This is a genomic window from Serratia sp. CY56464 (assembly GCF_052168435.1).
Lineage (GTDB): Bacteria > Pseudomonadota > Gammaproteobacteria > Enterobacterales > Enterobacteriaceae > Serratia > Serratia marcescens.
In genome coordinates this window covers 1-56,834 of record NZ_JBJNMV010000007.1, presented here as the reverse complement: position 1 = coordinate 56,834, position 56,834 = coordinate 1, and the positions used below count along the sequence as shown (strand labels likewise).

Here is a 56,834-nt window from a genome sequence, read left to right as displayed (position 1 = left end):
GCGCCGGTGGTGATGGCGATAAACGACGTCACGAACGCGTGTTCGACGTACTTGCTGCGTTTCTTGGCGTTGTAGGCCGCGTTAAAGCAGATGAAGAGCACCATCAACACGGTGAGAACGGCGTTATCCAGGTCGAAAATATACTTCAGCACGTAGCCGACGATGATCAGCTGCACCACCGCGCGGCAGATGCTCCAGATAATGTCCTTTTCCAGCGCCAGCTTTTCCCGGTGGCTGATCAGGATGGCGACCACCACCAGCACCATCGACAAGCCCAAGGATTCGTTGGTGATGTTATGCTGATTCATGTTGTTGCTCCTGTTGCTCGGCGCCGTGCGCGCGCAGGGTGATCACTTCGTCCGCATGCGCTATCTCTTCGGTATCGTGCGTCACCCACAGCACCGCCAGCCGGTGTTCCGCCGCCAGCTGATGCACGATCTCATTGACGTTGCGTTTGTTTTCCTCGTCCAGCGCGCTGGTGATCTCGTCGAGCAACAGCACCCGGGGCATAAACTGCAGGTTGCGGATCAGGGACACCCGCTGCTTCTCCCCGCCGGACAGTTCATTGATGCTTTTGGTCAGCATCGCCTCCGGCAGCCCGAAACGCGCCAGATCGGCCTTCATTTTTCGCTCGGCTGGCGGTTCCTGGCGGATCTGGTAGGGCAGCGCCAGATTGTCGTAAACCGTATTGCCGAACAGTGACGGCGTCTGGAAGCAGTAAGAGACCTGCTTGCGATACGCCTCCGGCGACATCTCGTCGATCGCCTGACCGTCGAAATAGAGCTTTCCGCTGGTCGGATCCATTAAGGAAGAGATGATTTTCAGCAGGGTGCTTTTCCCGCAACCGGAAGGCCCGGTGATCAGTTTGAACTCGCCTTCACCCAGCGTGAAAGAGACGGAATCCAGGATCACCTGGCTGTCTATTTGATAATGAATATCATCCAATCTCAGTATGTCTTTCTTTTCCTTCATTACGATGCCGGCTCCCTACACCTGTTCCCGTCTGAGCGATAAGTATATGGCCGCCAAAAACATCTTAGCAATGGCTGTGCGGATGGCAGCGAACGAAGGGGGAGGATTGACGGAGCGAAACGCCCCGTCAAATGATAAATTTAATTAATGATTAGCTGTAGGAATAGTCAAAAGCGACCGCCAGGGTCGAATCACTCTTTTTTTATCGCTGCCTGTTCGTCGCAGCTGTACCAGCGGAGGGAATTGTTGATGCTGCGGTGGGTGCAGTGAACCTTACCCTCCTTTTCCAGCGCCAGCAGCAGGGTGCGGGTGGTATAAATATTTTCGCCGCATTTATCCGCCAGCTCGCGCGTCTTCGGCCACTGCTCCGGCGGGGGATGATGGCCCCCAGATCCTTCCACACGCTCCCTGCACAATCCTTGCAACACATTCAGCATCAGCGATTTTCTGCTTTCAAACGTTTTCGGCGCCTTGGCCATAGCATTCCTCCTGAGTGGTTACTGCTGAGCACCCCGCTCACGGCTGCACGTCAGCGATGCGCAGGGTGTAAATCATGGTGGCATTCGGGGGGATCGCCGGCGGGTTGCCCTGTTTGCCGTACGCCAGCGCCGGCGGCACCACCAGCGTGATCGCGCCGTGGCGCTGCAGCTTCTCGATAGCCGCGCGAAACAGCGGCGGGTAGCGCGTCAACGGCTGCGAGATCACCGTCCCCGCCAGCTCCATGTCTTTGACCACCCGGCCGTCGGTCAGGCTTTCGCGCACCACGATATCCACCCGATCGTCGGCGCCGATCGCCCCGCTGCCGGCATAGTCCACCCGGTAATAGAAACCGAGCGCATCCTGCTTGACCCCCTCCTGACGGACGAAATTGGCCAGGTAGGCGTTGTCATCCCGAGGTGGCGCCTGCGTCTGTTGCGCCTGCTGCAACCGCTGCTGCGCCGTGTGCAGCGCGCCGTCGATGGCGGTTTCATCGAGCCGCAACCGCCCGGCCAGGGTATCGGCGATGCCTGCCAGCAACAGCTGGGTATCCGCTTCCAACCCCGCGCGCCGGTTCTCCTGCTGCAGATGCAGAATGTCGCGTCCGAGCGACACGCCGGCGGCATACGCCTGCTTGTCCGCCTCGCTGGCCAGCGCGGGCGGCTCGGCCGCCTGCTGCCGTTCGGCCAGCAAGGTCTCTACCCGCCGGCGCTGCTGCGCCAGCTGCGCCGCCAAACTTGCGCTGCGCTGTTCGGCCCGCGTTAACGAAGCGGCCAGCACGCCCACTTCTGGCACCGGCGCAACGGCGTGCCGCAATCCCTTCAGGGCATCGGCCAGCGGCCGAATATCGACGACGGCCGGTTCCCGTTTCGGCGCCACCGCGGCCTGAGCCGCCGCCAACTGCCGCTCCAACTGACGGATTTTCTCCGTCTGCTGTTGCAAAGACTGCTTCAACGACGTTAAACGAGCGCTGTCTGCCCCGACGATAGCGGCCGGTTTGGCGGCCGGTGCTGACGCCGATTGACGCACGGTGTCTTCCCTGGGCGCGGCCGGTGGCGCCTGCCGCTGTTCGGCAAACTTCAACAACGCGGGAATGCCGTCATCAGCGGCGCAAGCGGCCCCGCTCACCGCCAACAGCAAAAGAGCCATCGCCCATCCTTGCGCGCATCGCTTCATGGCTACAGATTCTCAACCCGGCTGGACAGATCGGACATCAGCTCATGCTCGACGTCGGCGCAGAATTTCTCGGTTTTATATTGATAAAGAGCATCAATCGCTTTACGGGTACTCTCATCCACGTTGCCGCGCACCCCGGCATATCCCGAAGCGTTGGAAAGCAGGCCATTAAAATAGGCGATGCGTTTTTGGTAACTTTGCGGATTAATATTCTTTAATGAATTAACCCGCTGCTGACAAAGCGCGATGCGTTGCTCATCGGATTTATCATTAGGATTGTTCTGTGAGATTTTTTTCACGGAATTCAGTTTTGTCTTGCTCCCGCCCGCACAGCCAGAAAGCGCCATAAAAGACAGCAGAAATAGGGTCAAACCCGCCCAACGGCGCCCGCCGCAAGCATTAATCATCGTTATCATTCCGTTTATAATCCTTTAATTGTCACTTAGGTCATCATTATGTGGCGAACGGCAGCAGCACATGCCTTAATTTGATTAATCAAAATGGGTTAGGCAGCGAAAAATCCCTATTCCGCAAGGTGATAGGATAATTCACTACCGGTGAAATTGTTATTTAATTGTTAATCAATTAGGCTTAAACGCGAACTAAACGCGAATAAGAAACCCAATCACTCGTGAACAGAAAATCACTAAACAACAATAAAAACAATGAATTATGTTTTATATTTTGTTTCTAAAAGGAAATGCATCATCTGCTGCCTCAGAGCGATATTAGCAAAACAATATTGTGAATTGTAGGTGCCACCCTATTTCCCCCGATCTAATATCTCGCATATCGTTATTTATATAGTGATTTATACTGGATAATATTTGTATACGATCTATTGATTTTAAAGCAAATATATTTCTTTTTCCTTTTGGTTTTATATTCTGAATTTGACTTAATTTAATAAAATCTATTTCCAAGCAATACTATTATTTGCAAGAATATTCCCAGCAACACGCCACACGTAAAAATCGCATTTTATTTACCAGAAAATCCATTATCGATTTTCCAAATCTCGTTATTTCTCATAAATAACGGATGTCGGCGTATTGCCCAGAGCAAAAGGATCTGGCTCCAACCGCACGGACGGCGACATGGCGTTGCCGCCGCCGCGGGGGATTTAGATGTGCTGTTCTTTTTATTTAAAAACTCTCTACAGGAACCTGAGAAATGAAACTGAATAAATTAATGCTGGCAACCGTGATTGCTTTCGCTTCCGCATCTGTTGCTCATGCCGCATCTAATCAGGGCAGCGGTAAAGTCACCTTTACCGGCGAAATTATCGATGCGCCATGCAGCGTCGCGCCGGAATCCGTTGACCAAACCGTGCCGATGGGCCAGATCAGCAGCCGCATCCTGGCCAACCAGGGTAAATCCAGCATGCAGCCTTTCAACATCGAACTGAAAGATTGCTCCATCTCCACCATGAAAAACGTCAAAGTGACCTTTACCGGCACGCCTGATCCGGTCAACAACAAACTGCTGGCCCTGAGCGGCACGGCAACCGGCGCCGGCATCGTGATCTACGACAACCTGCACTCCAAAGAGGTGGAACTGGGCACCGCGACCGACGGTCAAGGCCTGAACGATGGCGACAACTCGCTGAAATTCGCCGCTTATCTGCAGGGCAGCAGCGCCTCAAGCGCCGTGGTGCCGGGCGACTTCACCAGCGTGGCGAACTTCACCCTGGCTTACCTGTAATACCCCACAGGGGATGTCTCAGGGCATCCCCCGCTTTATTGCATGCCGAGGATACCGGCAAGGGAACAGGGAAAGACAGGGAGACGCCAGCATGACTATCCGCCTTTGCGGCCTGTTGCTCATCGCGCTCAGCGTCGGCAGCGCGGCGGCGGCAGCGAAAAATCAGGGCCACGGCAAAGTCAGCCTGGGCGGCACCATCGTTGAAACGCCGTGCGGCATCGCCAGCGACAGCCTGGATCAAACCGTCGATTTTGGTCTGATTTCCATGACCGACGCCTCGCAGGACGGGCAGTCGGTGCTGATCGGCAGCCGCCGCCATTTCACGATCAAACTGGTGAACTGCGAGCTGGCCAGCCAGGTGAAGCCTGACTTCATCTATCGCGCGGCCAACGTCACGTTCGACGGCACCGCCGACAGCGGGGATCCGTCCCTGCTCGGCGTTTACGGCGAGGCGAAGGGCGTGGCTATCGAGCTGTTGAACGATGCCGGCGCGCCGATCCCGCTCGGCAGCACGACGGCGGATTACCAGATCGTCGCCGGCGACAACACGCTGCGCTTTGGCGCGCAGTTGCGCCTGCATCCCGACAAGGCGCGGGCGGGCGGCTTCAGCTCTCTGGCCAAATTCACCCTGTCTTATCTCTAGCGCCGGCGGGCGCTGCACAGCATTACGTATTCAGGTCGTACGGATGACCTGCTATTGGGCGCGGACTTGCCATGAGTGATTATGCTATGACGTCATTACTGACACGGAAACACCTACCTCTCCTCGTCATTCTATCTTTCCTCTGGGTGCGTCCGGCATTTTCCGCCACGGAATTCAATACCGACGTCCTGGATATCGGCGAGCGCAGCAAAGTGGATCTTTCGCGCTTCTCCGACGCCGACTACGTCATGCCCGGCGCTTATTTGCTGGACATCAAGATCAACCAGAAAACGCTGCCCCAGCGCAGCATTCAGTATTTCCCGTCACCGGATAACAAGAGCGGCAGCCAGGTGTGCCTGCCGCCTGACCTGGTGGAAAAAATGGCGTTGAAAGAAGAAGCGGCCAAAAAAATCACCCTGTGGCACGACAACCAGTGCGCCGATATTCGCGGCATCAAAGGCGCGACCATCTCCGATCGCATCGGCGGCGGCGTGCTGGCGATCACCATCCCGCAGGCGTGGATGAAATACTCCGATCCCGACTGGACGCCGCCCGAGCAGTGGGACGACGGCATTCCCGGCCTGCTGCTGGACTACAACCTGAGCGGCCAGTTAGGCAAGCAGAGCCACAACAACAACACCGCCCAGAACCTGAGCAGCTACGGCACGCTGGGCGCCAACCTGGGCCCCTGGCGCCTGCGCGCGGACTACCAGGCCAATTACAATCAGCAGGCTGGCGATCGCAGCACCGGTTTCGACTGGAACCAGATCTACGCCTATCGCGCGCTGCCGATGCAGGCCGCCAAGCTGACGCTGGGTGAGATTTATCTCGACTCCGGGGTGTTCGACGCCTATCGCTTCACCGGCCTCAACCTGGCCAGCGACGAGCGCATGCTGCCGCCCAACCTGCAGGGTTATGCGCCGGAAGTGCGCGGCATCGCCAAGAGCAACGCCAAGATCACCGTTTCGCAGGAAGGCCGCACGCTGTACGAAACCACCGTGCCCGCCGGGCCGTTCGCCATTCAGGATCTCAACAGCTCGGTGCGCGGGAAGCTGGACGTCAAGGTGGAAGAACAGGACGGCACCGTCTCGACCTTCCAGGTGGATACCGCCACCATTCCGTACCTGACCCGCCCGGGCTACGTGCGCTACAACGTGGCGCTCGGCAAAACCTCGGCCTACGACCACCGCACCCAGGGCCCGCTGTTTTCCGCCAGCGACTTCTCCTGGGGGCTGAGCAACGCCTGGTCGCTGTATGGCGGCGCGCTGCTCGGCGGCGACTATAACGCCTGGGCGCTCGGCCTCGGCCGCGATCTGAACGTGTTCGGCGCCATGTCGCTGGACGTCACCCAGTCGATCGCTCGCCTGCCCGGCGAGCCGACCGCCAGCGGCATGTCGTTCAAGCTCAACTACGCCAAACGCTTCGACGAGCTGAACAGCCAGATCACCTTCGCCGGCTACCGCTTCTCGCAACGTAAATTCATGAACATGTCGCAGTATCTGCAGGAGCGCTACGGCGATTACAACAAGAATTACAACGGCCGTCAGAAAGAGCTGTATACCATCACCGCCAGCAAAACCTTTATGGCGGAAGACAGCGCCAGGGCGATCACCACTTATCTGACCTACTCGCACCAGACCTATTGGGACGCGCGAACCCAGGATCGTTACGGGCTGTCGACCAGCAAGTTGTTCAGCATCGGCGATATCAGCAACATCACCGCCTCGCTGTCGGCTTACCGCACCTATTACCAGGGCCGCACCGACGACAGCGTGATGATCAACTTCACCTTACCGATCGGCGATCGTCGGCGCGTCGGCTATGCGCTGCAAACCAACAACGGCGACGTCACGCAGACCGCGTCGTACAACGACTACAGCGATCCGGACAATACCTGGCAGGTCAGCGGCGGCTTTAACCAGTCCGGCAAATCGCTGGCGCGCGGGTACTACACCCACAACGCCTCGTTCGGCTCGCTGAACGCCAGCGCCTCTTACCAACAGGATAGCTACTCGTCGATCGGCGGCTCGTTCCGCGGCGGTCTCACCGCGACCCGGCACGGTATCGCGGCGCATCAGAACTCGAGCAACGGCGGCAGCCGCATGATGCTCGACACCGACGGCATCGCCGGCGTGCCGATCAATAACGGCCGCGCCTACAGCAACCGTTTCGGGCTGGCGGTGATTTCCGACATCACCAGCTACTACAACACCGACACCCGCATCGACGTCAACAAGCTGGCGGACGACGTCGAAGCCACTCGCGCCGTGGTGCAAGGCACGCTGACCGAAGGCGCCATCGGCTACCGCCACTTCGAGGTGGTGAAAGGCAGCAAGCTGCTGGCCACCATTCGCCTCGCGGACGGCAGCGAACCGCCGTTCGGCGCCGCGGTGCTGAGCGAGAAAGGCCGCGAGGTCGCGGTGGTCAACGACGGCGGCTCGGTCTACCTGACCGGCGTGCAGCCGGAGGAAAAACTGGACGTCGCCTGGGAAGGCCAACGCCGCTGCCGCATCGTGATCCCGGGCGCCGCCAAGCCGCTGGACCAGCTGCTGCTGCCGTGCGCCACCCTGTAATCCGTAACGCTGAGAAATAATGACATGAACAAACACCCGATAACGCTACTGACCGCTGCCGGCCTGGCCCTGAGCGCCGTACTGCCCACCGCCGACGCGGCGATATCGCTGGATCGCACGCGCGCCGTCTATGTGAGCGACGCCAAATCGATCAGCCTGAATATCGTCAACGAAAACAAAGAACTGCCTTTCCTGGCGCAGTCCTGGCTGGAGAACGAGCAGCATCAGAAAATCACCTCGCCGCTGGTGGTGCTGCCGCCGTTGCAGCGCGTGGAACCGAGCGAGCGCAGCGTGGTGCGCATCACCAAGACGCCGGAGGCGGATCGCCTGCCGCAGGATCGCGAGTCGGTGTTCTACTTCAACCTGCGCGAAATTCCGCCGAAAAGCACCAAAACCAACGTGATGCAGCTGGCGCTGCAAACGCAGATCAAGCTGTTCTACCGGCCGAAGGCGATTGTCGCGCCCAAGGGTGAAGTGTGGCAGGAAAAGCTGGTGTTCCGTAAAAGCGGCGGCGCCATCACCGTCGACAACCCGACGCCGTTTTACATCACCCTGACCGGCATGACGCGGCAGACGCAAAAACAGGGCGGCGGCGCGATCGGCGGTTTTCAGCCGCTGATGCTGAAGCCGAAATCCAGCGAAAGCCTCAAGCTGCACGACACCGGCATGAACAGCTTCGTCATCACCTACATCAACGACTACGGCGGCCACCCCGAGCTGCGCTTCGCCTGCAACGGCAGCGTTTGCACCGCCGTGCCCGAGAAAAAATAAGGAGATCCAGCATGGCTGAATTCACCGATCGACTGCGCCCGCTGCTGCTCGGCGCGCTGTTGTGCGGCGGCGGCGCGCTGGCGGCAACGCCGCTGGGCGTGATCGAAGGCACCACCGGCACCGTCAGCTTTCACGGCGGCCTGCTCAGCTCTCCCTGCAGCCTGACGCCGGACAGCCGGGATCAGTCCGTCGATCTGGGCGACGTCAGCGCACGCGACTTCCGCAACGCCGGCGATCGCAGCGCGCCGGTGCGTTTTCGCCTCTCGTTCCGCAACTGCCTGCTGGGCGCGCGCGCGCTGGCGGATAATCCGGCCGGCCCGCGCAACGGCGACGCCGGCCGCCTCTACCTTCAGGGTGAACAGGCCGCCACGCTGGTGTTTCTCGGCGAAAGCGACGTCGACAACCCGTCGCTGCTGAAGCTGAACGGCGGCGTACAGGGCATCGGCCTGCGGCTGCAAGACCAGCAGGGCCAGGCGTTGGAGCTGAATCAGCGCAGCCGCCCCTACATTCTGCAACCCGGCAGCAACACCCTGTGGTTCAGCGCCAGCGTGGAATCCACCCAGCGGGCGGTGATGGCCGCCGGTTTCGCCGCCGTGGCGCACATTCAGGTGATTTACCTGTGAGGCTCGAGAACGCGATGAAAACACAACTGACCAAACTCTGCCTGCCGCTGGCGATCGCGCTGGCGGCCCCCGCCGCCTGGGCCAACGGCTACGTCACGCCGGACGGCGGCCCCAAACAGTTCTATATCGATCTGAATGAAAGCAACATCACCAACCAGGTGGGGTTCACCAAACTGTTTCCCTATGATCTGGGCGGCACCTATACCGGCAAGGTGTATTGCGATACCCCTATCCCCACCAGCCCGCACTTTTACAAGTCGGATTCGTCGTTGCCCCCCTCCGACTACGGCAACGGCTATTTAAAGCTGAATGACTTTTTGGATTTAAAAGCCGAGGTGTGGATTGCCGGCAACAAGAACGCCTACGTCACCGTGCCTTTTTACAACGAATCGAATTTGCTGAGCCAACACCGCTGCCAGCCGCCGTACTTACAGGTCAACAACTACGGCAGCGGCTCCAAAGGCAAGATCACCTTCCGGGTGCGCAAAAAAATCATTAACGGCGTTGAGATTAACGATCGGCAGATCATCGAGATGTACGGCCGCCTCGGCTCGACCGACGGCGGTTTCGGCCCCAATCCGATGGCGCAGGTGTTTATCCAGTCCGCAATCCTCTACGTGCCCGATAAATGCGTGGTGAACGAAGGCCAGTTGATCAACGTGGAGTTCGGCGAGATCGGCGGCAGCGATCTCAACGGCTCCAACTACCCGCAAAACATTCCGGTGCGCTTCCAGTGCGAGGGCGGCAGCTTCGAGGACGGCACGCTGAATATCAAGCTGGCGGTGTCGGGTACGGCGGCCTCCTTCAGCAACGAGGTGTTCAAAACCGACAAGAACGATCTCGGCATCCGGCTGACGCACAACGGCCAGTTGGTTATCCCGAATGAGTTTTACCCGGTGCCGAACATCGGCAACGGCGGCTCCTGGAACCTGGTGGCGGCGCCGTTCGCCAACGGCGGCGCAGAGATCGGCGAAGGGGAATTCAACGCATCGGCCACCATCGTGGCGGCATTCCAGTAACCGAGGGAGGAACGGAAAATGCGTCTACGCGCTTTAGCGCTGCTGAGCTGCGCGCCCTGGTGGTTTGCCGCCATGCCGGCGGCGGCGAACACCGAACTTATCGGTGCGCCGGTGCAGTTCCACGGCACCGTGGTGAGCCGCCCGTGCAATATCGAACCGCAGTCCGCCGATCAGCTGGTGGAAATGGGCACGGTGATCGTCAAAACCCTGTACCGCTATGGCCACACCACGCCGGTGCCATTCAGCATCAAGCTGACCGACTGCAAGACCACGGTATTCAAATCCGTCAGCGTGACCTTCAGCGGCGCCGAAGACGGTGAGCTGCCGGGCAAGCTGGCGATCAACAACGGCGCGAACGGCGCCGCCATCGCGCTGTTCGATCATCAAGGGGCGGACATCGACCTGAATAAGGCCACCAGCGCCGTCGCGCTGCAAAACGGCCCCAACAGCCTGAACTTTACCGCCTATGTGCAGGGGCGGCCGAGCGCGATCCAGAACCAAAGCATTACCGAAGGCGAATTCACCTCCGTCGCCAATTTTGTGCTGGCGTACCAATAAGCCCCGCACCGCCCAGGGAAATCAGGAAAACGACCGGCGCGCGAACGCCGGCAATGGGCCGTCACCGTTCGCTCCGGCGCGGCGCCACGGCCTTTTAAGGAGCCACCCATGCCAGATATTCGCTTCACGCTGTTCGACAGCGATAACTTCTACCAGCAGGGGCTGCGTCTGCTGCTGCAGGATTATCTGCACTCCCTGAACGAATGCCAGCGCCTGTACCCCCAGTTCTCGCCGCTGGCGCTGCAGGCGTTGGATAACATCGAAATCGTGTTCCGCACGCCGGAAGAGCGCTGGGGCTGCGCCTGCTGTTACCAGAGCCCCTACGGCATCCCGCGCCAGCGGCAGCTGACTTTGCTGATCCTCGACGACGCGACCCAGCAACAGGTGAAAAACCTGCCGCCGCTGTTCAGCATCCACCGGCGCGATTCGGCCTACACCATCCGCCTCAAGCTGCAGATGGCGCTGGAAAAATTTATCCAGCATCCGTGGATGGCGCTGCACGCCGCCGGCATGTGGAAATGCCAGGCCTGCCGCATCGCCGCACTCAGCCACTGCGAAAAAAAAGTGCTGGGGTTGATGAGCAGCGGCATGTCCGCCTGCAGCATCGCCGGCCTGCTGCAGCGCAGCCAGAAAACCATCAGCGCCCATAAGCGCTCGGCGATGCGCAAGCTTAACGTGCGTAAAAACAGCGAGTTGAATAAAGTGCTGCTGAATCAGCGTGGGCTAAGCTGACTGACAACGGACTCGCGAGTACCGACAGAGTGGTTTACTCTGAATACTCATTTTCGCACTGCAAAGCGAGCCGGAATCCATGCCCAGAACAGCCAAAGTCGTTGACGTCCCCGCCCTCGGCGAGCTCGATCGCCAGGCAGGCCAGCTAAGCCACCAGCTGGCGCAGGCCCTGCGTCAGGCCATCCACCGGGGCGATCTGAAAGCGGGCGATCTGCTGCCCTCGACGCGCCGGCTGTCGGCGGCGCTGACTCTGGCGCGCGGCACGGTATTGGAGGCCTTTGCTCAACTGACGGCGGAAGGCTTTCTCGAACCGCAGCCCGGTTCCGGCACCCGGGTTGCCCACTATCAGACGCCACGCCGCGCGCCGCATGCCACGGTGCAGGCGAGTTCAGCGGTAGCGGCTCCGCTTTCTTCACAGGCGCAGCATCTGGCGCGCTTTGCCACTCAGGCGCGAGCGCTGCCGCCGGTGCCGTTCACTGTGTCAGTGCCAATCGGCGATACCGCGCCCGACGATATCTGGCGGCGGCTCGGCAACCGCATCCGCGCCCGCGGCCCCGGCGCGCCGTCGGGCTACGGCGATCCGCTGGGCGCGCTGCCGCTGCGCGAAGCCATCTGCGACTATGTGCGCCGTTCCCGCTCGGTAAACTGCACGCCGCAGCAAATCCTCATCACCTCCGGCACCCAACAGGGACTGTATCTGGCCGCGCAGATCCTGTTGGACGCCGGCGACAGCGCCTGGGTCGAAGATCCTGCCTACGCCGGCATTACCGCCATTTTCGATAGCCTGTTTCGCGATCGGCGCATGATTAGGGTGCCCGTCGCCGACGACGGCATCGACGTCGCCGCCGGCGTGCGCCTGGCCGCCAATGCCCGCGCCGCCTTTGTCACGCCGTCGCATCAGTATCCGCTGGGCATGCCGATGAGCATGGCGAAAAGAAGCGCCTTGCTGGCCTGGGCCAGAGAGCGGCAGGCCTGGATCGTGGAAGACGATTACGACAGCGAGATGCGCTACGCCGGCCACCCGTTCCCTTCGCTGCAGGGGCTGGCGCCCGAGCGGACGCTTTATCTCGGCACCTTCAGCAAGGTGTTGTTCCCTTCGCTGCGGTTGGGTTACGCCATCGTGCCGCCGCCTCTGGTCGACGCCTTTTGCGGTGCCAGGATCCTGATGGATCGTCACCCGCCCAGCGCGGATCAATACGTGCTGGCCGCCTTTATTGCCGAAGGGTATCTCGACCGGCATATCCGAAAAATGCGCGGCGTCTACGCCGAAAAACGTCGGGTGCTGATCGAGGCGATCAACGCGTACATCCCGGCTGAACTGGCGGTGGTGCAGCCCTGCGATCAGGGCATGCACATGGTGCTGTGGTTGAGGAAAGATCTCGACGACGTGCGTGTCGCCCGGCAGGCCAACGAAGCCGGGTTGGCGCTGCGGGCGGTGTCGCCGATGTATGCGCCCGGCCAGGGTGAGCCGGGCCTGGTGCTGGGGTTGGGCGGTTACGCCGACCGCCAGGTGCAACAGGCGGTGGAACGGCTCGGACAGGTGATCCTGGCCTGCGCCGGCAGCGGCGCCTAGCGGGAAAAACGTTTGGCGCCGAACACGCAAACCACCACGCCGGCCATCACGGCGATCATCATCGGCTGGACGGCTTCATGCAGCAGCCAGCCCGCCAGCGCCAGGCCGAAGAACGGCTGCAGCAGCTGCAACTGCCCGACGGCGGCGATGCCGCCCTGCGCCAGGCCGCGATACCAGAAAATAAACCCAATCCACATGCTGAACACCGAGACGTAAACCAGCGACAGCCAAGCGGCGCCGCTGACCACGGGCCAGGCGGCCGGTGCCGCCAGCCAGGTGGCCGCCAGCGTCAACGGCAACGCCACCACCAGCGCCCAGGAGATCACCTGCCAACCGCCGATCCGACGCGACAGCACCGCCCCTTCGGCATAACCCAGACCGCACAGCAGCACCGCGCCGACCATCAGCGCATCCCCCTGCCAGGCGCCGCCGCTCCCCTGGCTCAGCGCGAAAGCGCCCACCAGCGCGGCGCCGACGCCCGAAAAAACCCAAAAAGCGGGCTTGGGCCGCTCTCCGCCGCGCAAGACGCCAAAACCGGCGGTCGCCAGCGGCAGCAGGCCGATATACACCAGCGAATGCGCCGACGTGGTGTGCTGCAGCGCCAGCGCCGTCAGCAGCGGAAAACCGATGACTACGCCGAGCGCCACAAACAGCAGCGGCGGCAAATCGGCCCGCCTCGGCCGCGCCTGGCGGGTGATCAGCAGCGCGCACAAGGCCAGCAAGGCGGCGATCGCCGCCCTGACCGCCGTCAGAAACAGCGGATCGAGCTCCAGCACCGCCACTCGCGTGGCGGGCAGAGAACCGCTGAAGATAATCATGCCAAGAAAACCGTTCATCCAGCCCTGGGCCGAATGCCCGGCGGCGGGATGTGCAGGGGTAACAACGAGAGTTTTTTCAGACTGGCTGTCCGTCATGTGAACGCTCCGCACGCCTGAGGCATACCGAAATCGGCAACCCGCGAGGCGATGTCATAGTGAAAGAGAACATCGTTCCCCGGCGTCGCCTGCCGGGGCTGCGTTCTATTTTTCAGATAAAGCGGTTCACAGACAGGTCCAGATAGCGAGATTTTCACTGTGCCGGTTGCCAAAGTGCGCCGCTAACGCCAAAGAAGGGCGTTTTTCGGGCTGTCCTTGGCCGTTTGGCGGCTCTGCCTGCGGGGTATCATGGACTTTTATGCGTTTTTGCAGAACAGGACAAGGTGCGGCGCCGTGGTGAAACCCTTCTTACGCAGTGGCAGTTTGGATGATGTGCTGGCTTTAGGCGAAAACGGGCAATCGATCTACGCCTGCGCGCAGCAGCTGCGGGAAACCCTGCGTCTTCGCCGGCAGCAGCAGGCCGCCGACTGTCTGGCGATCCCCCAGCCGAACGAAAGCGGCACCCGCATCGACTGGTATGCGCCCTTTCCGGGCAAGGTGACCTCCTGGCTGGCGGCGAGCGACGCCCAGCGCGCGCAGGCGGTTCGCCATCTGGAACACTGCCTGACGACCTTCCGCAGCCTGACCGAACAGGCCCGGGCGACCGATCACCCCAGCCATCGCCTGTTCGGCGCGCTGCTGACCAAAGCGATGCATATTCCCGATCCCAACCACGTCTACCTGGTGGACGATCGGCCGGTGCTGACCTTTTGGGGCTTTATCAAACCGCAGGCGCAGAGTCCGGACGATCCTTTAGCCTGCCTGCGCCCTGCCGAAACGGAGGTAGAAAAACCGGCGCCGATCGCCGCCGCTCCGCGCAAACCGGCCGTTATCGAGCCGGCCAAATCGGCTCCGGCGGCAGAGCCTGAACCGGTGCCCGCCCCGGCGACGCCCGTCGAATCCCCTGCCGCTGTTCGCCCGCGCCGGCGTCACGCCCTCTGGCTGTTACCGGTACTGCTGCTAGGCAGCGCGGCGCTGGCCGCCTGGCTGCACCGCTCGCCGCCGCCGCAACCGGCGATGCCGGCGGAGGTGCGCCATCCGGCAGCGCCGGAAAAAACCGCCGCGCCGTTGCCTGAGCTGCGCTTGCCGCTGGCGCACGCCACGCTGATGCCGCCGCCCCCGGCGCCGGCCATCCCGCAACCGCTGGACAAAAATGCGCTGGTGCTGCCGCCCGAGGCGGTGAAGGCCGGTTCCACCCGTTTCCTTAACGGCAAATGGCGCGCCACGGTGGCGCTGAAAGATCCGATCACCGGCAAGCGCCCCAGCCTGCAATACCGCCTGAACGCGGGCAAAGGCAGCGCCGTCATCGCCTACGGCGACGGCGTCACCTGCCGGGCGGCGGTCGAGGCCGGGCTGATGCAGTCCGGCAATCTGGTGATCAACAGCCGCACCAAGGCGCGCTGCAGCGATGGCAGCCGCTATCAGATCCCGGAAATCGTTTGCCGCCAGGGCGAAACCGGCGCGGCGGAGTGCACCGGCCGCTACGATGCGGACACCACCTATCCCATGACGTTCAAGCGCGAGAGTAAATGATGCTGGCCCCCCTAACTGACTACAAACACGGCATTACGCTGATTCAGGACAGCGGCATTCAGTTTCTGGACTTTGCCCTGACGCCGCGACTGGACGCCGAGTTTCCCGGCAAATTCGTGCGCAAGACCGCCAGCGGCCCGCTGCTGCGCCTGCAATGGGAGGCCGAGAGCGGCAAATACCAGTTGCCGGCCGTGGGCGACCAGGCCGCCGAAGTGGTGCGGCCGGAGTTCAGCTATCCGCTGCAGCAGTCGCTGCACCTGCTGGATAAGCTCTGGCTGCCGCTGCCCTTCTTGCGCCACACCCCGGCGGGCCTGTTTTTGTCGGGCCCGGACAACTGGGCGCGCCTGCAGGTGGTGCAGCTGGATGAACCGGATCAGGACGGCAACCTGCTGCGGGTGGTGCTGGCCTTCGACACCCGCGCCGCCGCGCCCGGCCAGGAAGCATTGGCGCCAAGCGAGAGCGATCTCGGCGCCGGCCTCAGCTTCGCGCTGGCGCACCGCAACCACGAGCTGGGCGAGTTCCTCGATCTGACCTGGGTGGACGGCTGGCTGCGCGAGGCGTTCAGCCAGCGCGCCGCCGAGCGGGAACAGCGCACCGAGGCGGAGATCAACGCCGGGCTGAAAACCTTCGAGTATCAGGCACACTACCTCAACCTGTTGCACATGCTCGGCCATCAGTTGACGGTACCGCAGATAAAAATGGCGGCGGCGACGCTGCAACAGCCGGCGATCGACGTCGATCTGGTGCTGGACGTCGGCAATTCTCACACCTGCGGCGTGCTGGTCGAGGACCATCCGGAAGAGAGCAACGGCCTGAAGCAAACCTATGAGCTGCAGCTGCGCTCGCTGTCCGAACCGCACTGCGTCTACAACGAACTGTTCGAGAGCCGGGTGGAGTTTTCTCGGGCCTCGTTCGGCAAGCCGCATCTGTCCTTCCAGAGTGGACGCGACGACGCCTTCCAATGGCCGTCCATCACCCGCGTCGGCCGTGAAGCCGCGCAATTGGCGCAGCGACGCGAAGGGCATGAAGGCACCACCGGCATCTCCAGCCCACGGCGCTATCTGTGGGACGAGGAGCGCTATGCGCCCGGCTGGCGCTTCAACGAGCGGCACGAGCCGATGGCCGCCGCCGCGCCGTTGACCACCTTGATCAACGACGAGGGCGTGCCGCTGTCCGCCCTGCCGACGTCCCAACGGCTGCCGGTATTCGCCGCCCATTACAGCCGCAGCGCGGTGATGAGCCTGATGCTGAGCGAGCTGCTGGCGCAGGCGCTGATGCAGATCAACAGCATCGCACAGCGCAGCCGCATGCCGAACGCCGCCGCGCCGCGCCGTTTGCGCGCCATCATTCTGACGCTGCCTTCGGCGATGCCGAAGCCGGAGCGCGAGATTTTCCGCCGCCGCATGCAGGAGGCGATCGGGCTGGTGTGGAAGTCCCTCGGCTGGCACCCGCAGGATGCGCCGTTCGACGGCACGCGCACCCGCTTCCCGGCGCCGCAGGTGCAGATGGAGTGGGACGAGGCCACCTGCGGCCAGATGGTCTATCTGTACAACGAAACCCAAGTGAACTTCGCCGGCCGCACCGACGCCTTTTTCGCCGCCATGGCCCGGCCCGACCGGCCGCTGGCGCCAAGCGAACAAGCGGGCAAAACGCTGCGCATCGCCTCCATCGACATCGGCGGCGGCACCACCGATCTGGCGATCACGCACTACTCGCTCGACGACGGCGTGGGCAACAACATCAAAATCAACCCGCGCCTGCTGTTCCGCGAGGGCTTTAAGGTCGCCGGCGACGACATCCTGCTGGACATCATCCAGCAATTTGTTCTGCCCGCCGTGCAACAGGCGTTCGAAGCCGCCGGCGTGAGCGCCGCCGCGGCGCTGATGGACAAACTGTTCGGCAACGAAGGACGCATGGACGGGCTTTCCACCCTGCGTCAGCAGGCCGCGCTGCAGATCTTCATGCCCGCCGGACGCGCGCTGCTCAGCGCCTATGAAGAATACGATCCGCTGGACAGCCGGGCGGAAATCGCCGCCAGCCTGGGCGATCTGCTGCCGCAGCCGCCGACGCCGCAGGTGCTGGCGTTTATCAACGGCGAAGTGCAGCGCGAAGCTGACAGCAACGCCTTCGATATTCTGCACACCCCGCTGGTGATCCGCCTGGCCGATCTGCACGCCGCCTTCTTGTCCGATCGCATCGGCATCGGCCGCTGCCTGCGCCTACTGGCTGAGGTGGTGGCGCTGTACACCTGCGACGTGCTGCTGCTGACCGGCCGCCCGGCGCGCTTCCCCGGCGTGCAGGCGCTGCTGCGCCACCTGCAGCCGCTGCCCGCCAGCCGCATTCTGCCGCTGGAGGGGTATCACACCCGCAGCTGGTACCCGTTCAACAAACGCGGCCGTATCGACAACCCAAAATCCACCGCCGCCGTGGGCGCCATGCTGTGCCTGCTGGCAATCGACCTGCGGCTGGAGAGCTTTTACTTCAACGTCGGGGATTTCCAGCCCTACTCCACCATTCGCTATCTGGGCATGCTGGACGGCAACAACATGCTGGCGGACGATAACGTCTATTACCGCGACATCGATCTGGATCGCGCCGATTTCGCGCTCGATCCCGCCGGCAGCTTCCAGCTGCGCGGCCCGCTGCGCCTGGGCTTCCGCCAGTTGGACAACGAACGTTGGCCGGCCTCGCCGCTCTATACGCTGACCATCAATGACGCCCAGTTGGCGCGTAAGCTGGCCGGTGACGCGGTGATCGGCCTGCGGCTGGCCATCACAGCCAGCGCCGAACAGGGCGCCGAAAGCGTCAAGATCGCGCAGGCGGTGCTGGCCGACGGCAGTGCCGTCCCGGCGCACCATCTGCAACTGAAACTCAATACCCTGGCTGCCAGCGCCTCCGGCGCGACCCACTACTGGATAGACAGCGGGAGCATTTACCCACGATGAAAGCGACTACCACCGTCCAATCAGCCCCAAATAACGCGCTCAGCGCCGGCATTCTGCAGGCGATCGACTGGGTGGACGCCGCGCGCCGGCAGTCCGCCCGTTTGGAACAGGAGGCGGATCGCCTGACGCTGCGCCTGCGCCGTTGCCATAATCGCGCCGTCCAGTTGGAAAACACCCAGCCTGCGCAGGTCGCCATCGGTTTGTATGGCCACAACGCCGCCGCCAAGGCCCACCTGCTGGCGGCGCTGGCCCCTGGCGCAAAGCGCTTCAGCGCGGACCTTTCGCTCGCGGTGCGCTACTGCACGGCGGCCGAGGCGGGGCCCGCCGAGTATCCGATCGCCCTCGCCCTGCTCAATGAAGCGCAGTGGCTGGCCATCACGCTCGATGCCGCCGCGATGGGCGGCTTCCGGCTGGACTGGGACGCCCGCGCGATCGCCGGCCATCTGCAAACGTTGGCACGCCACCGCCAAGCCGTCGCCCCCGATGGCCTCAGCGACAGCGATGTGCTGGCGCTGTGGGATAGCCAACGCCGCCACGGCGACAAGGGGCAACAGACGCTGGACAGGCATTTCTGGCCGCAGGCCGTGGCGCTGGCGCCGCAGCTGAGCATCGACGATCGCGCGCGCCTGTTTGCGCCGCTGTGGGGAGAGGAAACGACGCTGACGACGCATTATCGCCAGCTGGCACATACGCTGCATGCCCTCGGTGACAGCCGGCGGGTTCATGCCCCGCGCCGCGCCTTGACGCTGCTGACCGCGAGCGCCGCACCGGAAAACACGGCAATCGTCGTGATGGCCGAACACGGCGGTGAACGGGAGATCGCGCTGAGCGATCTGGCCTGGCTGACCGCCGAAGTGACCACCGGTCTGCCGCAGACGGCGCAGGCGGGCCTGCCCGCCGACGTGGCGCTGATCGACCTGCCCGGCAGCCGCGCCCGCCCGCAGGCGGAGCCGGCGCAGCGGCTGCAACAGGCGAAACGCGCCCATTTGCTGACCCGCTGCGCGGACGGCCTGCACGCCAACCTGCTGCTGGTGACCGATGCCGCCGCCGCGCCGCAGGACGCCGCGCGCATCGGCCAGGCGCTCGCCGGTTGGGTCGACCACACCCAGGGGGAAACCCCGGCGCTGCGCCAACGCCGCAAACCCGGTTTAATTTGGGCAATCACGCCGTTCGACTCACGCCAGGAAGGCAAACCGCGCCCTGACGACGCCGTTCAGCGTCAGGTCGGCGAACCCGGTGACAGCTGGGCCACGCTGCTGGCGCTGGATGAGCAGGATTGCCGCCGCATGGTGAACTACCTGGCCGTACAGGCGCGCCCGGCCCACAAGCAAGCGCGCCTGCTCGAGCTGCGCGAAGAGTTGCAGCGCGAGCTGACGGACAGCCTGCTCGGCAACTGGCTCACCGCCGCCGATCCGTACGCGACCCAGCAACGCGCCCAACAGCTGCTGCGCGCGCTGCAGGCGCAGGCCGGCCGCCACGGCGAACTGCTGGAACGACTGTTGCCCCAGCGCGATACGCTGCGCCAGCTTTACCAGCAACAGCAGCACGCCGCGCCGACCCCGGCGACGCCTGCGCCGTTCGGGCTCGACATCGATCTGTTCGGCGCACCGGAAACGCCGGCCTCCGGCGAGCCCCCCGCGTCACCCTTTGCCGCGCGGGTATTCGCGGATTGGATCAACCATCTGCGCAGCCTGCCGGACAACCGCCGGTTGCTGGATCTGCTCGGTGTCGACAAACCGCATCTCGAACTGCTGGTCGATGCGTTGATCGGCGCCGCCTGCCGCCAGCGGCTCGACGACGAACTGGAGCGCGCGCTGTGCGCCGGCGGCCTGCCGGAACAGGGAGAAGATCGGCAGATCAGCCAGGCGCTGGCGCTACTGGGCGACTTCGTCGCCTGGCTCGGCTTCCAGCGGCGCGATGCGGCAACGCGCCCCGAGAGCCGCGTCAATCCCGGCCAGCCGATCTTTACCCCGCCGCCGCAGCCGGCGGTGGACTGGAGCGGCCAGCAGCGGCTCACCCGGCTGGCGCCGACGCCAACCAAAAATACCGCGTTTTATATCTATGACTGGCTGATCGGCCTGCAGACCCTGCTGGCGGAAAATGCCGCGCAGGCGCAGCCCGCGCTGGCAGACGAGCAGCGCGGCGCACTGACGGCGATCGTCGCCGCCCTACGCGCTGTGCCGTAGCGGGCGCAAGCCGGGCCGGACACCGCCGCGCAGTCAGTGGCAGGCCGGACCGGCCGACATCACTTCGCGGAAATGGGTGACCAGCGGGCGCAGGTTGGCCTTGTGCCACACGGCCCACAGCTGCGTGGTGTATTGCATCCAGGGCAGTTCGCGCAGCACTACGCCTTGCGGCGCGTTATGCCGCAGGCTGTGCTGGATCAACGTCATCCCCAATCCGGCGGCGACCAGCCCCAGCGCGGTCAGCGGCTCGCCCGCCTCCAGCCGAATATCCGGATCGAACCCGGCCTTCACGCAGGCCGCCACGAAGTCGTCGCGCGAATGGGCATCCTCTTTGTGGATCACCGAGATCCAAGCCTGATCGGTGAGATCCGCCGGCTGCAGCGTTTCCCTGTCCGCCAGCGGATGCGTCTGCGGCAAGGCCAGCAGCATGCGATCGTCCAGCACCTGCGTATATTCAAAATCCGGATCCGCGCGATCCGGCGCCGTATTGACCAGCGCTACGTCCAGGCTGCGCTGCCGCAGCCCTTCCAGCTGCATGGAAGAAGGCTGGCTGTAAAGCACGATGTGCACATCCGGCCGGGAAACCCGCAGCGACCGCAATGCGTTCGACAAGACGCCGGAGTGCATCGCATTTTCGATATAGCCGATGCACAGCCCGCCGTCTTCCCCCCGCCCCAGGCGGCGCCCGAGCGATTCGAGCCGGGTGGCGTGCGTCAACAGCGCGCGGGTTTCGGCCAGAAACGTCTGGCCATCGGCGGTCAGGCGGATGCGCTGCTGATTGCGCTCGAACAGCATCAAACCCAGACGTTCCTCAAGCTGGGAAATCTGCCGGCTCAGCGGTGACTGGGAAATGTGCAGCCGTTCGGCGGCGCGGCCGACGTGCTCCTCTTCCGCCACCGCGACGAAGTATTTCAACTGACGTAAATCGATCATCTCAGACCTCAAAGGACTTAACTTAGACAAATTATGTCCTATCAAGTCACAACTTGCCAAGTTATCTTTAGCCTCGTGACGGGGCAGACGCTGTATGAGCCCCACAAGTTTCCCTGAAAAGATAACGTATTGAGGATTCACCATGAGCATCAAAAATATTTTACCCGGCAAGATCGGTTTGGGCGGCGCGCCGCTCGGCAATATGTACCGCGCCATTCCAGAAGAAGAAGCGCGGGCTACCGTAACCAGCGCCTGGGACTTGGGCATCCGCTACTTCGACACCGCGCCGCTTTACGGTTCCGGCCTGTCGGAAATTCGCATGGGCGAAGCGCTTTCTCAGTACCCACGCGATGAGTTCGTACTGAGCACTAAAGTGGGCCGCATCATGCTGGACGAAATGGAAGATCCCGCCGCCCGCGATCTGGGTGAGAAAGGCGGCCTGTTCGAACACGGTTTGAAAAACAAGATCCTGAACGACTACTCGGAAGACGGCACGCTTCGCTCCATTGAAAACAGCCTGAAGCGCCTGAAAACCGACCGTCTGGATATCGTCTGGATCCACGACGTCGCTCAGGATTTCTACGGCGACAGCTGGCTGGAACAGTTCAATATCGCCCGTACCGGCGCCTTCCGCGCGCTGTCCCGCCTGCGTGACGAAGGCGTGATCAAAGCCTGGGGACTCGGGGTTAACCGCGTCGAGCCTTGCGAGCTGACGCTGGCGCTCGATGAACCTAAACCGGATGCCTTCTTGCTGGCCGGTCGCTACAGCCTGCTGGATCACGAACGCGCCCTGCAACGCCTGATGCCGGAAGCGCTGGAACAGAATGTCGATATCGTCGTCGGCGGCCCATACAGCTCCGGCGTGCTGGCCGGCGGTGAACATTTCGAATATCAGAAAGCGTCCCCGGCTATTCGCCAGCAAGTCGCGAAAATCAAAGAGATCGCCGCTCGCTTCCAGGTAGACGTCAAAGCCGCTGCGCTGCAGTTTGCGCTGGCTAACCCGGCCGTCGCCGCCGTGATCCCCGGTTCGAGCCGTCCTGGCCGCATGGCCGAAGATCTGGCTGCGCTGGATGCAGTGATCCCGGCTGAGTTCTGGGCGGAGATGCGCCGTCAGAAACTGGTGGCTGACAACGCGCCGCTGCCGATTCGTTAAGTTTTATGGGGCCGCCCCCCGGCCCCATTACCCACATTACAGAGTGATATACATGATGAAACTGGATCTTTCAGGCAAAGTCGCCGTCGTCAGCGGCTCCACCTCCGGCATCGGCTTGGGCATCGCGCGCGGACTCGCCAAAACGGGCGCCACCGTGGTGATCGTCGGCCGTCAAAAAACCGGGGTCGATAACGCTATCGCCGACATCAGCGCCAACGTGCCCGGCGCGCAAGTGCGCGGCGTGGTCGCCGATCTCGGCACGGAACAAGGGGCAGAAACCCTGTTCGCCGCGGAGCCTAAAGCTGACGTGCTGATCAACAACCTGGGCATTTTCAACGATAAAGACTTCTTTACCGTGCCCGACAGCGAGTGGATGCACTTCTATAACGTCAACGTCCTCTCGGGCGTGCGTCTGGCGCGCCACTACGCGCAGAACATGACCGAACAGGGCTGGGGACGCATTATTTTCGTGTCGTCCGAATCCGGCGTCGCCATCCCGGCGGACATGATCAACTACGGCGTGACCAAAAGCGCCAACCTGGCGGTGTCTCACGGCCTGGCGAAACGCCTCGCCGGCACCGGCGTGACGGTCAACGCCATCCTGCCAGGGCCAACCTTTACCGAAGGCCTGCAGGAGATGCTGGCGGAAGCAGCGGCCAAATCCGGGCGCAGCGCGCGCGATCAGGCCGACGAGTTCGTTAAAACCGAACGCCCAAGCTCCATCATTCAGCGCGCGGCGGACGTCGATGAAGTGGCCAACCTGGCCGTTTACCTTGCGTCCCCGCTGTCTTCGGCCACTACCGGCGCTGCGCTGCGCGTCGACGGCGGCGTCGTCGACACCCTGGCAATGTAATTCCGTACCCTAAACCGATATCAAGAGAGAAAGAAAATGGCTAATACATCCGTATCTATGAACATCCCGGCATCCGCCGACACCGTATGGCAACTGATCGGCGGCTTCGACGCCCTGCCTGACTGGCTGCCATTCATCCCGAAAAGCGTCATTTCGGAAGGCGGCCGCGTGCGTACCTTAACCACCGCCGACGGCGGCACCGTCATCGAGCGGCTGGAAGCGTTCGACAACCGTCAACGCAGCTACAGCTACTCCATCATGCAGGCGCCGTTCCCGGTGGTGAATTACCTGTCCACCCTGTCAGTGCACGCCACCGACGACGCCAACGTGGCGCGCGTGGAATGGTCGGGCAGCTTCACGCCGGTCAACATCAGCGACGACGAGGCCGTCGCCCTGTTCAGCGGCATCTACCAGGGCGGCCTGGATGCGCTGAGCGGCAACTTCCCGCGCTAACGCCGGTATGCTCAAGCGCTCGCGGCCAATGGTGAAAGCCATTGGCCGTTTTTTTGTCTTTAGCTCTGGAGCAGGATAAATCCGCCAGCGCCGTTTATGCTGTAAAGGAGACTTCCGTTTGAGGAGATGGCCGTGCGCCCTTTCAGCCTGAAGACTATCGACCATGTGGTGCTGCGCGTGCGCGATATGCAGAAAAGCCTGCATTTTTATACCCAGATCGTCGGCTGTGATATCGCCAAACAGCGGCCGGATTTGGGGCTGATGCACCTGCGCGCCGGAGCGGCCATGATCGATCTGGTGGATATTAACGGCGTGTTGGGGAAAAAAGGCGGCGCGGCGCCCGATCCTCACCGGCAAAATGTCGATCACGTCTGCCTGCGCATCGATCCTTTCAACGAGGACGAGCTGCTGGCCTATCTGCGAGCGCAGGGGATCGGCGTGGATCCCGCCGAATCGCGCTATGGCGCTGAAGGCGACGGCCCGTCCATTTATTTCAGCGATCCGGACGGCAATCGCGTGGAATTGAAGGGGCCGGCGATCGGCTAGATCCTGGCGCTCCCGTTGATGTCGGACAGCCGTTGGCGATCCGTCACCCACAGTGACTTGTTTTTAAATTGAATGATGCCGTCCGCCGCGAGCTGCGCCAGCGCGCGGCTCAGCTGTCTGACGGAGATGCCCAATCTCGCCGCCAGCGCCTCCCGGTTTTCCAGCTCAATCAATTCCCCTTCGTTCTTTATCTTGAATAATAAAAATTTTCGCAGTTTATACTCCGCCGTAAAAACGCCGTTCGCATGCAGCAAAGAGGCATTCAGCAGCTTAGTGCTCAATTGCCGGCAGATAAAGGTGAGGAACGCCGGGTCGCTCAGGGCGTGATTGTTGATGGCCTCTATCGGTGCCGCGAGGAGCAGCGCGTCGGTCACCGCCTGCACGGTGCTGAACAGCGTGCGCTGCGTCTGGGAGAACAGCTCCAGATCGCCAATCACCGAGAAATCCGTTTCGAAGGAAAAGACAATGTGCGCGCCATTCACATCAAAATTCTCAACCTGCAATTTTCCCTGCACGAGAAAAAACAGGTGGGTCAAACGATCGCTTTGCGTCACCAGGTATTCGCCGGCTTCGACGCTGACCAGGCGCAGTGCGGCGAGCAGCGTGGGCGAAAGCGCCGTTCGCAGATCGTGAGCGTCGATAAAAGCTTCTTTTAGCTTGCTGTCACCGACCGTTTTCAAGGCAATTCACTCCCAGGGCTCATCCTTAAACGTCTTACATCCTCGCTTTCGACTGCGTTCAGCATAGCCGACGCGCTTCAGAACGAAAAAGGACATCTGACCTTTTTTGCCTTAGGTCGTCTGGGTACTTTCTCCGCATAGCCCACCCGAGGAGATGGCCATGCGACATATTTTGATAGATACCGATACTGCTTCCGACGATGCCGTCGCGCTGCTGATGGCGTTGCGCGCACCCGACGTGAAGGTGGAAGCGATCACCACCGTCGCGGGAAACTGCCCGCTTGAACAGTGCGTCAAAAATGCACTTATCTGCGTGGAAAAAGCGGGAACCTATGCGCCCCCGGTTTATGCCGGCATGGCGAAACCGCTTTTCCGAACGCGTTATCATTCGCACCATATTCACGGCGAAGACGGCATGGGCGACATGGCCTTGCCCGATCCGCGCCAGAGCGCCGAACCCGTTCATGCCGTGGACGCCATCATCGACTGCGCCGCACGGCTCAATGGCGAGCTGGAAATCGTCACCCTCGGGCCGTTGACCAATCTCGCGATGGCGGTGCTGAAAGCGCCCACGCTGGCCGAAAAAGTGAAGAGGGTTTATGTGATGGGCGGTTCCGGGCTGATGCCCGGCAATATCACCCCGCTGGCCGAATTTAATTTTTACGCCGATGCCGAGGCCGCGCACCTGGTGCTCACTGCCGGGCTGCCGCTCACTCTCGTCGGCTGGGAGATCGGCATGGGGGAAGCGTTTATCGACGAACGCGATATAGAACGATTGAATAACCTCGGCGAACTGGGACGCTTTGCCGTGCGCTGCAATCGCGCGCTGATGGCGTTCAACGCACGGCGTACCGAACGCAAAGGGTTTGATTTGCCCGATCCGACCACCATGGCGGTGGCGCTCTATCCGGATATCGTCGAGACCAGTCTGGAGGCGTATTCCTGGGTTGAATATAAAAGTGAGAGGTCTTACGGCCATTACGTCATCGATTCCACTCAGCTTACCGGCGAACCGGCCAATGCGCGCGTGATTACCCGCATTAAGCCCGGCCTGTTTAAAGAAAAACTGTTCTCGTTGTTATCTCAGCCGTTAATGAAATAAGTGACTCGCATGAAATTCGATCCAAGAAAATTGAAGAAAGTGGAATTACACGTTCATTTGGATACCTGTTTAAGCTACCACTATTTAAAAAAGGTCGACCCGCAAATAACCAGAACGGCATTTAATCGGCAATTTATCGCGCCGAAACGATGCGCCGATCTGGGGGACTTTCTAAGCAAGATAGCGCCGCAAATAGATCTATTGCAGACACGCCAGGCGATAACGCTGGCCGTCGAGGACTTATTCGCGCAGTTGGCGGCGGATAATGTCATCTATGCCGAGCTGCGCTTCGCGCCGCTGCTGCATACCCGGCTGGGGTTAAGCGATGAAGCGGTGGTCGAGACGGTGCTGGCGGCCATGCATCACGCCTCGCGGGCTTACGGCATCGCCGCCGGGCTGATCCTGTGCACGCTGCGGCATTTCGACGCGGCCGCCAGCCTGCAAACGGCGAAACTGGTTATCGATTATCAGGGAAGCGGCGTGGTGGCGCTGGATTTGGCCGCCGATGAAGCGCGTTACCCGCTGACCCACCATGTGGCGGCCTTTCGCGCCGTACGTGCCGCCGGCGGCAACGTCATCGCCCACGCCGGCGAGGCGAAGGGCGCCGACAGCGTACGGGAAACGCTGGAGCAGCTACAGGTGTCACGCATCGGCCACGGCGTCAGAAGCATCGAGGACCCTGCGCTCGTCAAGCGTCTGATAGCCACCGGCGTCCTGCTCGAGATCTGCCCCAGCTGCAATCTCGTCTGCAATCTGTTCGACAGCATCGACGATCATCCGATAGATCGGCTGAAAAGGATGGGAGTGCGGCTGAACGTGAATACCGATGCGCGCACCGTCGCCGACACCACGCTGAACAAGGAGTATCAGCTGTTGCATGACGCCTTCGGCTGGCAGGATGACGATTTTAACCGCAGCAACCGACAGGCGCTGGAGGCGAGCTTTCTCGACGGAAACACTAAAATAAAATTAATGAATCAGCTCAAGGCCGGGCCAATGTGACCCGGCACGTGTCAAGGCTGAGCGGGTTTTAACGCCCCTGCGCCGCCAGCGCCTGGGCGCAGGCCCAGGCCGAACTCCAGGCCCACTGGAAGTTGTAGCCGCCCAGCCACCCGGTCACGTCCACCACTTCGCCGATGAAATAGAGCCCTGGCACCTTGTGGGCCTCCATCGTCTTGGAAGAAAGTTCGTTGGTGTCAACGCCGCCGAGCGTCACTTCCGCCGTGCGGTAGCCTTCGGTGCCGTTCGGCTGCACGCGCCAGTTCTGCAACAGATCCACCAACGCCGCCTGTTGCGGCGCATTCAGTTGCTTCAGCGTCGCCTCCGGCAATTGTCCCAGGGTCTGCAAACACTCCACCAACCGCTTCGGCAAATGCAGCGCCAGGGTGTTTTTCAGGCTTTGGTTCGGGTGCTCTTGGCGTTGGTTATCCAGGAAGCCCGCCAGATCCAGCTCCGGAAGTAAGTTAACGCTCACATACTCACCCGGTTGCCAGTAGCTGGACAGCTGCAATACCGCCGGGCCAGAGAGACCGCGATGGGTGAACAGGATGCTTTCACGGAAGCTGACGCCGTTCTCGGCGGTGATCACCGCCGGCACCGACACGCCGGACAGCGTCTGCACATGCTCCAGCAGCGGCTTATGCAGGGTAAAAGGCACCAGCCCGGCGCGCGTCGGCAACACTCTGAGGCCGAACTGCTCCGCCAGTTTGTAACCGAACGGCGACGCGCCCAACCCCGGCATGGATAATCCGCCGCTAGCCACCACAAGTGAGCGAGCACTTACTTTTTCGCCATTGAGCGCCAGCTGGTAGCCGCTCTCGGTTTTCTCCACGCCCAACACTTCGCTGCGCAGGCGCATCGTCACCTGGCCCAGCTCGCACTCTTTAACCAGCAGATCCACCACCTGCTGCGCCGAATCGTCGCAGAACAGCTGCCCCAGCGTTTTTTCATGGTAGGCGATGCCGTAGCGGTTGATCAGATCGATGAAGTCCCACTGGGTGTAGCGCGCCAGCGCCGACTTGCAGAAGTGCGGGTTGTTCGACAGATAGGCCGCCGGTTCGGCGTACATGTTGGTAAAGTTGCAGCGCCCGCCGCCGGACATCAGGATCTTGCGGCCCGGTTTTTTGCCGTTGTCGAGCAGCAACACGCGGCAACCGAGTTGCCCCGCCTGCGCGGCGCAAAACATGCCGGCGGCGCCCGCCCCAATCACTACGACATCAAACTGTTCCACCTGAGCCTCACTTATCAAAACCACAATCGCGACAAAAGAGCGCCATATTACGCCGTTTCGCCGCCGGTCACCGCCAAATTCACGGCGGAAGATTGTAAAGCCCCGGCGCCGCCAACGCCACAGTAAGAAAATATTACAGAGGTCAGAGGAGAATAACGCGTTGATATTCAATATTTTTGTTATAGGCGCGTCATCGTTTCGTCATGTCCAAATCAAAAAAACGTCATATTTTCCTTTTCCCCGGCCCCGGTTGTCACTGATAATGCGCGGCGTTCATGTCCACAAACTGGCGTAACGCTTATGCTGCATTTGTTCGCTGGCCTGGATTTCCATACCGGCCTGATGTTAATTCTCGCATTGTTGTTCGTGTTGTTTTATGAAGCCATCAACGGTTTTCATGATACGGCCAATGCGGTCGCTACAGTTATTTATACCCGCGCCATGCGCTCGCAACTTGCGGTCGTGATGGCAGGTTTGTTCAACTTTCTTGGCGTAATGCTCGGCGGTTTGAGTGTTGCTTACGCCATCGTCCACTTGCTGCCTACCGATCTGTTGTTGAACGTCAGTTCAGCACACGGATTAGCCATGGTCTTCTCCATGCTGTTGGCGGCAATCATCTGGAACCTCGGCACCTGGTATTTCGGTCTGCCGGCGTCCAGTTCCCATACGCTGATAGGCGCAATCATCGGTGTCGGTTTAACCAACGCCCTGATGACCCACACTTCGGTGGTGGATGCGCTTAACGTCCCGAAAATGATTGGCATTTTCCTTTCTCTGCTGTTCTCGCCGCTGGTCGGCATGATGGTGGCGGGAGTGATGGTGTTCGCCTTGCGCCGCTATTGGAGTGGCACCAAGAAACGCCAGCGTATCCACATGACCCCTGCGGAACGTGAAAAGGTCGACGGCAAACGCAAGCCGCCGTTCTGGACCCGTATCGCGCTGATCCTGTCGGCGATTGGCGTCAGCTTCTCGCACGGCGCCAACGACGGCCAGAAAGGCATCGGCCTTATCATGCTGGTGCTGATCGGCGTTGCGCCGGCCGGCTTCGTGGTCAATATGAATGCAACCGGTTATGACATCACCCGTACGCGTGACGCCGTGACCCACCTGCAGCAATATTACCAGCAGCACGGCGACGCGCTGTCGCATGCGGTGTCGCTGACGCCGCTGGTGCCAAGCCCGGATGACGAAGCTGCGTCTGGCAAGCCTGCCGAGTTCCACTGCGACAGTTCGCGCGCCATGCCGGCCATCGAACTGGCTCAGGGCATGCTGACCAACCTGCAAAGCTACGATCAGCTGACGGTTGACCAGCGCAGCCACCTGCGCCGCCTGCTGATGTGCGTGACCGACACGGCGGATAAAGTCGCCAAGCTGCCGGAAACCTCATCCGCCGACCAGCGCTTCCTGAAGAACCTGCGTCAGGATCTGCTGCAGACCGTCGAGTACGCGCCGATGTGGATCATCGTCGCCGTCGCGCTGGCGCTGTCGCTCGGTACCATGGTGGGCTGGAAACGCGTGGCCACCACCATCGGCGAGAAGATCGGCAAGAAAGGCATGACCTACGCCCAGGGCGTATCGGCCCAGATGACCGCGGCGCTGTCGATCGGCGTGGCGAGTTATACCGGCATGCCGGTCTCCACCACCCACGTCCTCTCTTCGGCGGTTGCCGGGACGATGATTGTGGACGGCGGCGGCGTGCAGAGCAAAACCGTGAAGAACATCCTGTTGGCCTGGGTACTGACCCTGCCAATCTCGATTCTGCTTTCCGGTGCGCTGTATTGGGTTGCGTTGAAGCTGATCTAAGCGATAAGCACCACGAGAAAGGCGGCCGCAGGGCCTAATGCCAGTCAGTTAAGCCTGACTGGCATTTTTTTATCCATCCTCTGGGCGTTCTGTGCAGGAGAATTGCCGTAAAACCCTCGCATTTCTCTGATGCCGTAGCGAACGGCAATTGTAGGGGCCGATGGCGCGGCCCCTACACCCGCGCCTTTGCTTAACACCGCCTGTCCGCTGCGCGGATACCCTCGCTGTGTCTGCGTTGTCGGGCGGGTCGGCTGCGAAAAACGTCCCTGTTAGTCTCGCCTCAACCGGCCTTCCCTGGCCGATTGCCCCTGACAACGCCGCCTTGCTCGGCAGCCGGTGATGCGCGCCAAAGGTCAACACCCGAACAGGCAGCTACCGGGCAACCTGTCTCTTATGAGGTTATGGTAGAAATGTTGAAGATGAACGCGATGTTGGGCGCCCTTGAAGACGCCGAACGCAGGCATAGCGCATTAGGCGAAACCGCCATGGACGGCCGTTTCAGGTGAGACAGGCAGGGACGCCTGTCGCAACCGGCCTCAATGCGCTATGGCGAAGAGAGGACAAATCTGCCTGGAGCAGATTTGAACTCTGCTTGCAGCGGCCCCGAAGGGGCGAGGCCCAGGGATGGGCCGAGTAACGTTGGCAAAGCCAACCGTCTGATAGGACAAAGGCGCGGGTTGCCAGGGGCCGCGCCTTCGGCCCCTGGCTCGGTCGAGGGACAGGAGCTTCATGATCCACCTCTCATTTATCGACCGAAAACGTCACCAGTACTTCAAAAAAAACGCTAACTGATAAGCATTAGGCCGCAGGGCCGCCTTTTTTTTGCCTGCATCAAGGGAAACAGGAAGGCATTAATACCAGATCATCAGCGCTATCAAGCTGATGACCACCAGGCCGCACAGGGCCGAGGTCAGCATAAACTGCCCGCGCACCCGCTCACAGCGGCGAATAAACTCCGGATCGTGGTGTTCGACATAGCGCTGCGCGAAGATATAGCGCACCAGCCTCAGTTGCTTGCTGGGTTGGCCGTGGGCGGTGAAGAAGCCGCCGCCGTCGACGTATTGGTACAGCAACGGGTCACAGCCGCGCAATACCACCAGCAACGCGCGCAGAGAAGAGTAATACCGCACCATGTTTACCACACACACCACACATAAGGCCCAAAACAGCGCGACGGTACTGATCATGATTACCCCCTCAAGGCGTTGTTATCCGCGGCCATCCGCCGGGTCCAACTGCCCTACCTCATTACCCGATACTCTGCTGGAGCTTACCGCTCTCATCCCCTTTTTTTGCCTGCACGAGCCACGCCCATAACCCACCGCCTCCAAAGACGTTGCCGCGCCGCACAGAGAGATTTGCACGGCATGGTTCTACTCAGAGGAGAAATGGTGAAGCCCATATCCATCATTGTAGGTTAATGGAACGCAAACTGGCCTGAGCAGTGGATAAAATTTACCGCCCTGTACCGAAAAGTCACCTGCCGGGGCGTTATAAGCGATAACCATCCGTTTCGATTATGTCGCATTTCTGGATAGTCTATCCCGCGCAGCGCCGCTGATCTTTCCCCCCACGCTGGCTAGACTCAGGTTTCCGTTACGTTCATCCAAGGAAACTGTTATGGCAAACCATTCAATCAAGGGAAAAACCGTCCTCATCGCCGGCGGCGCCAAGAACCTCGGCGGGCTGATCGCGCGCGATTTGGCTGAACAAGGCGCCAAAGCGGTGGTGATCCACTACAACAGCGCCGCTTCCAAAGCCGAAGCGGAAAAAACCGTCGCCGCCATTCAGGCCGCCGGGGCACAAGGTGTCGCGCTGCAGGCCGATCTCACCACCGCGGGCGCGGTCGAGAAGCTGTTCGCCGACGCGGTCGCCGCCGTCGGCAAGCCGGATATCGCCATCAATACCGTCGGCAAAGTGTTGAAAAAGCCGATGATCGACATCAGCGAAGCCGAGTACGACGAAATGACCGCGGTCAACGCCAAAACCGCGTTCTTCTTCCTGAAAGCGGCGGGCAAGCACCTTAACGACAACGGTAAAATCTGCACGCTGGTCACCTCGCTGCTCGGCGCCTTCACGCCGTTCTACGCCGCTTACGCCGGCACCAAAGCACCGGTGGAGCACTTCACCCGCGCCGCCGCCAAGGAGTTTGGCGAACGTGGCATCTCCGTGACGGCGGTCGGCCCCGGCCCGATGGATACCCCGTTCTTCTACCCGGCTGAAGGCGCGGACGCCGTGGCCTACCACAAGACGGCGGCGGCGCTGTCGCCGTTCAGTAAAACCGGCCTGACCGATATCGAAGACGTGGTGCCGTTCATCCGCCATCTGGTCAGCGACGGCTGGTGGATAACCGGCCAAACCATCCTGATCAACGGCGGCTACACCACCAAATAAGTTCGACGGGGGGCGGAGAGGCCCCCGCACCTGCTCGCACGCAACCGCGCCATGCGGCTACACTCTACTGTCAGAAACGGCGCCAAGGAACAGCAGGTCAGCGAGATGGACAGATTCAATCAATACCGCGTATTCGTACAGGTGGCGGAAATGGGCAGCTTTATCCGGGCGGCCCATGCGCTGGAGGTGCCGCGCGCCTCGGTGTCCGCCGCCGTGCAGCAATTGGAAACGCAACTGGGCGTACGGCTGCTGCACCGCACCACGCGGCAAGTGCGGCTGACCGCCGACGGCGAACAGCTGCTCGAGCGGCTGCGCCCGCTGCTGGCCGAAGTGGAAGACATCGATCAGTCATTTCAGGCCAGCCAGCGGCAGGCCTCCGGGCGGCTCAGCGTCGACGTGCCGAGCCGCATCGCCCGCTGGCTGATCGCGCCGGCGCTGCCCGGCTTGCTGCGGCGCCATCCTCACCTGCAGCTGGCGCTCGGCTCCGCCGATCGCGCCATCGATCTGGTGCAGGAAGGGGTCGACTGCGCGGTGCGCGTCGGCGATCTGCACGACAGCAGCCTGGTGATGCGCCCGCTCGGCCATATCGCGCTGATCAACTGCGCCAGCCCCGCCTACCTGAGCGAATTCGGTCATCCGCTCCACCCCGGCGATCTCGCCGAGGGGCACTGGAGCATCGGCTACGCCTCGCCCAGAACCGGCCGCGAATCCCCCTGGGAATACCTGACCGGCGACGGCCATACGCAACGGCTCGAACTGCCCAGCCGGGTGGTGGTCAACAACGCCGAAAGCTATATCGCCTGCTGCCGCGCGGGGCTGGGGCTGATGCAAATCCCGCGCTACGACGTACAACACCTGCTCGACGCCGGTGAACTGGTGGAAGTTCTGCCCGGTTACCGCGCCGCCTCCATGCCGATCGCCCTGATCTACCCCCATCGCCGCCAGCGCTCAAGGCGTCTGGCGGTGTTTCATGAGTGGTTTGAAAGCCTGCTGCAGCCGCATCTGGAGCGCTGATTGCACATTTAGCGCTATACTTTGTTTAATAACGCTTATAATTCAAGCGGTCAGACCGTTAAAACCCGCATAACCCATAGGCTTTTACGCCGCGCGGGTGTACAACGAAAGGTATCGTGCGCAGAGATTTCCGATGCGGCGCAGTGTGATCGCCCCAACATATCATTGCGTTATCCAAATGATACTATGGAACCAACAGCGCCAGGCGGGTACACGGAACGCCTGCTAACCCTTTTTAATCGGCATGTTTATGGAAGGAGTATTCTTATGGCTTACAAACACATATTGATCGCGGTGGACCTATCCCCGGAAAGCAAGATCCTGGTAGAAAAAGCCGTCTCTATGGCGCGGCCGTATAACGCCAAAGTTTCTCTGATCCACGTCGATGTCAACTATTCCGACCTCTATACCGGCCTGATCGACGTCAATCTCGGCGACATGCAAAAACGCATCTCTGAAGAAACCCATCAGGCGCTGACCGAGCTGTCGCAAAACGCCGGCTACCCGATCACCGAGACCCTGAGCGGCAGCGGCGATCTGGCGCAGGTGCTGGTGGACGCCATCAAGAAATACGATATGGACCTGGTGCTGTGCGGCCACCATCAGGACTTCTGGAGCAAGCTGATGTCTTCCGCGCGCCAGCTGATCAATACCGTGCACATTGATATGCTGATCGTGCCGCTGCGCGATGAAGAAGACGAATAAAGTAAGCGCCTGCTAACTTAACTGACCAACGCCCGCGCCCTGCGGGCGTTTTTCATGCCGCCACGCCGATTAATCGCTTGATAATCAACCGCCCTCCGATGATATAGTCGCTAAAGACACAACATCCTCCCCCGGGCATCGCCTATACCCATATCTATAAGAAATAGCGGGGGAAATTTAATGCGAAAAGGAGTTATCCATGGAATATGCCGTATCGGTAGAGTCTTTCCTGTCCTCGTTACAACGCCATAACCCCCACCAGCCGGAATATCTGCAGGCGGTGCGCGAAGTGTTCACCTCGCTGTGGCCGTTTATCGAACGCAATCCGCGCTATCGCGAACAGGCGCTGCTGGAGCGCCTGGTGGAGCCCGAGCGCATCATTCAGTTCCGCGTCAGCTGGGTGGACGATCGCGGCCAGGTGCAGGTCAACCGCGCCTTCCGCGTGCAGTTCAACTCGGCCATCGGCCCCTACAAGGGCGGCATGCGCTTCCATCCGTCGGTGAACCTGTCGATCCTGAAGTTCCTCGGCTTTGAACAGACCTTCAAGAATGCGCTGACCACCCTGCCGATGGGCGGCGGCAAAGGCGGCTCCGATTTCGATCCCAAGGGCAAAAGCCAGGGGGAGATCATGCGCTTCTGCCAGGCGCTGATGACCGAGCTGTATCGCCATCTGGGCCCGGACACCGACGTGCCGGCCGGGGACATCGGCGTCGGCGGCCGCGAAGTCGGCTTTATGGCCGGCATGATGAAAAAACTGTCCAACAACACCGCCTGCGTGTTTACCGGCAAAGGCCTCTCCTTCGGCGGCAGCCTGATCCGCCCCGAGGCGACCGGCTACGGCCTGGTGTACTTCACCGACGCCATGCTGCAGCGCCACGGCCTGGGCTTTGAGGGCATGCGGGTGGCGGTATCCGGCTCCGGCAACGTGGCGCAGTACACCATCGAGAAAGCGCTGGAGCTGGACGCGCGCGTGATCACCGTGTCGGATTCCGGCGGCACCCTGGTGGACGAAGACGGTTTCACCACCGAGAAGCTGGCGCACCTGGCGGAGATCAAAAACCAGCGTTACGGCCGGGTGGCGGACTATGCACGTGAGCGCGGTCTGACCTATCTGGCGGGCCAGCAGCCGTGGAGCGTGCCGGTGGATATCGCCCTGCCGTGCGCCACCCAGAACGAGCTGGATCTCGAGGCGGCGCAGACGCTGATCCGCAACGGGGTGAAAGCGGTGGCGGAAGGCGCCAACATGCCGACCACCATCCAGGCCACCGACGCCTTCCTTGACGCCGGGGTGCTGTTCGCGCCCGGCAAGGCGGCCAACGCCGGCGGCGTGGCCACGTCGGGGCTGGAGATGGCGCAAAACGCCGCGCGCATCGGCTGGCGGGCGGAAAAAGTGGATGTACGTTTACAACATATCATGGCGGATATTCACCATGCCTGCGTGGAATACGGCGGCGAGGGCAAGCAAACCCACTATGTACACGGCGCGAATATCGCCGGTTTCGTTAAGGTTGCGGAGGCGATGCTGGCCCAGGGCGTGCTGTAATCGGGCGCAAAGGTGATCTTGTTCACACATCGATTAAATGCTTCAATGCCGGCTCCTTCGCCGGCATTTTTTTCCGCGTCCAAGCCATCAAAATGATGCATAAACGTTAATTAAAAGTTAATAAAAAGTTATTTATGGCCGTTTAATTGGTAGTAAGTTTACCACCACCAAATAATTAAACATTTATTTAACACTAAATACGCCAGTATTTTACTTAAATGTGCGCAGATCACATTTCATTAACTTCGGCTACGCCCCCTCTTCCATTCCTTTGTAATCTGCAGCGGTGGAAAAACCGCCACCCCTACAGATAAAAAAAGGTACAGCTAATGAAATTTAACCTCGCATTATTAAATGCATGTGTGGTTTCTGCGTGCATGTTATCGACAACACCTGTGTTCGCCGCTGATAAATATGAGATTGCCGTGGTCGCCAAAGTGACCGGCATTCCGTGGTTCAACCGCATGGAAGTGGGCGTCAACGAAGCGGCGAAAAAACTCGACGTCAACGCTTACCAGACCGGCCCTTCTACGCCGGATCCGGCCGCGCAAGTCAAGGTGATTGAGGATCTGATCGCCAAGAACGTCAACGCCATCATCGTGGTGCCGAACGACGCCAAGGTGCTGGAGCCGGTGCTGAAAAAAGCGCGCGACAAAGGCATCGTGGTGCTGACCCATGAATCCCCGGACCAGCAGATCGGCCAGTGGGACATCGAGACCATCGACAGCGAGAAATACGCGCAGGCCAACGTCGATGAACTGGCGAAAGACATGGGCGGCAAAGGCGGCTACGCCATCTACGTCGGCTCGCTGACCGTGCCGCTGCACAACGCCTGGGCCGATTCCGCCATCAAGTACCAGAAAGAAAAATACCCGGACATGTTTGAAGTCACCTCGCGCTTGCCGGTGGCGGAAAGCATCGACAAATCCTACGCCACCACGTTGGATCTGATGAAAACCTATCCGCAGATGAAGGGCATCATCGGCTTCGGCTCGCTCGGCCCGATCGGCGCCGGCCAGGCGGTGGCCAAGAAGCGCGCCAAGGACAAAATCGCGGTGGTGGGCATCGCCATGCCGGCGCAGGCCGCCCCTTACCTGATGCGCGGCGACATCAAGAAAGCGCTGCTGTGGGATCCGAAAGACGCCGGTTATGCGCTGGTGACGGTGGCCGATCAGCTGCTGCAGGGCAAGGACGTGAACAAAGACCTGTCGATCGAGGGTCTCGGCAAGGCCGACGTCGATATGGAACACAAAGTGATTCGGTTTAATAAGATTTTGGAAGTGACCAAAGACAACGCCAAATCGCTCGGATTCTGATTTTTCGCGTAATTTCGCTACACCGGGAAAGTAGTTAAACCCTCGTAGGGGCGCAGCGTTGCTGCGCCCAGGGCTTCGGCCGCTACGCAAGCACAGGTTAACGTTATGACAGCCTCCCCCGCATTTATCACCCTGGAGAATATCAGCAAGCGATTCCCAGGCGTGCTGGCATTAGACCAGATCAACCTGACGCTGAATAAAGGCGAAGTGCACTGTCTGGCCGGGCAAAACGGCTGCGGCAAAAGCACCATCATTAAAATCATCTCCGGCGTCTATCAGCCGGAAAAAGGCGCCAATATTTCGCTGGAAGGCAAACTCTTCCACGCCCTGACGCCGCAGCTGTCCGGTTATTACGGCATACAGGTGATCTACCAGGACCTGTCGCTGTTCCCTAATCTGACGGTGGCGGAAAACATCGCCATCCACCGTTACCTGCCCGGCGGCCACTTCTGGGTGCGCAAGCGGGTGATGCGCCAGACGGCGCTGGACGCCATGGCGCGGGTCGGCGTACACATCGATCCCGATAAAAAGGTGGAAAAACTGTCAATCGCCGATCGGCAGCTGGTGGCGATTTGCCGCGCCATCGCCGCCGAGGCGCGGTTGGTTATCATGGACGAACCGACCGCCTCGCTGACCCGCCAGGAGGTCGACGGCCTGCTGCGGGTGGTTAACGAACTGAAAGCAGCCGGCATCTGCGTGGTGTTCGTCAGCCACCGATTGGATGAAGTGATGGAAGTCGCCGATCGCATCAGCGTGATGCGCGACGGCAAGCTGATGGGCACCTGGCCGGCCAGCGAGCTGGACAGCCATGAGCTGGCGTTCCTGATGACCGGCCAACGCTTCCATTACAGCCCGCTGCCGCCGCTGCCGCCGGCCGAACAGGCGCCGCTGCTCGAGGTGCGCAACCTCAGCCGCGGCGAGAAATACCGCAACGTCAATCTGGCGCTGCGCGGCGGCGAGATCGTCTCGATCGTCGGCCTGCTCGGCGCCGGCCGCACCGAACTGTGCCTCAGCCTGTTCGGCATGACGCGGCCGGACAGCGGCGAGATCCGCATCGAGGGCCGGGCGGTGCAGCTGCACAACAACCGCGAAGCGGTGCGCCACGGTATCGGCTATGTGTCGGAGGATCGTCTGACGCAGGGATTGATCATGGAGCAATCGATCTACGACAACACCATCGTCACCGTCTTCGATCGGCTGCATACCTCGCTCGGGCTGCTGGATCACGCCAGGGCGACCGAGCTGGTCAACCGGCTGATCCGCGATTTGAACATCAAGGTGTCCGACAGCGCATTGCCGGTGAAAACTCTCTCCGGCGGCAATGCCCAGCGCATCGCCATCGCCAAATGGGTAGCGACCCAGCCGAAGATCCTGATCCTCGACTCGCCCACCGTCGGCGTGGACATCGCCAACAAAGAGGGGATCTACCAGATCGCCCGCGATCTGGCGCAGCTGGGCATGGCGGTGCTGATGATCTGCGACGAGATCCCGGAAGCCTATTACAACAGCCATCGGGTGATGGTGATGCGCAAAGGCGAGTTGATCGCCGAGTTCGCGCCGCACCAGAGTACCGAACAACAGATCGCCGAGGTGGTGAATGGATAAGTCATTATTGGCCCGCTTGGCCGGGCGACACGAGTTTTATCTCGGCCTGTTGGTGTTGCTGCTGGCGATCGGCCTGAGCGCCGGCACCGATGAGTTTCTGACGCTCGGCAACCTGACCGATGTCGCCACCAGCTACGCCATTCTCGGCATCCTGGCCTGCGGGCTGTTCGTGGTGCTGATCGCCGGCGGCATCGATATTTCGTTCCCGGCGATCACCGCCATCGCCCAGTACGTGATGGCCAGCTGGGTGATCCAGCACGGCGGCAGCTTCCCGCTGGCGTTCGCCCTGGCGATCGGCGTCGGCCTGCTGCTCGGGTTGGTGAACGGTTTCCTGGTGTATTGGCTCAAGGTGCCGGCGATCATCATCACCATCGCCACCCTCAACCTGTTCTACGGCCTGCTGGTATACGCCACCAACGGCACCTGGCTGTACGGCTTCCCGGACTGGTTCATGAACGGCATCAACTGGTTCTCGTTCCAGGGCGCCGACGGCTACGACTACGGTCTGACGCTGCCGCTGCTGTGCCTGCTGGCGACCATCGTCGTCACCGGCGTGCTGATGAACCGCACCCGGCTGGGGCGCCAGATCTACGCCATGGGCGGCAACCGCGACGCGGCGTCGCGCCTGGGGTTGAACCTGCTGCGGCTGCACTTCTGCGTCTACGGCTATATGGGCATTCTGGCCGGCGTCGCGGCGGTGGTGCAGGCGCAGATCACCCAGTCGGTGGCGCCCAACTCGCTGCTCGGCTTCGAGCTGACGGTATTGGCGGCGGTGGTGCTGGGCGGCACCAGCATGAGCGGCGGCCGCGGATCGTTGACCGGCACCCTGCTCGGCGTGGTGCTGCTGGCCTTCCTGCAAAACGGGCTGACGCTGCTCAGCGTCTCGGCCTATTGGCACCAGGTATTCAGCGGCGCGATCATTTTGATCAGCATCAGCACCACCGCCTGGAACGAAAAACGCAAGCTGCTCAAGGAGATCTGACATGACGCAGTTAACTCGGTTGATCCCAAACGATCGGATCATTCGCCTGCAGGGCGCGATCATCATCGCGGTGGCGCTGCTGTTCGCCGGGCTGCTCGGATCCCGCTTCTTCAGCCTCGGCAACTTCCAGTCGATCGCCTCGCAGCTGCCGATCCTCGGCCTGCTGGCGCTCGGCATGGGCATCACCATGCTGACCGGCGGCATCAACCTGTCGATCATCGCCGGCGCCAACGCCTGTTCGCTGGTGATGGCGGCGATCATCGTCAGCCATCCCGACCAGCCGCTGTTCCTGGCGCTGGCGCTGTTGGCCGGCCTGTTGGTGGCGGTGGCGATCGGCGCGCTGAACGGCGCGCTGGTGGCCTGGATCGGCGTTTCGCCGATCCTCGCCTCGCTCGGCACCATGACGCTGATCACCGGCCTGAACATCCTGCTGTCCAACGGCGCGGTGATCTCCGGCTTCCCGGCGGCGATTCAATTTCTCGGCAATGGCGCGGTGCTCGGCGTGCCGGTGGCGCTGATCCTGTTCCTGCTGGTGGCGGTCGGGCTGTGGCTGCTGCTGGAGCACACCACGCTGGGGCGCAGCCTGTACCTGATCGGCTCCAACGAGCAGGCCACCCGCTTCAGCGGCGTGAACACCGCGCGGGTGCAGATCGCGGTGTATATCCTGTCGGCGCTGCTCGGCTGGGGCGCCGCCCTGCTGATGATGGCCAAGTTCAACTCGGCCAAGGCCGGCTACGGCGAATCTTATCTGCTGGTGACCATTCTGGCCTCGGTGCTGGGCGGCATTAACCCGGACGGCGGTTTCGGCCGTATTCTGGGGCTGGTGCTGGCGCTGATCGTGCTGCAAATGTTGGAAAGCGGCCTCAATTTGCTGGGGGTCAGCAGCTACCTGACCATGGCCCTGTGGGGCGGCGTGCTGATCCTGTTTATCGCGTTACAGAATCGAAAAGCCTGAGGAGAAAATAATGGCGAGCTATTTTATTGGCGTAGATGTGGGCACCGGAAGCGCGCGCGCAGGCGTATTCGATCTTAATGGCCGCATGGTCGGCCAGGCCAGCCGGGCCATCGATCTGTACCGGCCGAAGGCGGATTTCGTCGAGCAGTCGTCGGATAACATCTGGCAAGCGGTGTGCAATGCGGTGCGCGACGCGGTCAACCAGGCCGACATCAACCCGATCCAGGTCAAAGGGCTGGGCTTCGACGCCACCTGTTCGCTGGTGGTGTTGGATAAAGAAGGCAAACCGCTGACCGTCAGCCCCTCCGGCCGCACCGAGCAGAACATCATCGTGTGGATGGATCACCGGGCGATCGCCCAGGCCGAGCGCATCAACGCCACCAAACACCGGGTGCTGGACTTCGTCGGCGGCATCATTTCGCCGGAGATGCAAACGCCGAAACTGCTGTGGCTGAAACAGCACATGCCCACCACCTGGGCCAACGCCGGTTACCTGTTCGATCTGCCGGACTTCCTCACCTGGCGCGCCACCCAGGACGCCACCCGTTCGCTGTGCTCGACGGTGTGCAAGTGGACCTATCTCGGCCACGAACAGCGTTGGGACAAGAGCTACTTCCAGCAGATCGGGCTGGAAGACGTGCTGGAACACGACGCGGCCAAGATCGGCAGCGACGTCAAAATGATGGGCGAGCCGCTGGGCCACGGCCTGACTCAGCGCGCCGCCGCTGAAATGGGACTGATCGCCGGCACGGCGGTGAGCGTATCGATCATCGACGCGCACGCCGGTACCCTCGGCACGCTGGGCGCCACCGGCGTCTCCGGCGAGGTGGCCGACTTCAATCGCCGCGTCGCGCTGATCGGCGGCACCTCCACCGGCCATATGGCGATGTCGCGCACCGCCCGCTTTATCGGCGGCGTCTGGGGGCCGTATTACTCGGCGATCCTGCCGGAATACTGGCTGAACGAAGGCGGCCAGTCCGCCACCGGCGCGCTGATCGACCACGTCATCCAGTCGCATCCGTGCTATCAGGAGCTGCTGGCGCAGGCGAAAACCCAGGGGCAGACCATCTATGAGGTGCTGAACGCCATTCTGCGCCGCATGGCCGGCGAACCGGAGAACATCGCCTTCCTGACGCAGGACATTCATATGCTGCCGTACTTCCACGGCAACCGCTCGCCGCGCGCCAACCCGACGCTGACCGGCATCCTGACCGGACTGAAGCTGTCGCGCACGCCGGAAGACATGGCGCTGCACTACCTGGCCACCATTCAGGCCATCGCGCTCGGCACCCGCCACATCATCGAAACCATGAACCACAGCGGCTACAGCATCGATACCATCATGGCCAGCGGCGGCGGCACCAAGAACCCGATCTTCGTGCAGGAGCACGCCAACGCCACCGGCTGCGCCATGCTGCTGCCGGAGGAGAGCGAAGCAATGCTGCTGGGCGGCGCGATGATGGGCACCGTGGCGGCCGGCGTATTCGACACCTTGCCGGAGGCGATGAGCGCCATGAGCCGCATCGGCAAGACGGTTACGCCGCAGACCAACCAGATAAAAAGCTACTACGACCGCAAATACCGGGTGTTCCACGAACTGTACAACGACCACATGAAATACCGCCGGCTGATGCAGGAGGAGGCGTGATGCAGCAGGAATGGCGGCAGGCCGTACAGGGCTGGCAAACTTACAGCCGGGAACTGGCGCAGCTGGGCGAGCGCCTCGACGCGCACACCTGGCAGCGGCTGCTGGGGCTGCTGGCCGGCTGCCGCGGTAAAATCGCCGTCACCGGCGTCGGCACCTCGGGAATTGCGGCGCGCAAGATAGCCCACATGCTGGCCTGCGTGGAGCGACCGGCGGTCTACCTCGACGCCACCGGCGCGGCGCACGGCGATCTGGGCTTTCTGCGCGCGGACGATCTGCTGATCCTGATCTCGCGCGGCGGCAATTCCGACGAGCTGACCCGTCTGCTGCCGACGCTGCAGACCAAGGGGGTGCCGCTGATCGCGGTGACGGAAAACCCGCACTCCGCCATCGCGCAGGCGGCGCAGCTGACGATCGCCACCGGGGTGCAACAGGAAATAGATCCGCTGAATATGCTGGCCACTACCTCGATCGTGCTGGTGTTGGCGATCTTCGACGCCGCCTGCGCCTGCCTGATGGCGCGCAGCGGTTACGACAAGAGCGCCTTGCTGGCGGTGCATCCGGGCGGCGGCGTGGGGAAAAGTTTGCGAGAGGAAAACTGAGGGCCCGACACGGCGGGCCCGGCTGACATTACAGCGGCATGTAGATATCGAAACGGTGGCTTTTGGTCAGCGTGGCGGCGTGCGCCGGCACGTCGGCCAGCGGCGGCGCGTAGTCCGGGCGTTTCACCACCACGCGCTTGGTCGCCAAACGGCGCGCCGGTTCCAGCAGGCCGTCGGCGTCATCGTCGCTGCCCACCAGCGATTGAAACACCCGCATTTCTTTCTTCACCAACGCGCTTTTCTGCTTGTGCGGGAACATCGGATCGAGATACACCACCTCGGGGCGCGGGCTGAGATCCGCCAGCGCCGTCAGGCTGGAGGCGTGCAGCAGCGTCAGACGCTCGCGCAGCCACGGGCCGATTTCCGCATCCTGATAGCCGCGCTGCAGACCGTCGTCCAGCAACGCCGCCACCACCGGATTGCGCTCCAGCATCCGCACCCGGCAGCCCAGCGCCGCCAGCACGAAGGCGTCGCGCCCCAGCCCGGCGGTGGCGTCCACCACGTCCGGCAGGTAGCTGCCCTTGATGCCGACCGCCTTGGCTACCGCCTCGCCGCGGCCGCCGCCGAAGCGGCGCCGATGCGCCATGGCGCCAGAGACGAAATCGACGTAGATCCCGCCCAGCTTCGGCTCGTCGCGCTTGCGCAGTTCCAGCCGCTGCGGGGTCAATACCAGCGCCATCGGCGCGTCGTCGTCGGACGTCAGCCGCCAGCGCTGCGCCAAAACAGACAAGGCGCCGGGATCGGCGCCTGCTTCACACAATAAACACACGCTCACGTGTCGGGTTATCCTTTAATGCCGTAATGGCGCAGCATAGCATCCAGCTGCGGCTCGCGGCCACGGAAGCGTTTGAACAGCGCCATCGGCTCTTCCGACCCGCCGCGCGACAGGATGTTGTCGAGGAAGGATTTGCCGGTTTCGGCGTTGAAAATCCCCTCCTCTTCGAAGCGCGAGTAGGCGTCGGCCGACAGCACTTCCGCCCACAGGTAGCTGTAGTAACCCGCCGCGTAGCCGCCGGCGAAGATGTGGCTGAAGGCGTGCGGGAAGCGACCCCAGCTCGGCGAAGGCACCACCGCCACCATTTTCTTGACTTCCGCCAGCGTCGGCAGGATCTGCGCGCCTTTCTCCGGGCTGTATTCGAAGTGCATGCGGAAATCGAACAGACCGAACTCCAGCTGGCGCAGGATAAACAGCGCCGCCTGGTAATTCTTGGCCGCCAGCAGCTTGTCGAGCATGGCCTTCGGCAGCGGCTCGCCGCTCTGGTAGTGGCCGGAGATAAACGCCAGCGCTTCCGGCTCCCAGCACCAGTTTTCCATAAACTGGCTCGGCAGTTCGACCGCATCCCACGGCACCCCGTTGATGCCGGAGACGCCGGCGGTATCGATCTGCGTCAGCATGTGATGCAGACCGTGGCCGAATTCGTGGAACAGCGTGGTCACTTCGTTATGGGTGAACAGCGCCGGCTGGTCGCCCAGCGGACGGTTGAAATTGCAGGTCAGGTAAGCGACCGGTTTTTGCAGCGTGCCGTCGGCCTTGCGCAGGCTGCCGACGCAGTCGTCCATCCAGGCGCCGCCGCGTTTGTTCTCGCGGGCGTACAGATCGAGGTAGAAGCTGCCGCGCAGCTCGCCGTCGGCGTCGAACAGATCGAAGAAGCGCACGTCCGGATGCCAGGTATCCACGTCTTTACGCTCTTTGGCGGTGATGCCGTAGATGCGTTTCACCACTTCGAACAGCCCTTCCACCACCCGCTGTTCCGGGAAGTACGGGCGCAGCTGCTCGTCGCTGATGGAGAACAGGTGCTGCTTTTGTTTTTCGCCGTAGTAGGTGATGTCCCAGGCGTCGAGCTCGTCCACGCCATAGTGCTGTTTGGCGAAGGCGCGCAGCTGCGCCAGCTCCTGCTCGGCCTGCGGGCGGGCGCGCTTGGCCAGATCGCTCAGGAAGCCGATCACCTGCTCCGGGCTTTCCGCCATCTTGGTCGCCAGCGACTTGTCGGCGTAGGTGTCAAAGCCCAGCAGCTGAGCCAGCTCATGGCGCAGCGCCAGCGTTTCCGCCATCACTTCGCTGTTGTCCCATTTGCCGGCGTTCGGCCCCTGATCGGAGGCGCGGGTGGCGAAGGCGCGGTACATCTCTTCACGCAACGCGCGGTTGTCGGCGTAGGTCAGCACCGGCAGGTAGCTCGGCATGTCCAGCGTCAGCAGCCAGCCGTCCTGCTCTTTAGCCTGCGCCATCGCCTGCGCCTGCGCCAGGGCGCTTTCCGGCAGGCCGCTCAGCTCGGCTTCGTCGGTAATCAGTTTGCTCCAGCCCATGGTGGCGTCGAGCACGTTGTTGCTGTAGGTGGAGCCCAGTTCGGACAGGCGCGCAACGATCTCGCCATAGCGCTGCTGTTTGTCCGCCGACAGGCCGATGCCCGACAGTTCGAAGTCGCGCAGCGCGTTGTCCACCGCCTTGCGCTGCGGCACGCTCAGCGCCTCGAAAGCCGCGCCCTCTTTCAGGCTGCGGTAGGCCTGATACAACCCTTCGTGCTGGCCGACCCAGGTGCCGTACTCGGACAGCAGCGGCAGCGCTTGCTCATAGGCGGCGCGCAGCTCCGGGCTGTTTTTCACCGAGTTCAGGTGCCCGATCGGCGACCAGATGCGCGACAGGCGATCGTCCGACTCCGCCAACGGCTGACACAGATTGTCCCAGGTGAACGGGCCCGGCTGCGCGACCACGCGCTCTACCGCAGCGCGGCAGTCCGCCAGCGCGGATTGCACCGCTGGCACGATATCTTCAGGGCGGATCGCCGAGAAAGGCGGCAGGGAAAACGGGGTCAGCAACGGATTTGTCATAGGGCAGTCCTGATTAGCGTTGGGGCCCGCCGCACGGGCGAGCCTTAAAATGCGTATGAATCTCTAACATGGAGCCAGGCAGCAGGAAAATCAATGCCCGGCGTTGATCGTTCGTGCCTTAAATGGCGCTTTGGCGGATGCGGGCAGCCAGCGCCGCCAGCTGTTCGTCGTCGGCGCGCGCCGCATCGTGGGAGGAGATATAGCCCTCGTAACGCGTGAAAAACTTCGGCGAGGTCGCTTCGATCGGCCGCCACTGTTCCAGCGACGCGGTGCCGTGCAGCGGGATCAATTTGGCGTGCACGTGGTCGACGCCGTAGCCCTCGAACACCATGCCGCAGCGGCCGACATCCTCGAACGCGCGATCCAGCTGCCGCGCCACCCGCTTGGTCGCCAGCATCAACGCGCTCAGCACCTCGTCCGGCAGATCAAACGCGTAGCTCGGGTGGTGCGCCTTGGGGATCACCACGCTGAAACCGTCGGTGTTGGGAAAGATGGACAGGAACGCCAAATGGTCGTCGTCTTCCCAGATTTTATGGCACGGCGCCTTGCCCGCCACGATGTCGCAAAAAATGCAGCTCATCTTTTCTCCTTGTGATTCACAGCGTTTCAACCCATTCGAACTCTTCGAACACCAGCCACATGTCCGGCGCAAAGGTGCCCTCGCGGGTGAAGAACGCCTGATGCCCCTGGCGCCAAAACGCCAGGCTTTTGTCGCCTTCACCCTCTTTGGCCGCCATCTCGGCGGTCACCCGATCGTAGCGCACCAGGCGCAGCGCCAGGGTTCTGATCACGCAGGCCGGTTCGCCGCGGCCATCGAGAACGATGCTGTAATCGCCGATCCGCGGGGTTTGTTCCCGACGATAGCTCGCATAGGAACTGCAGGTGGCGGTTTTATCCCCGCTCAGCACCAATCCCAGCAGCTCGTCGGCTAACGCGGGGCCGTCGCCGAACGCCCAGCGCGTCGCGTCGGGGTAATTCGCCAAAATCGCCTGTTTGCTCATCGTCCTGTCCCTTTCTGTTAACGTCTGCGGCAACGGAGTCCGGTTTTTCCCGGCCAGACAGTTTATACTGTGCAGATTATAAGCCTTATTGCATTGAATGCTCCGTCTGCGGAGCACAAGGAACCGCCACCCGTCATGTTAAGTTATCGCCACAGTTTCCACGCCGGCAACCACGCCGACGTGCTCAAGCACACCGTTCAGAGCCTGATCATCGAGTCGCTGAAGGAAAAAGAGAAGCCGTTCCTGTATCTGGATACCCACTCGGGCGCGGGCCGTTATCAGCTCAGCGGCGAACACGCCGAGCGCACCGGCGAATACCTGGAAGGCATCGGCTTGCTGTGGCAGCGCGACGATCTGCCGGAAGAGCTGGCGGCCTACATGAGCGTGGTACACAACTTCAACCGTTCCGGCACGCTGCGCTACTATCCCGGCTCGCCGCTGATCGCCCGCCAGCTGCTGCGCCCGCAGGACAAAATTCACCTGACCGAGCTGCACCCGAGCGACTACCCGCTGCTGCGCAGCGAGTTCCAGAAAGACGAACGCGCCAAAGTGCAGCGCGCCGACGGCTATCAGCAGCTGAAATCCCAGCTGCCGCCCCTGTCGCGCCGCGGCCTGATCCTGATGGACCCGCCGTATGAAATGAAGACCGATTACCAGGACGTGGTCAAAGGCATTCAGGAAGGCTACAAGCGTTTCGCCACCGGTACTTACGCGCTGTGGTACCCGGTGGTGATGCGCCAGCAGATCAAACGCATGCTGCGCGATCTGGAAGCCACCGGCATTCGCCGCATTCTGCAGATCGAACTGGCGGTGAAACCCGACAGCGATCAGCGCGGCATGACCGCCTCCGGCATGATCGTCATCAACCCGCCGTGGAAGCTGGAGCAGCAGATGAAAAACGTGCTGCCGTGGCTGCACAAGGTGCTGGTGCCGTCGGGCATCGGCCACCATCTGGTGAACTGGGTGGTACCGGAATAATCCCCGGCAGGGCGCGGTTCGCCGCGCCCTGCGTCCACCTATCGCAGCCATCGACGCAATCTTTGCGACAAACCCCGGTCAGGCGTTAAACTCTTACCCTCTTCAAATTCACAACTCATGGAAATCCCAGATGACGAAACATTACGATTATCTAGCAATTGGCGGCGGCAGCGGCGGTATCGCATCGATCAACCGGGCAGCCATGTACGGCCAAAAGTGTGCGCTGATTGAAGCCAAAGAGCTGGGCGGCACCTGTGTAAACGTGGGTTGTGTACCGAAAAAAGTCATGTGGCACGCGGCGCAGATCGCCGAGGCCATCCATCAGTACGGCCCGGACTACGGCTTCGACACCACCGTCAACGCCTTCGACTGGAAGAAGCTGGTCGCCAACCGCACCGCCTATATCGACCGCATCCACAACTCCTACGACAACGTGCTGGGCAAGAACAAGGTCGACGTGATCAAAGGCTTCGCGCGCTTCGTGGATGCGCACACCGTGGAAGTGAACGGCGAAACCATCACCGCCGACCACATCCTGATCGCCACCGGCGGCCGCCCGAGCCATCCGGCTATTCCGGGCGCGGAATACGGCATCGACTCCGACGGCTTCTTTGAGCTGGACGCCATGCCGAAACGCGTCGCCGTCGTCGGCGCCGGCTATATCGCCGTAGAGATCGCCGGCGTGCTGAACGCGCTGGGCGCGGAAACGCATCTGTTCGTGCGCAAGCACGCGCCGCTGCGCACCTTCGATCCGATGATCGTCGAAACCCTGGTGGAAGTGATGAACACCGAAGGACCAAGCCTGCACACCGAATCCGTGCCGAAAGCGATCGTCAAGAACGCCGACGGCAGCCTGACGCTGCAGCTGGAAAACGGCAAGGCATTCACCGTCGACTGCCTGATTTGGGCCATCGGCCGCGAACCGGCGACCGACAACCTGAACCTCGGCGTCACCGGGGTGAAAACCAACGAACAAGGCTACATCGACGTCGATAAGTTCCAGAACACCAACGTCAAAGGCATCTATGCGGTGGGCGATAACACCGGCGCGGTAGAGCTGACCCCGGTCGCCGTGGCCGCCGGCCGCCGTCTGTCCGAGCGCCTGTTCAACAACAAGCCGGACGAACACCTGGATTACAGCAACATCGCCACCGTGGTGTTCAGCCACCCGCCGATCGGCACCGTCGGTCTGACCGAGCCGGAAGCCATCGAGAAGTTCGGCGCGGACAACGTGAAGGTGTACAAATCCTCCTTCACCGCCATGTACAGCGCCGTGACGCAGCACCGTCAGCCGTGCCGCATGAAGCTGGTGTGCGCAGGTAAAGAAGAGAAGATCGTCGGCCTGCACGGCATCGGCTTCGGCATGGATGAAATCCTGCAGGGCTTCGCGGTGGCGGTGAAGATGGGCGCCACCAAGAAGGACTTCGACAACACCGTGGCGATCCACCCGACCGCGGCGGAAGAGTTCGTCACCATGCGCTGAGGCGCAACCTCGCCGGGTTCCGGCGCGTAACAGGCCAGGCGCGAAAGCGTCTGGCTTTTTTTACTTATCTCGCTCGCCTCACGGCGCCCGGCGGTAATGATCGCGAAGAAACACCGGCAAATCGTTCGCCGGTGAAGCAAAGGGCACCTGATAGAGCATATCGCCGACAAAACCGCGATGATAGGTAGCGTGGTTGACGACATGCAGCACGATTTCCTGCCGCGTCATGCGGCCTTCCCCCCCGCCGACGAACGCGAAATGCACCACCTGCGCCAGCGCCTCCGGCGACCAGCTGTCCACCTGTTCGATATACCAGCGATCCATTTCCTCCACCGCGCACCGCAAGTCGTCAAGCGCAGGCGTTTGCTCGGTGTTACGCGCGAGGTAGCCATGCTTGCGGCCTTGCAGATGGTGCCTGAAGATATCGTCCACCACATACACATGATTCAAGGTATGCACCATATTGCCGAAACGGGTCGGGCGCGGCCGCAGCGCTTCGCCTTCCGGCAAGGCCGCCACACAGTCAAAGGTCAAGGCGTTCGCCCAGGCTTTGTAACGCACCAGCATTTTCAAGGTATCGATGGCCGTTGCAGACATACTGCTCACTCCTTATCGGATGAAAATCGATATTCAGCTCAGCCGCACGCGGTGCGGCGGCGCGTTCTACGCCGTGCCAATCCCTTGCAGCCGCCCTTCGACCTGAGTGCGCGTATCGCCGCCCACCCAAATCCGGCCGCTCGCGTCGCGGGTGACATGCACGCGTCCGTTGCGCCCACGGCAGCGCCCCTGAGCGGCGATATAGCTGCCGCTGACCACGCCGCTTGCGAACAACCACTGGGCCAGGGAGGCATTGAGGCTGCCGGTGACCGGATCTTCGACGATAGCGCCAAGATGATCGCTCAAAAAGGCGCGAACTTCGAAGGCTGCGTCACCATCGGCATGTGGACCGACGACGCCAATGTCGACCCTGCGCGGCCAGCTTCTCGCCGGCGTCAGGGAAAGCACCCGTTCGGCGCTGGCCAGCCGGATCCCCAGCCACCCCGGACCGTTATCGATCCAGGCGGCATCGAGCGCCTCCTCAGGCGCGATCCCCAAAAACCGCAGCGCGTCGGCCAACGCCGCTTCTGAAGGCGCCCCGGAGCGAATCAACGGCGGCGCGGCAAAACACAGCCGTCCGGCCTCGCGGCGAATGCTCACCAAGCCCGCCCCGCACTCCTGGATGATCTCCGCATCATTGCGCGGCATACCCTCCGCAGTGAGCCAGGCATGACAACTGCCGAGCGTCGGGTGCCCGGCAAACGGCATTTCACGATCCAGCGTGAATATCCGCACCCGGTAATCCGCCTGGGGGTGCGTCGGCGGCAGCAAAAAGGCCGTCTCCGACAGGTTGAACCAACGCGTCAAACGCTGCATGTCCTCCGTCGACAACGCTTCGGCGCCCGTGATCACCGCCAACGGATTGCCAGCGAGCGGCCCGGCGCCAAAGACATCCACCATTTGCATGCCAAAAACCATCGCTTCTCTCCTCAGGTTAACGCCGGGCGTTCATTACCCCCGCGATATCAACAGCTCCAGGCCCGCCAAAGCGAACAGCAGCGCAAGCGTTCCTTCAATCCAGCGCCTCACCCGGGTGTAAAACGCGATCATCGGCACCGTTGAGAACAACAGGGCATACCCCCCGAAAATCGTCACGCCGAGCAGCGCGCAACCGCCAATAATTGCCGGTAAAACCTGCTCAGGCGCGCCTTGCCGCAATCCCAGCGACATGATCGCCATCCAGGACATGATGGCCTTGGGATTGCCGAGATGCATCAGCACGCCCTGCCGATAAAGCGCCCGATAAGGCCGCGCATCGCGCTCCGCGGCCATGCCCGACGTCGCGGCGGACGTGCGTAACGCGGACTTTCCGGCGCGCAGCGCCAGATACAGCATATACACGCCGCCAACGATCTTGATGGTCCACAGCGCCTGCGCATACGTGGCCAACACGGCGGAAAGGCCGGTCGCGGCCAACATCGCCCAGCACAGCGATCCGGTCATCACGCCGGCGGCCAGCACCAATGCGGGCCTGCGGCCGTCACGCATCGCCACGCCCATGATCGCCATGTTGCTAGGGCCGGGGCTGGCGGTTGCGAGGAGATAGGCGCCGTAAACCAACGCAAGCTGACTGACCATCATGGAAAAACTCCGCTGACCCGCCTTACGGCCGAGCCGTTGTTGAAAACGCCGGGACTCCTCACCAACATAGTATGTGTTACACTTTTCGCCTATTTAAATAGTGTCACGTGACACTATATTCTTTCTCCGGAGAGTGACCATGCGGCTTCAATCCCCCTGGCAACCCCGCCTGGCCAACGTGGAAGCCACTACCGTCGAACGGCTGGTGCTGGCGTTGGCTGACGACATTATCGAGGGCAAGCTGCAAGGGGGCGATCGTTTGCCGGCTCACCGTCCCCTCGCCTGGCAATTGGCGATCGGTCTGGGCACGGTGACCAAAGCCTACGCCATCCTGGAACGACGCGGGCTGGTTCGCAGCGTGAAAGGCCGCGGGATGTTCGTGGCGATTCGCCGCGCCCGTGAAAAACGCGAAATCGATCTTTCATCCAATGCGCCGCCGGCGATGCTTACCGATCGTTTGCTGGCGCGCACGCTGGCCGGCATTGCGCGGAAAATGGATGCGGACCATCTGAACTTCTATTCCCCTCCGACCGGGCATCTGGAGCACCGGCGTTTGTTGGCCCGCTGGCTGGAAAACGCCGGCGTCACGATCGATCCGTCGCACCTGGCGCTGACCAGCAATGCCCGTCAGGCGATTTCTCTGGCGTTTGACCTGGCCTGCGGGTCACGCGGCACGATACTGACGGAGAGACTCACCTACCCCGGCGCGATCGCGCTGGCCCGACGTAAAGGCCATCGCCTGATCGGCGTGGAGATCGATGCGCAAGGCATGGTGCCGCAGGCGCTGGCGAGCGCGCTCGAGCGAGTCTCCTCCGGCCATACCGCGGTCTATCTGACGCCGACGCTGCATAACCCGACGACCGCCACCATGAGCGCCGAGCGCAGGCAGGCTATCGTCGAGATATGTCGGCAGGCGAATGTCTGGATCATCGAGGATGGCGTCTACGCGCTGGGTCACTCTGCGGCGCCTGCGCTCGCGGCTTTGGCGCCCGAGCGGGCGTTCCATGTCAATGGCCTGTCGAAAACGCTCGGCCCGGGGTTGCGGATCGGCATGCTGACTCTGCCGCCCGGCATGCAAACTGCGGCGGAAGAAGCCTTGCAAGATATTCCTTTCGCGCCTTCGCCACTGTCTTGCGCTGTGGTGGAGGAGTGGCTGTCCAGCGGCGCAATCGAGACGATACCGCAAGCGTTGCGCCATGAGGCTCAGCGAAGAGTGCATCTGGCCACCTCGATATTTGATGCCGACGACTGCGTATCGCATCCCGACGCTTATCATGTCTGGCTGCCGATGCCGCGCGAAACCGCCGAGTCTGTGGCCGCCGCCGCCGCATTGGTCAACGTAAAGGTGACACCGCCTGACACCGTGATGGTGGCCCGCGACGAACGTGCGACGGGCATTCGCCTGTGCCTGGGCTCCCCCTCGCCGGACGAGCTAACGGCAGGCCTGACGCAGCTGGCACAGCTGTTGAAAGAGCATCGGAACGGCTGACAAACGGAAGAGAAAGGTTACGCGCACGGGCCGACCGGCTCAGGACTGTTCTTTTTGTGCGGTTTACTATTCCCTTCGCACCCGCCTGCTTTTTCTGCCATTATTCTGCCTGATAAATTAGCGGGACTGATACAACCTCCCCGCGCCTCTGGAGAACACCGATGCTGTTCAAACTATGCAAAACCCTTGCGATGGCCTGCGTGGCCCTGATTATCGCCCAGAGCAGCGCGCTCAGCTTTACCCTGGAAGTGGCGGGCAAGATCGACAACGTGACCGACCCGGTCAAAAAAAGCTATCTGTTCACCGATAAGCAGCTGTTGGCGATGCCGGTGCGCAGCATCACCACCTCCACTTCCTGGACGCCGCAGAGAAAATTTGAAGGGATTTCGGTGGCCGATATCCTGGAGCGCGTCGGCGCCAAGGGCGAGACGCTGACTTTCTACGCGCTGAACGATTATTACATCGACGTGCCGCTGTCCGACGTCAAGAAATACAACATGATCCTGGCCTACAGGATGGACGGGGAAATGCTGAAGCTCAGAAACTTCGGCCCGCTGTTCCTGGTTTACCCGCGCGACGCCGCCGGGCCTGAACTGAACTCGCCGTTGTACAATTCACGCTTTATCTGGCAAGTCGACAGGATCGTGATCAAATGAAGCTGACGACCTTTAAGAACGGCAGCAGGCTGGCGATCCCGGCCATCTTTGCCGCGCTGTTTTTAGTGGCTTCGACCGTCACGCTCTATTACTACAGCGCCACCCTGTCGAAAAAAGGGCTGTATGCCATCGCCGGCACGCAGGAGAATTACTCCTGGTCTATCGCCAAGTTCTCCATCAAGCTGGCGGAGTTCGACACGCTGGTCGAGCAGCAAAGCCATGCCGCGCAGGTGGACAGCGACAATCTGCGACTGCGGTTCGAAATCCTCTATTCGCGCTTTTACGTGCTGGAAACCGTCTCCGAATCCACGCAACCGCTGTACGCCGAGCCGGGCTACCCGGAAGTGGTCAAGCAGATGCGCCTGCAGATGGATCGCATCGATAAACTGCTGGATAACCCGAAAATCGACTTCAGCCAGGTTTTCGCGGCCATGAAGGCCATCAAGCCTTACGCTATCGAAATGGCCAACCTGACCGACCACGCCGAGGTGAAGCAGCGCACCGCAGCCTATGAGGATTACATCGAGAAACGGCACATTATTTTCTATGGGCTGGTGATCGTCATGTTCTCGGTGATCGCGCTGATCGCCATCACCCTGATCGTGTTCCGCCAGCAGCGGCTGACCATTCGCCAGCAGGCCAAAGCCATTGAGGCGGAGAAAGCGACGCGCACCAAAAACGCCTTCCTCGGTGCCATCGGCCACGAGCTGCGCACCTCATTGCAGAGCGTGATGTCGGCCATCGACGTGCTGGTGAACACCCGAGTGTCGGCGGAGCATGCGGACACTTTCCAGCGGCTGGAGACCGCCGCGCAGCAAATCGAAAGCCAGATGAAGGATCTGACCGACTACGCGCACCTCGACAGCGGCATGATGGAATTGCGCATCGTGCCGTTCGACGCGCAGAAGCTGATCGCGGAAACCGCCAACGAAATCGCCACCCTGACCCGCAAAGAGCAGGTCAAACTGAGCTGCGAAGTGGAGTGCAGCCACCTGTTGGTGCACTCCGATCCGCTGCGCATCCGGCAGATTATCGTCAACCTGCTGACCAACGCCTACAAATACACCGAAAGCGGCAGCATTACGCTGCACAGCTGCCTGCGCCGCCAGCCGGGCGGCAATTCGTTGATCATCGAAGTGACCGACACCGGCATCGGTATTGAAAAAGACCAGCTCGATCAGATCTTCAAACCCTTTACCCAGTTGGATCAGTCGCATACCAAACAGTATGCCGGCGTGGGAATGGGGCTGGCGATCGTGCACGGCCTGGTGACGCTGCTCAACGGCACCATCACGGTATACAGCGAAATCAAGAAAGGCAGCACCTTTATCGTCAGCATTCCGGTGCAGATCAGTGAAGAAGAGCGCGCCGACGAGCCCGCCGCCGCCAATGCCCCCCTGCAGCAAAAGCCGCAGCAGGTGCTGGTGGTGGATGACAACAAGTCGGTGGGGGATGCCTTTGCGGCGCTGCTGGACAAGCTGGGCTACCAGCACGAACTGTGCGACTCGCCGGAGCGCGCGTTGCAGAAACTGCTCAGACGCCCTTACGACGCGCTGTTGCTGGATCTGCAGATGCCGGGCATCGACGGCGCCGCCCTGGCCAGGCAGCTGCGCAATCGTCGCGGCCCCAACCGCCATGTGCCAATCATCGGCATCAGCGCCTATACGCCGGAGCAGCTGACGGCGGATCAGCGCGCCCTGTTCGATAACTACCTGATGAAACCGGTTCGGCTGGATGCGCTGTCGAGCGCGCTGGCCGAGGTGTTCCCCGCTAAAGATTAAAACAGCGTTGCAGTGCGGCTTCGATCACATGGAGCCGCACCGGTTTTTCATAAGGACCGAGCACATCGTACTCGCGCATCGCCTGAGCGATCTCCGACTCGCGTCGGTCAGTGCCCAGTTCGCCGGTCAGCACCAGTACCGGCGCGTCCGGGTTGTCGGAGGCGCGGATGGTGGCGATACAGCGATCCGCCGTTTCCTCACCGATCAGCCAGTCCACCACGTAACCGTCGAACAGGCTTTGCTGCAGCGCTTGGCAGAAGCTGTCGACATCGTAAAACGCCACTGCGTTGAAACCGCAGCCGCCGAGGTACTTGGCCAGCTCATCGGCCGCCTGATGCGAATCGTCCAATACCGCGATGCTCAACCGCTCGTCATCGCCGTAACCGGGCCGAATTTCTATCAGTTCAACGCCGTAACGCGTGCCTGCCGGCGCCTCATCGGCGCGATAGATATGCCATTGCCCCTCCACGCGCAGCGCCACAAATTCCGCCGGCCGCCCGGCAGGAAGTTCGTCGCCAATGTGCCCGACGCAGGGCATCGCCACCCCCGCCACGAAAAAGATGGCATCACGCGCCATGTTTGGCTCGGTCGTCTCATGTTCGGCGCTCAAATCGGCGATCGCCGCCGGCGTTTCTCCCAACGCGGCCGCGACGCTGTTGATCTGTTCCAGCGTCCAGGGGCTTTGCCCTTTCAATTTGCGGTGCGCATGTGAAAAACTCAGATCCAAGATGCGGCTGAGTTCGCGGGCATGCTGACGTTTTCCAATCCCGTAATGTAAAAACAGCTCCCTGACCCGATTGGCAATCGACTGTGAATCGAATTTTTGATGATTGTTATCCATTTGTTCCTTCGATTTTTTTTACTGATTTATCAGTCGTTTTGATTATTTCTGCTGAAAAAGCCACACCTAAAACTAGCATCCCATGCAATTATGCGTTAAAAACGTTGCTTGACATACCATGTTGTATCGTCAAACATGGTATCAAAAGAGACATACAGCAATACACTATAAAAAATAACACCAGCACGATTTTTAATAATAACCATAGTAACACCAGGGAAAATTTGTTCCGTTGCCGCTACTGAGACGATGCTCACATCGCTTGGACTGCATAAGCAAAACGGGGCTTGAGCCTTTAGCGCTAATCTGTTTTACCCACTTTTAAGCCGGGATCCGTCAGGGTCCCGGTTTTTTATTGCCCTGGTGCCGCGCCATCATACGGACTCACCCCGCAGCCGCAAATAAAAACGGAGCCGGCATGCCGGCTCCGTTCACCCTGTAATGACCGCTTGGCTTAGAAACGCCAGGTGAAACCGGCGTTGACGCTGTTGTCCTGGTGGTTCTGCGACAGCAGCCCGCCGTAGCCCAGCGACAGCGAGGCGTTCTCGTTCACCGCCACTTCCGCCCCTGCCTTCAGCACCATCCCGTCGCGCGACACCGGCACGCTGTCCACCACGAACGGCGCGTTGCCGCCGTTGAACCGCAGCCCGGTGCCACGCTCCAGCCCGCCGTACTGGTGTTGCCACCC

At 61.5% G+C, this 56,834-nt stretch carries 53 protein-coding genes (1 of these 53 running past the window's edge); 34 read left to right on the top strand and 19 right to left on the bottom strand.

The genetic code is table 11. The features are described from left to right. From fetB to ACJ8KE_RS21960, 5 genes are all read right to left on the bottom strand, one after another. Positions 1 to 308, bottom strand: partial view of an iron efflux ABC transporter permease subunit FetB gene (gene fetB, locus ACJ8KE_RS21980; RefSeq protein ID WP_004930878.1) — the 5' end (the start) only. The gene continues 466 nt to the left of window position 1, outside the view; only the first 308 of its 774 coding nucleotides appear in the window; its start codon is at positions 306 to 308; its stop codon lies beyond the left edge, outside the window. Further along, positions 295 to 972: an iron efflux ABC transporter ATP-binding subunit FetA gene (fetA, locus tag ACJ8KE_RS21975; protein ID WP_016930411.1), complete on the bottom strand. Its 678-nt coding sequence runs from the start codon at positions 970 to 972 to the stop codon at positions 295 to 297. The genes fetB and fetA overlap by 14 nt, the downstream gene beginning before the upstream one ends. A 191-nt stretch (positions 973 to 1,163) precedes the next feature. After that, a complete protein-coding gene (locus ACJ8KE_RS21970) occupies positions 1,164 to 1,451 on the bottom strand; it encodes a FaeA/PapI family transcriptional regulator (RefSeq protein ID WP_004930885.1) in 288 nt (95 codons plus the stop codon). Positions 1,452 to 1,488: 37 nt separating this feature from the next. Continuing rightward, positions 1,489 to 2,598, bottom strand: a complete 1,110-nt coding sequence (locus ACJ8KE_RS21965) for an FKBP-type peptidyl-prolyl cis-trans isomerase N-terminal domain-containing protein (RefSeq protein ID WP_016930412.1) — start codon at positions 2,596 to 2,598, stop codon at positions 1,489 to 1,491. 29 nt (positions 2,599 to 2,627) lie between these two features. Further along, on the bottom strand, positions 2,628 to 2,972 hold the full coding sequence (locus tag ACJ8KE_RS21960) for a hypothetical protein (protein ID WP_370446676.1): 345 nt from the start codon (positions 2,970 to 2,972) through the stop codon (positions 2,628 to 2,630). Between the two features lie 826 nt (positions 2,973 to 3,798). Between ACJ8KE_RS21960 and ACJ8KE_RS21955 the strand changes: the two genes are divergently transcribed. From ACJ8KE_RS21955 to pdxR, 9 genes are all read left to right on the top strand, one after another. Beyond that, on the top strand, positions 3,799 to 4,329 hold the full coding sequence (locus ACJ8KE_RS21955; protein WP_015379342.1) for a fimbrial protein: 531 nt from the start codon (positions 3,799 to 3,801) through the stop codon (positions 4,327 to 4,329). 91 nt (positions 4,330 to 4,420) lie between these two features. Beyond that, a complete protein-coding gene (locus ACJ8KE_RS21950) occupies positions 4,421 to 4,972 on the top strand; it encodes a fimbrial protein (protein ID WP_016930414.1) in 552 nt (183 codons plus the stop codon). An 86-nt stretch (positions 4,973 to 5,058) separates the two neighbouring features. Next, the gene (locus tag ACJ8KE_RS21945) at positions 5,059 to 7,545 is read left to right on the top strand and encodes a fimbria/pilus outer membrane usher protein (protein ID WP_306376995.1); all 2,487 of its coding nucleotides are present in this window, start codon (positions 5,059 to 5,061) and stop codon (positions 7,543 to 7,545) included. A 24-nt stretch (positions 7,546 to 7,569) separates the two neighbouring features. Then, positions 7,570 to 8,316, top strand: a complete 747-nt coding sequence (locus ACJ8KE_RS21940; RefSeq protein ID WP_016930416.1) for a fimbrial biogenesis chaperone — start codon at positions 7,570 to 7,572, stop codon at positions 8,314 to 8,316. 11 nt (positions 8,317 to 8,327) lie between these two features. Then, positions 8,328 to 8,939, top strand: a complete 612-nt coding sequence (locus ACJ8KE_RS21935) for a fimbrial protein (protein ID WP_004930909.1) — start codon at positions 8,328 to 8,330, stop codon at positions 8,937 to 8,939. A gap of 14 nt (positions 8,940 to 8,953) precedes the next feature. Beyond that, a complete protein-coding gene (locus tag ACJ8KE_RS21930) occupies positions 8,954 to 9,958 on the top strand; it encodes a fimbrial protein (RefSeq protein WP_123867967.1) in 1,005 nt (334 codons plus the stop codon). An 18-nt stretch (positions 9,959 to 9,976) separates the two neighbouring features. After that, entirely contained in the window at positions 9,977 to 10,516 is a 540-nt protein-coding gene (locus tag ACJ8KE_RS21925; RefSeq protein WP_016930418.1) for a fimbrial protein, read from the top strand. Positions 10,517 to 10,624: 108 nt separating this feature from the next. Beyond that, positions 10,625 to 11,248 carry a LuxR C-terminal-related transcriptional regulator gene (locus tag ACJ8KE_RS21920; protein ID WP_079452438.1) on the top strand — a complete coding sequence of 208 codons (624 nt, stop codon included), beginning with the start codon at positions 10,625 to 10,627 and terminating at the stop codon, positions 11,246 to 11,248. A gap of 79 nt (positions 11,249 to 11,327) precedes the next feature. Beyond that, a complete protein-coding gene (gene pdxR / locus ACJ8KE_RS21915) occupies positions 11,328 to 12,821 on the top strand; it encodes a MocR-like pyridoxine biosynthesis transcription factor PdxR (RefSeq protein WP_079450491.1) in 1,494 nt (497 codons plus the stop codon). On the opposite strand, the gene ACJ8KE_RS21910 is transcribed toward pdxR, so the two are convergent. Beyond that, entirely contained in the window at positions 12,818 to 13,735 is a 918-nt protein-coding gene (locus ACJ8KE_RS21910; RefSeq protein WP_370530996.1) for a DMT family transporter, read from the bottom strand. The genes pdxR and ACJ8KE_RS21910 overlap by 4 nt on opposite strands. 294 nt (positions 13,736 to 14,029) lie before the next feature. On the opposite strand from ACJ8KE_RS21910, the gene ACJ8KE_RS21905 reads away from it, so the two are divergent. Genes ACJ8KE_RS21905 through ACJ8KE_RS21895 form a run of 3 tightly spaced genes read left to right on the top strand, consistent with a single transcriptional unit; the run spans position 14,030 to position 20,399 of the window. Next, positions 14,030 to 15,268, top strand: coding sequence for an SrfA family protein (locus tag ACJ8KE_RS21905; RefSeq protein ID WP_110147497.1), 1,239 nt, complete (start codon positions 14,030 to 14,032; stop codon positions 15,266 to 15,268). Further along, positions 15,268 to 18,213, top strand: a complete 2,946-nt coding sequence (locus tag ACJ8KE_RS21900) for a virulence factor SrfB (RefSeq protein WP_318670189.1) — start codon at positions 15,268 to 15,270, stop codon at positions 18,211 to 18,213. Before ACJ8KE_RS21905 ends, ACJ8KE_RS21900 begins: the two co-directional genes overlap by 1 nt. Continuing rightward, positions 18,210 to 20,399: a virulence factor SrfC family protein gene (locus tag ACJ8KE_RS21895; RefSeq protein ID WP_274985113.1), complete on the top strand. Its 2,190-nt coding sequence runs from the start codon at positions 18,210 to 18,212 to the stop codon at positions 20,397 to 20,399. Before ACJ8KE_RS21900 ends, ACJ8KE_RS21895 begins: the two co-directional genes overlap by 4 nt. A gap of 33 nt (positions 20,400 to 20,432) precedes the next feature. Here the strand turns inward: ACJ8KE_RS21895 and ACJ8KE_RS21890 are convergent, their stop codons facing one another. After that, positions 20,433 to 21,332 (bottom strand): LysR substrate-binding domain-containing protein, encoded by a 900-nt coding sequence (locus ACJ8KE_RS21890; protein WP_016930425.1) that lies wholly within the window; start codon positions 21,330 to 21,332, stop codon positions 20,433 to 20,435. 142 nt (positions 21,333 to 21,474) lie between these two features. On the opposite strand from ACJ8KE_RS21890, the gene ACJ8KE_RS21885 reads away from it, so the two are divergent. From ACJ8KE_RS21885 to ACJ8KE_RS21870, 4 genes are all read left to right on the top strand, one after another. Further along, positions 21,475 to 22,485: an aldo/keto reductase gene (locus ACJ8KE_RS21885; protein WP_016930426.1), complete on the top strand. Its 1,011-nt coding sequence runs from the start codon at positions 21,475 to 21,477 to the stop codon at positions 22,483 to 22,485. A 55-nt stretch (positions 22,486 to 22,540) separates the two neighbouring features. Then, the gene (locus ACJ8KE_RS21880) at positions 22,541 to 23,338 is read left to right on the top strand and encodes an SDR family NAD(P)-dependent oxidoreductase (protein WP_028127812.1); all 798 of its coding nucleotides are present in this window, start codon (positions 22,541 to 22,543) and stop codon (positions 23,336 to 23,338) included. Positions 23,339 to 23,374: 36 nt separating this feature from the next. Next, entirely contained in the window at positions 23,375 to 23,791 is a 417-nt protein-coding gene (locus ACJ8KE_RS21875) for an SRPBCC family protein (protein ID WP_028127813.1), read from the top strand. A 126-nt stretch (positions 23,792 to 23,917) separates the two neighbouring features. After that, positions 23,918 to 24,337 carry a VOC family protein gene (locus ACJ8KE_RS21870; RefSeq protein WP_049300435.1) on the top strand — a complete coding sequence of 140 codons (420 nt, stop codon included), beginning with the start codon at positions 23,918 to 23,920 and terminating at the stop codon, positions 24,335 to 24,337. Here the strand turns inward: ACJ8KE_RS21870 and ACJ8KE_RS21865 are convergent. Beyond that, entirely contained in the window at positions 24,334 to 25,017 is a 684-nt protein-coding gene (locus tag ACJ8KE_RS21865) for a Crp/Fnr family transcriptional regulator (protein ID WP_016930430.1), read from the bottom strand. The two genes, ACJ8KE_RS21870 and ACJ8KE_RS21865, sit on opposite strands and share 4 nt — an antisense overlap. A 160-nt stretch (positions 25,018 to 25,177) precedes the next feature. On the opposite strand from ACJ8KE_RS21865, the gene ACJ8KE_RS21860 reads away from it, so the two are divergent. Together ACJ8KE_RS21860 and add are read left to right on the top strand one after the other, a co-directional pair. Beyond that, complete coding sequence (locus ACJ8KE_RS21860; RefSeq protein WP_016930431.1) at positions 25,178 to 26,119, top strand: nucleoside hydrolase; 942 nt, start codon at positions 25,178 to 25,180, stop codon at positions 26,117 to 26,119. Between the two features lie 9 nt (positions 26,120 to 26,128). After that, the gene (gene add, locus ACJ8KE_RS21855; RefSeq protein WP_306376997.1) at positions 26,129 to 27,121 is read left to right on the top strand and encodes an adenosine deaminase; all 993 of its coding nucleotides are present in this window, start codon (positions 26,129 to 26,131) and stop codon (positions 27,119 to 27,121) included. 28 nt (positions 27,122 to 27,149) lie between these two features. Here add and ACJ8KE_RS21850 read toward each other — a convergent pair whose 3' ends face one another. Next, positions 27,150 to 28,349, bottom strand: a complete 1,200-nt coding sequence (locus tag ACJ8KE_RS21850) for an NAD(P)/FAD-dependent oxidoreductase (RefSeq protein WP_049278804.1) — start codon at positions 28,347 to 28,349, stop codon at positions 27,150 to 27,152. 300 nt (positions 28,350 to 28,649) lie between these two features. On the opposite strand from ACJ8KE_RS21850, the gene pitA reads away from it, so the two are divergent. Next, positions 28,650 to 30,152 carry an inorganic phosphate transporter PitA gene (pitA, locus tag ACJ8KE_RS21845; RefSeq protein WP_016930434.1) on the top strand — a complete coding sequence of 501 codons (1,503 nt, stop codon included), beginning with the start codon at positions 28,650 to 28,652 and terminating at the stop codon, positions 30,150 to 30,152. Between the two features lie 851 nt (positions 30,153 to 31,003). Here the strand turns inward: pitA and uspB are convergent. Beyond that, positions 31,004 to 31,339, bottom strand: coding sequence for a universal stress protein UspB (uspB, locus tag ACJ8KE_RS21840; protein WP_016930435.1), 336 nt, complete (start codon positions 31,337 to 31,339; stop codon positions 31,004 to 31,006). 433 nt (positions 31,340 to 31,772) lie between these two features. Between uspB and ACJ8KE_RS21835 the strand changes: the two genes are divergently transcribed. The 10 genes from ACJ8KE_RS21835 to ACJ8KE_RS21790 all read left to right on the top strand — a co-directional run bounded on the left by ACJ8KE_RS21835 (position 31,773) and on the right by ACJ8KE_RS21790 (position 42,913). Continuing rightward, a complete protein-coding gene (locus tag ACJ8KE_RS21835; protein WP_016930436.1) occupies positions 31,773 to 32,546 on the top strand; it encodes an SDR family oxidoreductase in 774 nt (257 codons plus the stop codon). A 105-nt stretch (positions 32,547 to 32,651) separates the two neighbouring features. After that, positions 32,652 to 33,560, top strand: a complete 909-nt coding sequence (locus ACJ8KE_RS21830; protein WP_442517370.1) for a LysR family transcriptional regulator — start codon at positions 32,652 to 32,654, stop codon at positions 33,558 to 33,560. A 267-nt stretch (positions 33,561 to 33,827) separates the two neighbouring features. Continuing rightward, positions 33,828 to 34,265 carry a universal stress protein UspA gene (gene uspA, locus ACJ8KE_RS21825; protein WP_004930988.1) on the top strand — a complete coding sequence of 146 codons (438 nt, stop codon included), beginning with the start codon at positions 33,828 to 33,830 and terminating at the stop codon, positions 34,263 to 34,265. 199 nt (positions 34,266 to 34,464) lie between these two features. Further along, entirely contained in the window at positions 34,465 to 35,808 is a 1,344-nt protein-coding gene (gene gdhA, locus ACJ8KE_RS21820) for an NADP-specific glutamate dehydrogenase (RefSeq protein ID WP_016930438.1), read from the top strand. Between the two features lie 329 nt (positions 35,809 to 36,137). Further along, on the top strand, positions 36,138 to 37,124 hold the full coding sequence (locus ACJ8KE_RS21815) for an autoinducer 2 ABC transporter substrate-binding protein (RefSeq protein WP_028128102.1): 987 nt from the start codon (positions 36,138 to 36,140) through the stop codon (positions 37,122 to 37,124). Between the two features lie 105 nt (positions 37,125 to 37,229). Continuing rightward, on the top strand, positions 37,230 to 38,729 hold the full coding sequence (locus ACJ8KE_RS21810; RefSeq protein ID WP_123867961.1) for a sugar ABC transporter ATP-binding protein: 1,500 nt from the start codon (positions 37,230 to 37,232) through the stop codon (positions 38,727 to 38,729). Continuing rightward, on the top strand, positions 38,722 to 39,711 hold the full coding sequence (locus tag ACJ8KE_RS21805) for an ABC transporter permease (RefSeq protein ID WP_004930997.1): 990 nt from the start codon (positions 38,722 to 38,724) through the stop codon (positions 39,709 to 39,711). Before ACJ8KE_RS21810 ends, ACJ8KE_RS21805 begins: the two co-directional genes overlap by 8 nt. Before the next feature lies 1 nt (position 39,712). Next, positions 39,713 to 40,666, top strand: a complete 954-nt coding sequence (locus ACJ8KE_RS21800; protein ID WP_016930441.1) for an ABC transporter permease — start codon at positions 39,713 to 39,715, stop codon at positions 40,664 to 40,666. Between the two features lie 10 nt (positions 40,667 to 40,676). Then, positions 40,677 to 42,314 (top strand): FGGY-family carbohydrate kinase, encoded by a 1,638-nt coding sequence (locus ACJ8KE_RS21795; RefSeq protein WP_016930442.1) that lies wholly within the window; start codon positions 40,677 to 40,679, stop codon positions 42,312 to 42,314. Beyond that, entirely contained in the window at positions 42,314 to 42,913 is a 600-nt protein-coding gene (locus ACJ8KE_RS21790) for a KpsF/GutQ family sugar-phosphate isomerase (protein ID WP_016930443.1), read from the top strand. The genes ACJ8KE_RS21795 and ACJ8KE_RS21790 overlap by 1 nt, the downstream gene beginning before the upstream one ends. Before the next feature lie 28 nt (positions 42,914 to 42,941). On the opposite strand, the gene rsmJ is transcribed toward ACJ8KE_RS21790, so the two are convergent. From rsmJ to ACJ8KE_RS21770, 4 genes are all read right to left on the bottom strand, one after another. After that, positions 42,942 to 43,688 carry a 16S rRNA (guanine(1516)-N(2))-methyltransferase RsmJ gene (rsmJ, locus tag ACJ8KE_RS21785; RefSeq protein WP_028128290.1) on the bottom strand — a complete coding sequence of 249 codons (747 nt, stop codon included), beginning with the start codon at positions 43,686 to 43,688 and terminating at the stop codon, positions 42,942 to 42,944. Between the two features lie 8 nt (positions 43,689 to 43,696). Further along, positions 43,697 to 45,739, bottom strand: coding sequence for an oligopeptidase A (gene prlC, locus ACJ8KE_RS21780; protein ID WP_074056153.1), 2,043 nt, complete (start codon positions 45,737 to 45,739; stop codon positions 43,697 to 43,699). Between the two features lie 118 nt (positions 45,740 to 45,857). Then, on the bottom strand, positions 45,858 to 46,319 hold the full coding sequence (locus ACJ8KE_RS21775; protein ID WP_049300429.1) for an HIT family protein: 462 nt from the start codon (positions 46,317 to 46,319) through the stop codon (positions 45,858 to 45,860). Positions 46,320 to 46,335: 16 nt separating this feature from the next. After that, entirely contained in the window at positions 46,336 to 46,740 is a 405-nt protein-coding gene (locus tag ACJ8KE_RS21770; protein WP_079450483.1) for an ASCH domain-containing protein, read from the bottom strand. A 135-nt stretch (positions 46,741 to 46,875) separates the two neighbouring features. Between ACJ8KE_RS21770 and ACJ8KE_RS21765 the strand changes: the two genes are divergently transcribed. Both ACJ8KE_RS21765 and gorA read left to right on the top strand, forming a co-directional pair. Beyond that, complete coding sequence (locus tag ACJ8KE_RS21765; RefSeq protein WP_004931012.1) at positions 46,876 to 47,718, top strand: 23S rRNA (adenine(2030)-N(6))-methyltransferase RlmJ; 843 nt, start codon at positions 46,876 to 46,878, stop codon at positions 47,716 to 47,718. A gap of 130 nt (positions 47,719 to 47,848) precedes the next feature. Then, entirely contained in the window at positions 47,849 to 49,201 is a 1,353-nt protein-coding gene (gene gorA, locus ACJ8KE_RS21760; RefSeq protein WP_016930448.1) for a glutathione-disulfide reductase, read from the top strand. Between the two features lie 78 nt (positions 49,202 to 49,279). Here the strand turns inward: gorA and ACJ8KE_RS21755 are convergent, their stop codons facing one another. The 3 genes from ACJ8KE_RS21755 to ACJ8KE_RS21745 all read right to left on the bottom strand — a co-directional run bounded on the left by ACJ8KE_RS21755 (position 49,280) and on the right by ACJ8KE_RS21745 (position 51,379). After that, complete coding sequence (locus ACJ8KE_RS21755; protein WP_110147503.1) at positions 49,280 to 49,798, bottom strand: DinB family protein; 519 nt, start codon at positions 49,796 to 49,798, stop codon at positions 49,280 to 49,282. 66 nt (positions 49,799 to 49,864) lie between these two features. Beyond that, a complete protein-coding gene (locus ACJ8KE_RS21750; RefSeq protein WP_397609307.1) occupies positions 49,865 to 50,716 on the bottom strand; it encodes a PhzF family phenazine biosynthesis protein in 852 nt (283 codons plus the stop codon). A gap of 33 nt (positions 50,717 to 50,749) precedes the next feature. After that, positions 50,750 to 51,379, bottom strand: coding sequence for a LysE family translocator (locus tag ACJ8KE_RS21745; protein WP_421086126.1), 630 nt, complete (start codon positions 51,377 to 51,379; stop codon positions 50,750 to 50,752). Positions 51,380 to 51,518: 139 nt separating this feature from the next. Between ACJ8KE_RS21745 and ACJ8KE_RS21740 the strand changes: the two genes are divergently transcribed. The 3 genes from ACJ8KE_RS21740 (at position 51,519) to ACJ8KE_RS21730 (ending at position 55,305) form a co-directional block, all read left to right on the top strand. Then, complete coding sequence (locus ACJ8KE_RS21740; RefSeq protein WP_123867959.1) at positions 51,519 to 52,868, top strand: aminotransferase-like domain-containing protein; 1,350 nt, start codon at positions 51,519 to 51,521, stop codon at positions 52,866 to 52,868. A 161-nt stretch (positions 52,869 to 53,029) separates the two neighbouring features. After that, complete coding sequence (locus ACJ8KE_RS21735) at positions 53,030 to 53,524, top strand: molybdopterin-dependent oxidoreductase (RefSeq protein WP_004931017.1); 495 nt, start codon at positions 53,030 to 53,032, stop codon at positions 53,522 to 53,524. Then, complete coding sequence (locus ACJ8KE_RS21730) at positions 53,521 to 55,305, top strand: ATP-binding response regulator (protein WP_016930453.1); 1,785 nt, start codon at positions 53,521 to 53,523, stop codon at positions 55,303 to 55,305. The genes ACJ8KE_RS21735 and ACJ8KE_RS21730 overlap by 4 nt, the downstream gene beginning before the upstream one ends. Here ACJ8KE_RS21730 and ACJ8KE_RS21725 read toward each other — a convergent pair. Next, positions 55,295 to 56,146: a helix-turn-helix domain-containing protein gene (locus ACJ8KE_RS21725; RefSeq protein ID WP_049300425.1), complete on the bottom strand. Its 852-nt coding sequence runs from the start codon at positions 56,144 to 56,146 to the stop codon at positions 55,295 to 55,297. The two genes, ACJ8KE_RS21730 and ACJ8KE_RS21725, sit on opposite strands and share 11 nt — an antisense overlap. 454 nt (positions 56,147 to 56,600) lie before the next feature. Continuing rightward, the coding region (locus ACJ8KE_RS21720; RefSeq protein WP_268602411.1) for an autotransporter outer membrane beta-barrel domain-containing protein at positions 56,601 to 56,834 on the bottom strand (234 nt) is incomplete at its 5' end.

Bases quoted from the DNA above. Each gene is read 5' to 3' on its own strand.
- fetA (WP_016930411.1), bottom strand. From the start codon at position 972: ATGAAGGAAAAGAAAGACATACTGAGATTGGATGATATTCATTATCAA.
- ACJ8KE_RS21970 (WP_004930885.1), bottom strand. From the start codon at position 1,451: ATGGCCAAGGCGCCGAAAACGTTTGAAAGCAGAAAATCGCTGATGCTG.
- ACJ8KE_RS21965 (WP_016930412.1), bottom strand. From the start codon at position 2,598: ATGGCTCTTTTGCTGTTGGCGGTGAGCGGGGCCGCTTGCGCCGCTGAT.
- ACJ8KE_RS21960 (WP_370446676.1), bottom strand. From the start codon at position 2,972: ATGGCGCTTTCTGGCTGTGCGGGCGGGAGCAAGACAAAACTGAATTCC.
- ACJ8KE_RS21955 (WP_015379342.1), top strand. From the start codon at position 3,799: ATGAAACTGAATAAATTAATGCTGGCAACCGTGATTGCTTTCGCTTCC.
- ACJ8KE_RS21950 (WP_016930414.1), top strand. From the start codon at position 4,421: ATGACTATCCGCCTTTGCGGCCTGTTGCTCATCGCGCTCAGCGTCGGC.
- ACJ8KE_RS21945 (WP_306376995.1), top strand. From the start codon at position 5,059: ATGACGTCATTACTGACACGGAAACACCTACCTCTCCTCGTCATTCTA.
- ACJ8KE_RS21940 (WP_016930416.1), top strand. From the start codon at position 7,570: ATGAACAAACACCCGATAACGCTACTGACCGCTGCCGGCCTGGCCCTG.
- ACJ8KE_RS21935 (WP_004930909.1), top strand. From the start codon at position 8,328: ATGGCTGAATTCACCGATCGACTGCGCCCGCTGCTGCTCGGCGCGCTG.
- ACJ8KE_RS21930 (WP_123867967.1), top strand. From the start codon at position 8,954: ATGAAAACACAACTGACCAAACTCTGCCTGCCGCTGGCGATCGCGCTG.
- ACJ8KE_RS21925 (WP_016930418.1), top strand. From the start codon at position 9,977: ATGCGTCTACGCGCTTTAGCGCTGCTGAGCTGCGCGCCCTGGTGGTTT.
- ACJ8KE_RS21920 (WP_079452438.1), top strand. From the start codon at position 10,625: ATGCCAGATATTCGCTTCACGCTGTTCGACAGCGATAACTTCTACCAG.
- pdxR (WP_079450491.1), top strand. From the start codon at position 11,328: ATGCCCAGAACAGCCAAAGTCGTTGACGTCCCCGCCCTCGGCGAGCTC.
- ACJ8KE_RS21910 (WP_370530996.1), bottom strand. From the start codon at position 13,735: ATGACGGACAGCCAGTCTGAAAAAACTCTCGTTGTTACCCCTGCACAT.
- ACJ8KE_RS21900 (WP_318670189.1), top strand. From the start codon at position 15,268: ATGCTGGCCCCCCTAACTGACTACAAACACGGCATTACGCTGATTCAG.
- ACJ8KE_RS21895 (WP_274985113.1), top strand. From the start codon at position 18,210: ATGAAAGCGACTACCACCGTCCAATCAGCCCCAAATAACGCGCTCAGC.
- ACJ8KE_RS21890 (WP_016930425.1), bottom strand. From the start codon at position 21,332: ATGATCGATTTACGTCAGTTGAAATACTTCGTCGCGGTGGCGGAAGAG.
- ACJ8KE_RS21885 (WP_016930426.1), top strand. From the start codon at position 21,475: ATGAGCATCAAAAATATTTTACCCGGCAAGATCGGTTTGGGCGGCGCG.
- ACJ8KE_RS21880 (WP_028127812.1), top strand. From the start codon at position 22,541: ATGAAACTGGATCTTTCAGGCAAAGTCGCCGTCGTCAGCGGCTCCACC.
- ACJ8KE_RS21875 (WP_028127813.1), top strand. From the start codon at position 23,375: ATGGCTAATACATCCGTATCTATGAACATCCCGGCATCCGCCGACACC.
- ACJ8KE_RS21870 (WP_049300435.1), top strand. From the start codon at position 23,918: ATGGCCGTGCGCCCTTTCAGCCTGAAGACTATCGACCATGTGGTGCTG.
- ACJ8KE_RS21860 (WP_016930431.1), top strand. From the start codon at position 25,178: ATGCGACATATTTTGATAGATACCGATACTGCTTCCGACGATGCCGTC.
- add (WP_306376997.1), top strand. From the start codon at position 26,129: ATGAAATTCGATCCAAGAAAATTGAAGAAAGTGGAATTACACGTTCAT.
- pitA (WP_016930434.1), top strand. From the start codon at position 28,650: ATGCTGCATTTGTTCGCTGGCCTGGATTTCCATACCGGCCTGATGTTA.
- uspB (WP_016930435.1), bottom strand. From the start codon at position 31,339: ATGATCAGTACCGTCGCGCTGTTTTGGGCCTTATGTGTGGTGTGTGTG.
- ACJ8KE_RS21835 (WP_016930436.1), top strand. From the start codon at position 31,773: ATGGCAAACCATTCAATCAAGGGAAAAACCGTCCTCATCGCCGGCGGC.
- ACJ8KE_RS21830 (WP_442517370.1), top strand. From the start codon at position 32,652: ATGGACAGATTCAATCAATACCGCGTATTCGTACAGGTGGCGGAAATG.
- uspA (WP_004930988.1), top strand. From the start codon at position 33,828: ATGGCTTACAAACACATATTGATCGCGGTGGACCTATCCCCGGAAAGC.
- gdhA (WP_016930438.1), top strand. From the start codon at position 34,465: ATGGAATATGCCGTATCGGTAGAGTCTTTCCTGTCCTCGTTACAACGC.
- ACJ8KE_RS21815 (WP_028128102.1), top strand. From the start codon at position 36,138: ATGAAATTTAACCTCGCATTATTAAATGCATGTGTGGTTTCTGCGTGC.
- ACJ8KE_RS21810 (WP_123867961.1), top strand. From the start codon at position 37,230: ATGACAGCCTCCCCCGCATTTATCACCCTGGAGAATATCAGCAAGCGA.
- ACJ8KE_RS21805 (WP_004930997.1), top strand. From the start codon at position 38,722: ATGGATAAGTCATTATTGGCCCGCTTGGCCGGGCGACACGAGTTTTAT.
- ACJ8KE_RS21800 (WP_016930441.1), top strand. From the start codon at position 39,713: ATGACGCAGTTAACTCGGTTGATCCCAAACGATCGGATCATTCGCCTG.
- ACJ8KE_RS21795 (WP_016930442.1), top strand. From the start codon at position 40,677: ATGGCGAGCTATTTTATTGGCGTAGATGTGGGCACCGGAAGCGCGCGC.
- ACJ8KE_RS21790 (WP_016930443.1), top strand. From the start codon at position 42,314: ATGCAGCAGGAATGGCGGCAGGCCGTACAGGGCTGGCAAACTTACAGC.
- prlC (WP_074056153.1), bottom strand. From the start codon at position 45,739: ATGACAAATCCGTTGCTGACCCCGTTTTCCCTGCCGCCTTTCTCGGCG.
- ACJ8KE_RS21775 (WP_049300429.1), bottom strand. From the start codon at position 46,319: ATGAGCTGCATTTTTTGCGACATCGTGGCGGGCAAGGCGCCGTGCCAT.
- ACJ8KE_RS21770 (WP_079450483.1), bottom strand. From the start codon at position 46,740: ATGAGCAAACAGGCGATTTTGGCGAATTACCCCGACGCGACGCGCTGG.
- ACJ8KE_RS21765 (WP_004931012.1), top strand. From the start codon at position 46,876: ATGTTAAGTTATCGCCACAGTTTCCACGCCGGCAACCACGCCGACGTG.
- gorA (WP_016930448.1), top strand. From the start codon at position 47,849: ATGACGAAACATTACGATTATCTAGCAATTGGCGGCGGCAGCGGCGGT.
- ACJ8KE_RS21755 (WP_110147503.1), bottom strand. From the start codon at position 49,798: ATGTCTGCAACGGCCATCGATACCTTGAAAATGCTGGTGCGTTACAAA.
- ACJ8KE_RS21750 (WP_397609307.1), bottom strand. From the start codon at position 50,716: ATGGTTTTTGGCATGCAAATGGTGGATGTCTTTGGCGCCGGGCCGCTC.
- ACJ8KE_RS21745 (WP_421086126.1), bottom strand. From the start codon at position 51,379: ATGATGGTCAGTCAGCTTGCGTTGGTTTACGGCGCCTATCTCCTCGCA.
- ACJ8KE_RS21740 (WP_123867959.1), top strand. From the start codon at position 51,519: ATGCGGCTTCAATCCCCCTGGCAACCCCGCCTGGCCAACGTGGAAGCC.
- ACJ8KE_RS21735 (WP_004931017.1), top strand. From the start codon at position 53,030: ATGCTGTTCAAACTATGCAAAACCCTTGCGATGGCCTGCGTGGCCCTG.
- ACJ8KE_RS21730 (WP_016930453.1), top strand. From the start codon at position 53,521: ATGAAGCTGACGACCTTTAAGAACGGCAGCAGGCTGGCGATCCCGGCC.
- ACJ8KE_RS21725 (WP_049300425.1), bottom strand. From the start codon at position 56,146: ATGGATAACAATCATCAAAAATTCGATTCACAGTCGATTGCCAATCGG.